This is a genomic window from Salinivibrio sp. ML323 (genome assembly GCF_001995745.1).
GTDB classification, from domain to species: Bacteria; Pseudomonadota; Gammaproteobacteria; order Enterobacterales; family Vibrionaceae; genus Salinivibrio; species Salinivibrio kushneri.
Genome location: NZ_MUES01000023.1, coordinates 1 through 43,755, shown reverse-complemented (window position 1 = coordinate 43,755; position 43,755 = coordinate 1). Strand labels below are relative to the sequence as shown.

The 43,755-nt window shown below is 52.4% G+C and carries 43 protein-coding genes, 7 tRNA genes and 1 rRNA gene; 17 read left to right on the top strand and 34 right to left on the bottom strand.

Features of this window, described 5'->3' with window-relative positions; translation table 11 throughout:
* Window positions 1–62, bottom strand: a 16S ribosomal RNA gene (locus BZG13_RS12035); the annotation flags it as partial.
* A gap of 604 nt (window positions 63–666) precedes the next feature.
* Here BZG13_RS12035 and BZG13_RS12030 point away from each other — a divergent pair.
* Window positions 667–1,206 (top strand): gamma carbonic anhydrase family protein, encoded by a 540-nt coding sequence (locus BZG13_RS12030; protein WP_077486791.1) that lies wholly within the window; start codon window positions 667–669, stop codon window positions 1,204–1,206.
* Here the strand turns inward: BZG13_RS12030 and BZG13_RS12025 are convergent.
* Genes BZG13_RS12025 through hemF form a run of 3 tightly spaced genes read right to left on the bottom strand, consistent with a single transcriptional unit; the run spans window position 1,203 to window position 3,205 of the window.
* Window positions 1,203–1,463, bottom strand: a complete 261-nt coding sequence (locus BZG13_RS12025; protein ID WP_158074896.1) for a DUF1488 family protein — start codon at window positions 1,461–1,463, stop codon at window positions 1,203–1,205. The two genes, BZG13_RS12030 and BZG13_RS12025, sit on opposite strands and share 4 nt — an antisense overlap.
* Complete coding sequence (gene aroE / locus BZG13_RS12020; protein WP_077486789.1) at window positions 1,460–2,284, bottom strand: shikimate dehydrogenase; 825 nt, start codon at window positions 2,282–2,284, stop codon at window positions 1,460–1,462. The genes BZG13_RS12025 and aroE overlap by 4 nt, the downstream gene beginning before the upstream one ends.
* Before the next feature lie 3 nt (window positions 2,285–2,287).
* Window positions 2,288–3,205 (bottom strand): oxygen-dependent coproporphyrinogen oxidase, encoded by a 918-nt coding sequence (hemF, locus tag BZG13_RS12015; protein WP_077486788.1) that lies wholly within the window; start codon window positions 3,203–3,205, stop codon window positions 2,288–2,290.
* A 178-nt stretch (window positions 3,206–3,383) separates the two neighbouring features.
* On the opposite strand from hemF, the gene purE reads away from it, so the two are divergent.
* Together purE and BZG13_RS12005 are read left to right on the top strand one after the other, a co-directional pair.
* Window positions 3,384–3,866, top strand: coding sequence for a 5-(carboxyamino)imidazole ribonucleotide mutase (gene purE / locus BZG13_RS12010; protein ID WP_077486787.1), 483 nt, complete (start codon window positions 3,384–3,386; stop codon window positions 3,864–3,866).
* 4 nt (window positions 3,867–3,870) lie between these two features.
* Window positions 3,871–5,019: a 5-(carboxyamino)imidazole ribonucleotide synthase gene (locus BZG13_RS12005; protein ID WP_077486786.1), complete on the top strand. Its 1,149-nt coding sequence runs from the start codon at window positions 3,871–3,873 to the stop codon at window positions 5,017–5,019.
* Here the strand turns inward: BZG13_RS12005 and BZG13_RS12000 are convergent.
* The 4 genes from BZG13_RS12000 to BZG13_RS11985 are packed head-to-tail and all read right to left on the bottom strand — an operon-like array spanning window position 5,016 to window position 8,238.
* Window positions 5,016–5,573 carry a DNA topoisomerase family protein gene (locus BZG13_RS12000; RefSeq protein ID WP_077486785.1) on the bottom strand — a complete coding sequence of 186 codons (558 nt, stop codon included), beginning with the start codon at window positions 5,571–5,573 and terminating at the stop codon, window positions 5,016–5,018. The genes BZG13_RS12005 and BZG13_RS12000 overlap by 4 nt on opposite strands.
* Window positions 5,574–5,601: 28 nt before the next feature.
* Window positions 5,602–6,075, bottom strand: coding sequence for a DUF494 family protein (locus BZG13_RS11995; RefSeq protein WP_069362355.1), 474 nt, complete (start codon window positions 6,073–6,075; stop codon window positions 5,602–5,604).
* A 2-nt stretch (window positions 6,076–6,077) separates the two neighbouring features.
* Window positions 6,078–7,187, bottom strand: coding sequence for a DNA-processing protein DprA (gene dprA / locus BZG13_RS11990; RefSeq protein ID WP_077486784.1), 1,110 nt, complete (start codon window positions 7,185–7,187; stop codon window positions 6,078–6,080).
* Complete coding sequence (locus BZG13_RS11985; RefSeq protein WP_077486783.1) at window positions 7,177–8,238, bottom strand: LysM peptidoglycan-binding domain-containing protein; 1,062 nt, start codon at window positions 8,236–8,238, stop codon at window positions 7,177–7,179. Before BZG13_RS11985 ends, dprA begins: the two co-directional genes overlap by 11 nt.
* A 117-nt stretch (window positions 8,239–8,355) precedes the next feature.
* Between BZG13_RS11985 and def the strand changes: the two genes are divergently transcribed.
* The 9 genes from def to BZG13_RS11940 all read left to right on the top strand — a co-directional run bounded on the left by def (window position 8,356) and on the right by BZG13_RS11940 (window position 17,542).
* On the top strand, window positions 8,356–8,868 hold the full coding sequence (gene def / locus BZG13_RS11980; RefSeq protein ID WP_077486782.1) for a peptide deformylase: 513 nt from the start codon (window positions 8,356–8,358) through the stop codon (window positions 8,866–8,868).
* 7 nt (window positions 8,869–8,875) lie between these two features.
* The gene (fmt, locus tag BZG13_RS11975; protein WP_069362351.1) at window positions 8,876–9,820 is read left to right on the top strand and encodes a methionyl-tRNA formyltransferase; all 945 of its coding nucleotides are present in this window, start codon (window positions 8,876–8,878) and stop codon (window positions 9,818–9,820) included.
* A gap of 102 nt (window positions 9,821–9,922) precedes the next feature.
* Window positions 9,923–11,209, top strand: coding sequence for a 16S rRNA (cytosine(967)-C(5))-methyltransferase RsmB (rsmB, locus tag BZG13_RS11970; protein WP_077486781.1), 1,287 nt, complete (start codon window positions 9,923–9,925; stop codon window positions 11,207–11,209).
* Window positions 11,210–11,227: 18 nt separating this feature from the next.
* Entirely contained in the window at window positions 11,228–12,604 is a 1,377-nt protein-coding gene (gene trkA / locus BZG13_RS11965) for a Trk system potassium transporter TrkA (protein ID WP_077486780.1), read from the top strand.
* Window positions 12,605–12,727: 123 nt separating this feature from the next.
* Window positions 12,728–13,759, top strand: coding sequence for a GGDEF domain-containing protein (locus BZG13_RS11960; protein ID WP_069362348.1), 1,032 nt, complete (start codon window positions 12,728–12,730; stop codon window positions 13,757–13,759).
* 93 nt (window positions 13,760–13,852) lie between these two features.
* A complete protein-coding gene (locus BZG13_RS11955; protein WP_077458608.1) occupies window positions 13,853–14,131 on the top strand; it encodes a YihD family protein in 279 nt (92 codons plus the stop codon).
* A gap of 175 nt (window positions 14,132–14,306) precedes the next feature.
* Window positions 14,307–15,734 (top strand): cytochrome c oxidase accessory protein CcoG, encoded by a 1,428-nt coding sequence (ccoG, locus tag BZG13_RS11950; RefSeq protein WP_069362346.1) that lies wholly within the window; start codon window positions 14,307–14,309, stop codon window positions 15,732–15,734.
* An 87-nt stretch (window positions 15,735–15,821) separates the two neighbouring features.
* Window positions 15,822–16,802 (top strand): serine/threonine protein kinase, encoded by a 981-nt coding sequence (locus tag BZG13_RS11945; RefSeq protein WP_077486779.1) that lies wholly within the window; start codon window positions 15,822–15,824, stop codon window positions 16,800–16,802.
* Window positions 16,803–16,834: 32 nt separating this feature from the next.
* A complete protein-coding gene (locus BZG13_RS11940) occupies window positions 16,835–17,542 on the top strand; it encodes a thiol:disulfide interchange protein DsbA/DsbL (RefSeq protein ID WP_077486778.1) in 708 nt (235 codons plus the stop codon).
* On the opposite strand, the gene BZG13_RS11935 is transcribed toward BZG13_RS11940, so the two are convergent.
* Window positions 17,543–19,066: a YifB family Mg chelatase-like AAA ATPase gene (locus tag BZG13_RS11935; protein ID WP_077486777.1), complete on the bottom strand. Its 1,524-nt coding sequence runs from the start codon at window positions 19,064–19,066 to the stop codon at window positions 17,543–17,545.
* Between the two features lie 490 nt (window positions 19,067–19,556).
* On the opposite strand from BZG13_RS11935, the gene ilvG reads away from it, so the two are divergent.
* From ilvG to ilvA, 5 genes are read left to right on the top strand one after another with little or no spacing between them, the layout of a single operon-like run.
* Entirely contained in the window at window positions 19,557–21,203 is a 1,647-nt protein-coding gene (ilvG, locus tag BZG13_RS11930) for an acetolactate synthase 2 catalytic subunit (RefSeq protein WP_077486776.1), read from the top strand.
* Window positions 21,200–21,457, top strand: a complete 258-nt coding sequence (gene ilvM / locus BZG13_RS11925) for an acetolactate synthase 2 small subunit (RefSeq protein WP_069362342.1) — start codon at window positions 21,200–21,202, stop codon at window positions 21,455–21,457. Before ilvG ends, ilvM begins: the two co-directional genes overlap by 4 nt.
* Before the next feature lie 18 nt (window positions 21,458–21,475).
* The gene (gene ilvE / locus BZG13_RS11920) at window positions 21,476–22,417 is read left to right on the top strand and encodes a branched-chain-amino-acid transaminase (protein ID WP_077486775.1); all 942 of its coding nucleotides are present in this window, start codon (window positions 21,476–21,478) and stop codon (window positions 22,415–22,417) included.
* 17 nt (window positions 22,418–22,434) lie between these two features.
* Window positions 22,435–24,276, top strand: a complete 1,842-nt coding sequence (gene ilvD, locus BZG13_RS11915; RefSeq protein ID WP_077486774.1) for a dihydroxy-acid dehydratase — start codon at window positions 22,435–22,437, stop codon at window positions 24,274–24,276.
* 2 nt (window positions 24,277–24,278) lie between these two features.
* On the top strand, window positions 24,279–25,838 hold the full coding sequence (gene ilvA / locus BZG13_RS11910; RefSeq protein ID WP_077458601.1) for a threonine ammonia-lyase, biosynthetic: 1,560 nt from the start codon (window positions 24,279–24,281) through the stop codon (window positions 25,836–25,838).
* A 38-nt stretch (window positions 25,839–25,876) separates the two neighbouring features.
* Here ilvA and BZG13_RS11905 read toward each other — a convergent pair whose 3' ends face one another.
* The 25 genes from BZG13_RS11905 to mnmG all read right to left on the bottom strand — a co-directional run bounded on the left by BZG13_RS11905 (window position 25,877) and on the right by mnmG (window position 43,572).
* Window positions 25,877–26,248, bottom strand: a complete 372-nt coding sequence (locus BZG13_RS11905) for a helix-turn-helix domain-containing protein (RefSeq protein WP_077458600.1) — start codon at window positions 26,246–26,248, stop codon at window positions 25,877–25,879.
* A 186-nt stretch (window positions 26,249–26,434) separates the two neighbouring features.
* The gene (locus BZG13_RS11900) at window positions 26,435–26,806 is read right to left on the bottom strand and encodes a helix-turn-helix transcriptional regulator (protein WP_021022741.1); all 372 of its coding nucleotides are present in this window, start codon (window positions 26,804–26,806) and stop codon (window positions 26,435–26,437) included.
* A gap of 279 nt (window positions 26,807–27,085) precedes the next feature.
* Window positions 27,086–28,924, bottom strand: a complete 1,839-nt coding sequence (gene glmS / locus BZG13_RS11895; protein WP_077486773.1) for a glutamine--fructose-6-phosphate transaminase (isomerizing) — start codon at window positions 28,922–28,924, stop codon at window positions 27,086–27,088.
* Window positions 28,925–28,945: 21 nt separating this feature from the next.
* Window positions 28,946–29,710: a DeoR/GlpR family DNA-binding transcription regulator gene (locus tag BZG13_RS11890; protein ID WP_077486772.1), complete on the bottom strand. Its 765-nt coding sequence runs from the start codon at window positions 29,708–29,710 to the stop codon at window positions 28,946–28,948.
* A 154-nt stretch (window positions 29,711–29,864) separates the two neighbouring features.
* Window positions 29,865–29,949 (bottom strand) — tRNA-Leu (locus BZG13_RS11885).
* Between the two features lie 45 nt (window positions 29,950–29,994).
* Window positions 29,995–30,081: transfer RNA gene (locus BZG13_RS11880), tRNA-Leu, on the bottom strand.
* A gap of 41 nt (window positions 30,082–30,122) precedes the next feature.
* Window positions 30,123–30,199, bottom strand: a tRNA-Met gene (locus BZG13_RS11875).
* A 9-nt stretch (window positions 30,200–30,208) separates the two neighbouring features.
* Window positions 30,209–30,283: transfer RNA gene (locus BZG13_RS11870), tRNA-Gln, on the bottom strand.
* A 35-nt stretch (window positions 30,284–30,318) separates the two neighbouring features.
* Window positions 30,319–30,403 (bottom strand) — tRNA-Leu (locus BZG13_RS11865).
* Window positions 30,404–30,445: 42 nt separating this feature from the next.
* Window positions 30,446–30,522 (bottom strand) — tRNA-Arg (locus BZG13_RS11860).
* 2 nt (window positions 30,523–30,524) lie between these two features.
* Window positions 30,525–30,599, bottom strand: a tRNA-Gln gene (locus BZG13_RS11855).
* 118 nt (window positions 30,600–30,717) lie between these two features.
* Complete coding sequence (gene glmU, locus BZG13_RS11850) at window positions 30,718–32,076, bottom strand: bifunctional UDP-N-acetylglucosamine diphosphorylase/glucosamine-1-phosphate N-acetyltransferase GlmU (protein WP_077486771.1); 1,359 nt, start codon at window positions 32,074–32,076, stop codon at window positions 30,718–30,720.
* A 155-nt stretch (window positions 32,077–32,231) separates the two neighbouring features.
* Window positions 32,232–32,654: a F0F1 ATP synthase subunit epsilon gene (locus BZG13_RS11845; protein WP_046074864.1), complete on the bottom strand. Its 423-nt coding sequence runs from the start codon at window positions 32,652–32,654 to the stop codon at window positions 32,232–32,234.
* Window positions 32,655–32,673: 19 nt separating this feature from the next.
* Complete coding sequence (gene atpD, locus BZG13_RS11840; RefSeq protein ID WP_069362334.1) at window positions 32,674–34,077, bottom strand: F0F1 ATP synthase subunit beta; 1,404 nt, start codon at window positions 34,075–34,077, stop codon at window positions 32,674–32,676.
* Between the two features lie 36 nt (window positions 34,078–34,113).
* A complete protein-coding gene (atpG, locus tag BZG13_RS11835) occupies window positions 34,114–34,980 on the bottom strand; it encodes a F0F1 ATP synthase subunit gamma (protein ID WP_077486770.1) in 867 nt (288 codons plus the stop codon).
* 46 nt (window positions 34,981–35,026) lie between these two features.
* Entirely contained in the window at window positions 35,027–36,568 is a 1,542-nt protein-coding gene (atpA, locus tag BZG13_RS11830; RefSeq protein ID WP_069362332.1) for a F0F1 ATP synthase subunit alpha, read from the bottom strand.
* A 16-nt stretch (window positions 36,569–36,584) separates the two neighbouring features.
* Window positions 36,585–37,118, bottom strand: a complete 534-nt coding sequence (gene atpH / locus BZG13_RS11825; RefSeq protein ID WP_069362331.1) for a F0F1 ATP synthase subunit delta — start codon at window positions 37,116–37,118, stop codon at window positions 36,585–36,587.
* A gap of 15 nt (window positions 37,119–37,133) precedes the next feature.
* Complete coding sequence (gene atpF / locus BZG13_RS11820) at window positions 37,134–37,604, bottom strand: F0F1 ATP synthase subunit B (protein WP_046074859.1); 471 nt, start codon at window positions 37,602–37,604, stop codon at window positions 37,134–37,136.
* A 52-nt stretch (window positions 37,605–37,656) separates the two neighbouring features.
* A complete protein-coding gene (gene atpE / locus BZG13_RS11815) occupies window positions 37,657–37,908 on the bottom strand; it encodes a F0F1 ATP synthase subunit C (protein ID WP_025672872.1) in 252 nt (83 codons plus the stop codon).
* 70 nt (window positions 37,909–37,978) lie between these two features.
* A complete protein-coding gene (gene atpB, locus BZG13_RS11810) occupies window positions 37,979–38,767 on the bottom strand; it encodes a F0F1 ATP synthase subunit A (RefSeq protein ID WP_077486769.1) in 789 nt (262 codons plus the stop codon).
* Window positions 38,768–38,775: 8 nt separating this feature from the next.
* Window positions 38,776–39,165 (bottom strand): F0F1 ATP synthase subunit I, encoded by a 390-nt coding sequence (locus BZG13_RS11805; RefSeq protein ID WP_069362330.1) that lies wholly within the window; start codon window positions 39,163–39,165, stop codon window positions 38,776–38,778.
* Between the two features lie 180 nt (window positions 39,166–39,345).
* Window positions 39,346–40,236, bottom strand: a complete 891-nt coding sequence (locus tag BZG13_RS11800; RefSeq protein WP_077486768.1) for a ParB/RepB/Spo0J family partition protein — start codon at window positions 40,234–40,236, stop codon at window positions 39,346–39,348.
* 8 nt (window positions 40,237–40,244) lie between these two features.
* Entirely contained in the window at window positions 40,245–41,042 is a 798-nt protein-coding gene (locus BZG13_RS11795; RefSeq protein WP_069362328.1) for a ParA family protein, read from the bottom strand.
* Between the two features lie 13 nt (window positions 41,043–41,055).
* Window positions 41,056–41,682 carry a 16S rRNA (guanine(527)-N(7))-methyltransferase RsmG gene (rsmG, locus tag BZG13_RS11790; protein WP_069362327.1) on the bottom strand — a complete coding sequence of 209 codons (627 nt, stop codon included), beginning with the start codon at window positions 41,680–41,682 and terminating at the stop codon, window positions 41,056–41,058.
* The gene (gene mnmG, locus BZG13_RS11785) at window positions 41,683–43,572 is read right to left on the bottom strand and encodes a tRNA uridine-5-carboxymethylaminomethyl(34) synthesis enzyme MnmG (RefSeq protein ID WP_069362326.1); all 1,890 of its coding nucleotides are present in this window, start codon (window positions 43,570–43,572) and stop codon (window positions 41,683–41,685) included.
* Window positions 43,573–43,755 lie beyond the last annotated feature (183 nt).

The following is a 43,755-nucleotide window of genomic DNA, read 5'->3' as shown; positions in this document are numbered from 1 at the left end:
ACTTGCATGTGTTAGGCCTGCCGCCAGCGTTCAATCTGAGCCATGATCAAACTCTTCAATTTAAGTTTGGTGTTTCCGTAGAAACTGCTCAATGAATACTGATTACTGTTTATCTCCGAAGAGACAAACGAATTGACTGTGCCGAACAACTATAAAAGTTGTCGTTTGGTCACTCAGTTCATCGAATAAATCTTTTTGTCTATTCTTAACGAGTGCCCACACAGATTGCATAGGTCAAATTGTTAAAGAGCGTTGACTGTGCGAAGCGGCGCTTCGCTCGGTCAGGGCTGCGTATCTTACGCGCCTTGCCGTTAAAGTCAAGAAGAAGTTTTATCTTTTATTTTCAACCCGCCGGGTGAAATAAAACCTCTTTTTGACTCCCCTAACGCTTGGCGTTAAGTAGGTCGACTATCTTAATCTTTTAAAAACTCACGTCAAGCGTTTATTTTTATTTGATTTTTTGCCTCGACATGGTCGCTGAACGCTTGCCCTGCGTGCCGTGTCGATGGAGGCGCATTATAGAGAAGCTGATCAGGTTGGCAAGTCCTTTTTAGGTGTTTTTTAGAAAAAAACTGTCACTCGCTGTTTTTTTGCTCGCTAGGGTGTAAAACTGGTATCAAACTCGCCGCTATTTAGCACTGTTAAGAGAGAAAAGAGGGATCTGTGATGGTAAAACAGCTGCGCGCCTATAAAGGCATGACGCCTCAGCTTGGCGAGCGCGTCTATATTGATGAATCCAGTGTATTGGCTGGCGATATTACGCTAGGCGATGATGTGAGTATTTGGCCGCTGGTTGCAGCGCGTGGTGACGTGAACCATATCCAGATTGGCGCTCGGACCAATGTGCAAGATGGCTCAGTCCTTCATGTTACTCACAAAAATGCCGAAAACCCACAAGGTTACCCGCTGATCATTGGCGAAGAAGTGACAATCGGCCACAAAGTCATGTTACACGGCTGTCGGATTGGCAACCGAGTCCTAGTGGGAATGGGGACGATTATTCTCGATGACGCTGTGATAGAAGATGAAGTGCTGATTGGCGCTGGCAGTTTAGTCCCGCCCGGAAAACGCTTAGAGAGTGGCTATCTGTATGTTGGCTCACCGGTCAAACAAGTTCGCCCCCTTACCGACAAAGAGCGTGCTTATTTTGCACGCTCAGCGCAAAACTATGTCGACACCAAAGACATCTACCGCTGCGAGTGCTAGATCAGCAAGCTGCCATCGGCTTCAAACGCTTCTGATTCGATGGCCGCTTCCATTTGCTCTTCAATATCAAACCAAACCTGTTCAACGATCGTCTGCGCATTATCCGAGTCTACCGCACAGCCGGCGAGCTCAGATAAGGTAGTAAAGCGGACAGCGCATGGTAACAATGCACCATTAAGTTGGCCGTAAAAACAAATACGCGCCTTTGCCGTATCGACCTGCGCTTCGTCCGCAGCCAGAATAAGGGACTGATTCATCGATTGAGTGCCTCTCTTAACTGCTCGCGCACACGTTCGGTTTGTGGCCGACAGCCGCGCCATATAGCAAAGCTTTCCGCCGCTTGTTCCACCAGCATACCCAAGCCGTCTAAACACCGCCCTGCTCCTTGGCGTTGCGCCCATTGGTTGCTGGTTGTGCTGCCAGCTTGATACACCATGTCATAGACAGTGGTCGCTGGGCCAATCGCGCCGTGAGGAACAGGAGGATGGCTTTGATGTAAGCTCGCCGAGGTCGCATTAATGATCACATCAACAGGCGCCGCCACAGGTTTATCCACGGCATGACTGGCGATCGGTCCGGCCTCACCAAATGCAGCAGCTAATTGCTGGGCTTTTTGCTCGGTGCGATTGACAATCATCAGCGATGCTGGCGCTTGCTCCAGTAAAGGAAGCAACACACCCCGTGCGGCACCGCCCGCTCCCACGACTATAATGCGCTTATCGCGCAGTGCCACATGGTGGTGGTGTAAGTCCGTCACCAAACCGGCGCCATCGGTGTTATCACCGAGTAGAGAGCCATCGCTTTGCTTAACCAGCGTATTCACGGCACCGGCGCGGCGGGCACGCTCTGTCAGTGTATCAGCCCAATCATGCGCTTGCTGTTTAAAAGGCACGGTCACATTGACGCCGCGCCCTCCTTGGGCAAAAAACGCCTGCATGGTGGTCACAAAGCCTTCAAGCGGCGCCTCAATGGCTTGATAGTCGATGTCTTGTTGGGTTTGTGTCGCAAACGCGGCGTGGATCTGCGGCGACTTACTGTGGCCAATCGGGTGGCCGACCACGCAATAACGATCGGTCATTGGTTACCACTCCCTCGGTTTAAGGTAGTCGCGATAGAGTCTCGCTTCCGGCGCGTCTTCATCGGGTGACCAATTATATTCCCAGCGCGCCATCGGCGGCATCGACATCAGAATAGATTCGGTACGCCCACCGCTTTGCAAGCCAAATAGCGTGCCTCTGTCATACACCAAGTTAAACTCGACATAGCGTCCGCGGCGATAAAGCTGGAAATCGCGTTCACGATCACCATAGGGCGTTGCCTTGCGGCGCTGTACAATCGGCAGGTAGGCATCGACAAAGCCTTTTCCAACCGCTTGGGTGTAGGCAAAGCACTGTTCGAATGGCCATTGGTTCAAATCATCAAAGAAAAGCCCGCCGACGCCACGGGTTTCATCGCGATGGGGCAGATAAAAATAGCGATCGCACCATGCTTTGTGATCAGCGTACACGCTATCACCAAAGGGCGCGCACAAGGCTTTGGCGGTCTCATGCCAGTGCTGGCAGTCTTCCTCGAACGGATAGAAAGGCGTGAGATCAAAGCCGCCGCCAAACCACCACACAGGATCAGCGCCTTCTTTTTCGGCAATGAAAAACCGCACGTTCGCGTGTGAGGTTGGCACGTATGGGTTATGAGGATGGATCACTAACGACACCCCCATGGCCTCAAAACAGCGCCCGGCGAGCTCTGGGCGGTGCGCGGTCGCCGAAGCAGGCATTTGATCGCCAAATACATGCGAGAAGTTCACTCCCGCTTGTTCAAACACGTGGCCCTGACGCAGGACGCGACTGCGGCCACCACCCCCTTTCTCACGCTCCCACGCATCTTCAATAAAGTGCGCTTGACCATCTTGTTGCGCAAGCTGTTGGCAAATATCATCTTGAAGCTGGAGGAAAAAAGCCTTCACGGCTTGCTTATCAATTGTCGACTGACCGTGTGCCACGCTCACATCCTTTGTTACTGAGACTATGTGCTTACTTTACCTGATCCACGCACTGGGATCTTGACGGAATTTCATCCCTCACCGCTGACGCAAACGTTTTCCTTGCGATGAAATCTGGGTATAATTCGCGCCACGCTCAGCTTAACCTATTCACGCTTGTCATCAAGAAGGACGTATTATGACTGTCGGTATCATCATGGGCTCGCAATCCGATTGGCCTACCATGACACATGCAGCGGCTATGTTGGATCACTTTGCCATCCCTTACGAAACCCGTATTGTCTCCGCCCATCGCACACCACAGTTACTGGCCGACTACGCCCAACAAGCGGCCGAGCGCGGGATTAAAGTGATTATTGCCGGTGCCGGGGGTGCCGCCCATCTACCTGGGATGACCGCCGCACACACCAGCCTGCCGGTACTCGGCGTACCGGTCCAGTCAAAAGCGTTAAAGGGCATGGACTCATTGCTTTCTATTGCTCAAATGCCTGAAGGCGTGGCAGTGGGTACGCTCGCCATTGGTGACGCAGGCGCCGCGAATGCAGGCCTCCTTGCAGCACAAATTCTCGCCACGGCCGACCCTGATTTGATGACAAAAGTGGATGCGTTTCGCCAAGTGCAAACTGAGGCTGTTCTCGCTCAACCCAACCCACAAGGGTAAAACCATGAATATTCTGGTGTTAGGCGCGGGACAACTGGCCCGGATGATGGCCTTGGCCGGCGCGCCGCTCAATCTTATCGTCAGCGCCTATGATGTGCGTAGTGGCGACATTATTCACCCACTGACGCTGCAACCACTGGGGCACGGCCTCAATACGGCCATCGCCGGCGCGGATATTATCACCGCGGAATTTGAGCATATCCCCGCCGATATCTTGCATCACTGTGAGCAAAGCGGGAAATTACGCCCCAGCGCCCAGGCAATCCTAACCGGTGGCGATCGCCAAATTGAGAAAGCCCTACTGATGCAAGCAGGCGTCGCCAATGCGCCGTACCGTGTGGTGTATACACAGGCGGATTTAGAAAAGGCAGTCGACGCACTGGGCGCGCCCTTGGTCCTCAAAAGTACCTTGGATGGTTATGACGGCAAAGGACAGTGGCGCTATCGTGACGGCGATGATCTTCACGCATTATGGGCCGAGCTCGACGCCTTTCTCACCGCGCCCGAACAGCGCGATGGGCAAGCCATCATTGCCGAAGCTATGATCCCCTTTGACCGAGAAGTGTCACTGATTGGTGTGCGTGGCGCGAATGGTGAATTTGCCAGCTATAGCCTGACCCAAAACCACCATCATGATGGGATACTCACCTTGTCTGTGGTGCGCCCGGATGAGGATGCCTTGCAAACACAAGCAGCGGATATGTTGGAAAAGATTGCCAGCGCGCTGAACTATGTGGGCGTGCTCGCAGTGGAATTCTTTGATGTGGACGGCAGCTTGCTGGTGAACGAAATCGCACCTCGGGTGCACAACTCCGGTCACTGGACACAGCAAGGCAGCGCATGTTGCCAGTTTGAAAACCACCTGCGCGCCGTCAGCGGTTTACCCCTCGGCCCGACCGAGTTAATCCAGCCAACGGCGATGATTAATGTCTTAGGCCAAGGCAGTGTTCCGCTTGCGACCTATCGTGATGCCCATGTGCATTGGTATAACAAAACGCCTCGTCCGGGGCGCAAAGTGGGTCATATTAATGTCACGGCCACATCGAACGCCGAGCTTGCCACCAAGTTAGCGAGCCTCGCCAGCTACCTGCCCGACGACACCTTTCACGGTTTACAGTCCGCCGCGTTAGCACTGGCCGCACAAGCCGATTAATCCTCACTCTCCGACTCTGCAGCCGATTCATCTTGAATCGCGCTGCAGGGCTTATCGGCACATTGACGTACAGTCTTCCCGCCTTTCTTACGCTCCACTAGCAGCGTAAAGCCACATTGCTCGCAGGTGCCGGCTATCGGTTGTGCGTTAACGGCAAAATGGCACTTGGGGTACTGATCACAGGCAAAAAAGCGTTTTCCGTAGCGCGAGGTGCGCTCCACTAGCTCGCCTTTGGTACACGCGGGGCAATTCAATGCAGTGTGATCCGGCTCGTCCGGTTTTTCAATGTGGGTGCATTGCGGGAATTGATCGCAGCCAATAAACATACCGAATCGACCTTGGCGTAACACCAACTCCCCCTGATGACACGCCGGGCAAGCCACGCCAAGCGCTTTTACTACATGGCCATCGCCATGATGTAACGCCTTGGTATAGCGGCAGTCTGGGTAGGCCGTACAGGCCAAAAACGGGCCTCGTTTGCCCGATTTAAACGCAAGAGCGCTGCCACATTCCGGGCAGCGCTCGTGGGTGTTCGGGGTGTTTTCTTTACTCATTCACACCTTTCACTGTTGTTGAGAAGCGTTAGTGCACGTATCCCTCTTGTGCGTCGTACAGCATGTCTTCCATCTGTGTATACGCACGCTCGTTACCGGGCACGTTAAACAGCACCATCAAAATCACCCATTTTAGGTCATCAAGACCAAATTCTTGGGTCTCGAGTTCCATCACCCGATCGATCACCATTTCACGCGTTTCCGGTGACAGCACACCAGCCTGCTCTAAGAATAAGAGGAAGCCTCGGCTTTCTTGGTCGATAAAGCGTGTTTCTTGCTCGGTATAGATTCGAATCGAGCTTTGGGCACTGCCTGATAGGTAGGGCTGTTTATCCGCATATTGCAACTGTGCCAGCTTTTCAAGCCAGTTCAGGGCTTTATATATATCGTCTTGATGAAAACCCGCGCGGGACAATTCATCTGCTAACTCGTCCTGATCGATCATCACTTCCACATCGCTATGGATGTAGGTTTCGAACAGGTACATAAGAATGTCCATCATGGCTAGCCCCTCCTCGTTCTGACATAGCCACCGGGTACTGCTGCTACAAGCCCCTGGAGTTCTAAGTCTAACAACTGCATCATGATTTCGTGAACCGGTTGGTTGCAGCGCTCAGCCAGTACGTCGACACACGTCGCGTTAGTCCCTACGTTAGCCAACAGCGCAGAAAATGGCAATCCTTCGTGCGTATCTAACTTGGGTGCATCACTAAATAATTCATGTTGCTGACTCACAGCAAACTGCACCAAGCTATCCACATCACTTATAATATCATCAACACAGTCAACTAACACCGCACCTTGTTTTATCAATTGGTGGCAACCGCGCGATTGGACTTGGTCAATGGGACCGGGAATCGCAAATACACTCCGGTTTTGCTCTAGCGCATAACGCGCCGTGATCAGTGACCCACTTTGCGGTGCGGCCTCTACCACCAATACACCCGCCGACAACCCACTGATCAGTCGATTGCGGCGCGGAAAGTGTTCGGCCCTTGGCGGCGCGTCAGGCCAAAACTCGGAAACCAGTGCCCCTTGCGCTTCAATTCGCTTGGCCAATGCGCGATGTCGCGCGGGATACACATTGGCAAGTCCGCTTCCCAACACCGCCAAAGTCTTACCGCCGCCTTCGAGTGCGCCTTTGTGTGCCCGGCCATCAATGCCGAGCGCAAGCCCACTGGTAATCGCAACACCATGCTCAACCAGTTGTTTAGCAAATTGATACGCTGTCTCTAAACCTTGTGGGGTCGCGTGACGGCTGCCCACCATCGCCAATTGGGGCATCGCCAAGCAAGTGAGATCTCCTTGCACATACAAGACCAAAGGTGGCCRTGCGATTTCTCTGAGTAGTGCCGGGTAGGCAGGATGATCAAAGCCAATAAGGTGGCAACTCTCTTGCCTCGCCCACTCAAGACTGCGTTCAATCATGGCATGGTTGGGGTAGGTGATCGCCTGACATTGCTCAGCGGTTAAGCCAACCGCGGCAAGCTCATAATGCGTTTGGTCACATAACGCATCGATGGGCACTTTGGCCAACAGCGCGCGCCGTTGCGAGACGCGCAACCGCGGCACTTGGGTCAGCGTCAACCATCCTCGCAGCGATTTATCGTCCATAGGCCGGTTGAGGAGAGGGCGGCACCGCATGCATGCCGGCTTTGATAGGCTGACGCGCTTGGGTGATCACCGCCAAACTAACCCAGGGGTAGGCCCGAACCACCATGGTTTGTCCCACTGTCACATCAGGCATGGGTGTGATGGCCTGTGTCGTGCTTTCGTTCGCGTTTTGATAGCGATACTCACCGGGGCCATTTAATACCTTGGCGCCAGCTTCAGTGACAGTAAACATTTGCCCGGCGGTTACGCCATCTTTGGCGCCTTTATCGAGCACCACAAGCTGGCCATTCGCCACATACTCACTGCCATAGAGGTGCCCTAATAACGTGGCGTCGATTTGCGCCGCTTGGGGCCAAAACCGAGGAGACGTGTTCTCAGGCAAAGGTAACAAGACATCATTGGGGCGCACTTCCTGCACCACGCGTGTGAGTGTCAGCACACTGCGCCCTTGGCTTTGCGCACGGATACGCCCATCAGCCACATGTTTTAAGCTCACCATAGCGGTAGATTCGGCGCCAGCGCCTGACTTTTCGGCGCGCGAGAAAGTTTTCTCAACCCGAAAAACCTGCCAGTCATTAGCATTCAGCGCGGCATCCACATATAGGGTATCGTGTAGGGAAAGATATTGACGTCCATCGGTAGAGCCAAGTACGCGAGGCAAGGCGACCAAGCGCGCTTTTTCGACCAACATGTCCTGTCGTAAATAAGGAAGCAATCTCGAATCAACGCTGGTGAGTGCCGGTGTATCGGACACCTTTCCGTGCGGCGCGATCGCCTCTTTGGGCTGATAGCTGACGGTAGGTTTTCCTGCTTGCCATGTGAGCGTCAGCACATCACCGGGGTAAATAAGATAGGGATCCTTTATACCCGGATTCGCGTACCATACCTTGGGCCACTGCCAAGGGTTATCAAAAAAGGTGGCGGCGATGTCCCACAAGGTATCTCCCCGCTCAACCACATAACGCTGACTCTCGGCAGGACCGGCTGCCAGTATTGGTAGCGCGACAACCAATAACCCAGCAGCGGCCAGATTGAATAGCTTTCTTGTCATCAATGTCTTCCTCACCCGACGAATGATGCTGATGCTGTCAATTGGCTGGTAAAATGTCTAGAATTAACCCAATTACCCCGTGCCGCTTTCGGCACAGTTCAATTTTTATGAGACGTTATGGCTTTACTGAACGTATTAACATTCCCAGATGAGCGCCTTCGCACCGTGGCCAAGCCAGTGGATGCTGTCACGCCTGAGATCCAAAAAATGGCGGATGACATGGTTGAAACCATGTACGCCCAAGACGGTATTGGTCTCGCGGCCACGCAAGTAGATTTTCACCAACGCATGGTGGTGATTGATGTGTCTGACACCCGTGATCAACCCATGGTGCTTATCAACCCCGAAATCATCGAAAAGCGTGGTGAAGAAGGTATTGAAGAAGGGTGCTTATCTGTGCCCAGCGCACGTGCATTGGTCCCTCGTGCGGCCGAAGTGACAGTAAAAGCGCTGGATCGCGACGGTAACCCTATCCAGTTTGATGCCGACGACTTGCTAGCGATTTGCGTTCAGCATGAGCTTGACCATCTAGAAGGTAAGCTTTTTGTTGATTATCTTTCGCCACTGAAGCGACAACGCATCAAGCAGAAGATGGAAAAAATCAAACGCGCTAACCAAAAAGCAAGTTGAGGTCACTTTGAGCACACCGCTGCGTATAGTATTTGCGGGCACGCCGGATTTTGCCGCGCGCCATTTGCAAGCCCTGCTCGACAGTGAGCATGAGGTGATTGCGGCTTATAGCCGTGAAGATAAACCCGCTGGCCGAGGAAAAAAGCTTACCGCCAGCCCGGTGAAACAGCTCGCCCTTGAGCATGACTTACCCGTCTACCAACCCCGCACCTTGCGTGATGAACAAGCGCAAGCCGAGCTGGCTGCCTTGAATGCTGATGTGATGGTGGTGGTCGCTTACGGGCTTATTCTCCCCAAAGCGGTCTTGGATACACCTCGATTAGGCTGTGTGAATGTCCATGGCTCCATCCTGCCTCGCTGGCGTGGCGCGGCCCCTATCGAGCGAGCCGTATGGGCCGGCGACAATGAGACCGGCGTCACCATCATGCAGATGGATGAGGGGCTCGATACCGGCGACATGCTCAAAATTGCCACCTTACCCATTGATGAGAAAGAGACCAGTGGCAGCCTGTATCAGCGACTTGCAGAGCTGGGGCCGCAGGCATTGATCGACTGCCTTAATGACATGGCTAACGGCATTATTCTTGCCGAGCCACAAAACGATGCCAAAGCCAACTACGCTGAAAAGCTGAGTAAGCAAGAAGCGCAAATCGATTGGCAGCGAGATGCCGCCTTTATCGAACGTTGTGTGCGCGCATTTAACCCACGTCCGATCAGCTACTTCACCTTAGGAGAGCAAAACATCAAGGTATGGGACGCTAACGCACTCGATATCGACGTGGACGCGGCACCAGGCACAGTGATCAACACTGACAAACACGGCATTCAGGTCGCGACCGGAAAAGGCGTGATCCAGCTGACCCAACTTCAGCCACCAGGCAAAAAAGCCATGCAAGCACATGAGCTGCTGAATGCTCGCCGTGAATGGTTTGAAACGGGTACCCAACTGTAGGTTAATCGTGCCCTGCATGACGATAAGGCCAGTACGCTGGCCTTTTTTTATCTGGCTAACATCATCGTTTGATGCCAATTTGACCTTTGCATAGGTAAACATATGAATGTAAGAGCCGCGGCTGCCCGCGTTCTGTATCACGTGGTCGATCAGGGCCAATCACTGTCACAGCAGCTTCCTCTCGCTCAAAAGCAGATCGCCCCGCGCGATGCCGCCTTGTTGCAAGAGATGTGTTACGGCACGTTACGCTGGCTGCCGCGCTTAGAGCACATTGTCCAAACTCTGATGGACAAGCCACTGAAAGGCAAGCAGCGTGTTTTCCATCACTTGCTGCTGGTCGGGCTGTATCAGATTAGCTACATGCGGATCCCTGCCCATGCAGCGGTGGCTGAAACTGTCAACGCCACCAAGCCATTGAAGCGCCCACAATTACGTGGATTGATTAACGCCATTTTGCGCAATTATCAACGCGATAAAGATGCGCTAGACCAAGCGAGTCAAGCACACGAGGCCGGGCTTTATTGTCACCCCAGCTGGTTACTCAAACGCCTTCAGGCCGCCTACCCCTCCAATTGGCAAGACATTGTGGCGGCAAATCATCAAAAGGCGCCGATGTGGCTACGTGTCAATCGCCAGTACCATTCACGAGAAAGCTACCACGCCGAGCTGCAACAAGCCGGTATTGGTGCCAGTACTCACCCAGATGCGATGGATGCGCTGAAACTCGACGCGCCGTGTGATGTGTCTCGCTTACCCGGCTTTGACCAAGGCTGGGTGTCGGTACAAGATGCCGCCGCGCAGCTGGCTGTCGATTACCTCCAACCCGCGTCTGCAGAACACATTCTCGACTGCTGTGCCGCGCCAGGAGGGAAAACCTGCCATATCCTCGAGCACCAGCCTGATGCCATAGTGACGGCCATTGATGCCGATGAAAACCGCTTGTCGCGGATCAAAGACAACCTTTCACGGTTGGGCCTTAATGCTGAGGTGAAACACGCGGATGCCCGCAAGCCGAGCGCTTGGCATCAAGGGCCGACATTTGATCGTATTTTGCTGGATGCCCCTTGCTCTGCCACCGGCGTGATCCGACGTCATCCCGACATAAAGTGGCTGCGTCGTGACAGTGATATTCACGCCTTGGTCACGTTACAGGCAGAGATTTTAGACGCAATGTGGCAGCAATTGGCACCAGGCGGTACGCTGGTTTACGCCACTTGCTCAGTGTTACCGGATGAAAACCGCGAGCAAATCCGTGCCTTTTTAGCCCGTGAGCCTTCCGCGATACTGCGCACCGGCACGCAAACGCAGCCTGGTCGCCAGATTTTGCCAGGCGAAGACGACATGGACGGTTTCTATTACGCATGCCTAGAAAAGCCTTTATGCGACTAGGCAGGGAGTGACAGTAGCATGAAAATCATCATCTTGGGTGCAGGCCAAGTCGGCGGCACCTTGGCAGAAAACCTAGTGGGGGAAAACAACGATATCACTATTGTTGACCGCGCCCCGGAACGACTGCGTGAGCTACAAGACAAATATGACTTACGCGTGGTGCAAGGGTTTGCCAGCCATCCGACCACGCTGCAAGAGGCGGGGGCTCAAGATGCGGATATGCTGGTCGCGGTGACCAACTCAGACGAGACCAATATGATCGCCTGCCAGGTCGCGTATACCCGATTTAATACCCCCAACCGTGTTGCCCGGATCCGCAGCCCTGAATACTTAGCGGTGRAAGAGCAACTGTTTAACAGTGATGCGTGTCCGGTTGACCACCTTATCGCTCCAGAAGAATTGGTGACCCGTTATATTCGTCGTCTGATTGAATATCCAGGTGCCTTACAGGTGGTCAGTTTTGCTGACAAAAAGGTCGGTCTGGTTGCGGTTAAAGCGTATTACGGTGGTCCTTTAGTCGGAAAGGCCTTGTCGGCGCTGCGTGAACATATGCCGCATGTGGATACGCGTGTCGCCGCTATTTTCCGTCGTGATCGCCCGATTCGCCCGCAAGGTACCACCATCATTGAAGCCGATGACGAAGTATTTTTCGTCGCCGCGAGTAACCATATTCGTTCGGTGATGAGTGAGTTGCAGCGCCTTGAAAAGCCCTACAAACGCATCATGATTGTTGGTGGTGGTAATATCGGGGCAGGCCTCGCGATGGCGTTGGAGCGTCAATACAGTGTGAAGTTGATTGAACGTAACCCGACCCGCGCCGAGCACCTTTCTGAGTTACTGGAAGAAACCRCGGTCTTTTGTGGTGACGCCTCCGACCAAGAGCTGCTCAGTGAAGAGCACATTGATCAGATTGATGTATTTATCGCGGTCACCAACGAAGATGAAGCCAACATTATGTCGGCGATGTTGGCGAAACGCCTTGGCGCCAAAAAAGTCATGGTGCTTATCCAGCGCGGCGCTTATGTGGATTTGGTGCAAGGCGGGGTAATTGATATTGCCATCTCCCCTCAACAGGCGACGATATCTGCGCTGCTCACCCATGTTCGCCGCGCAGACATTGTTAATGTCTCGTCACTACGACGCGGTGCCGCCGAGGCAATCGAGGCAATCGCCCATGGGGATGCATCTACCTCGAAAGTGGTCGGGCGCGCCATCGGCGAGATCAAACTGCCACCAGGTACCACGATCGGTGCCGTGGTACGCGGCGATGAAGTGTTAATTGCGCACGACAAAACCGTGATCCAGCAAGACGACCATGTGGTGTTGTTCTTGGTGAACAAAAAATACATTCCTGACGTTGAGCGCCTTTTCCAGCCCAGTCCTTTCTTCCTTTAATCCTATCCTGCAGGCGTTGTTGCCTGCAGGCTCACGGTTTTTCGCTGTCTACTGCCGTTCCAATCACTTTGGGTATACACTAATAAAAGCTCTCTTGGTATCGACAACGCAGAAAGGAACGCCATGTCGGACGATCAATTTCAGCAATCTACCAGCTTCCTCAAAAAAGCGGTGCCTTTGATGATGAAATATAAGGTGCCGACCACGCCCACCAACTATGCCTTGTGGTACACCTATGTCGCCAATACCGACGCCAAACTTAACGCGGATGTCGATGCCACGGTGGATGAGCACGGTACCTGCAGCCCGCTGCAAAGCGATATGCTCTACCAAAAACACATGGCCGATAAACATAGTCGAGACATCAATGCATTAAAGCAAAGCTTAGAATCGATGATGACCGAAATGACTCACTCGATGTCAGATACGATCCAAGATACTGACGCTTTTCATTCGGTGCTCGATAACACCTTTGAACAGCTGTCACGGGTCGAAAACGAAGGGCTATCCATTGATGAGACCATTGCTGTGGTACGCAACGTGGTCAAAGACTCGCAAGCACTGACCCAGTCGACCCGCTACTTTAAGCACCAGCTTAATGACGCGCAGCAAGAGATTGCGCAATTGAAGCAAAACTTGGCAGAGATGACAGAACAAGCCACTCATGATGGCTTAACCGGTTTGCTTAACCGTGCAGCCTTTGAGCGCGAGCTCACCGCCTACATTGATAGCCCACAAACCTGGCCGTTTTGCTTGATACTCATTGATCTCGACCACTTCAAAAAGCTCAATGATACTTATGGTCATGTGCTCGGTGATATCGCATTAAAGCAGGTCGCTAAGCGGATCCTCGATTACTGTCGGGATGGCGTACAAGCCTTTCGCTATGGGGGCGAGGAGTTTGCGTTATTGGTACCACAAAAAAAGTTGAGTACCGCCAAACGCACCGCCGAAACATTGCGCGCCGCGATTGATCGCATGGTGATCAAAGACCGACGTCGCGGCCGAACCTTGGATCATATTACCGTCTCTATTGGCGTCGCAGAATATGATGAAGAGAAAACGGAGTCGAGTGCCGATCTGATTTACCGTGCCGATCAGCACTTGTATCAAGCTAAAAACCTAGGCCGTAATCGCGTGATGCCGATTAATTAATCACCACCTGAGCGGAAATTGATCCTGGCTAAGTTTCACTTCAGTGTGGTCGGGCAAAATGGCATTTTTTACGTGCCACACTAAGGATGCCCTATGCAATGCCACCGTATCAATGAGCTGCTCGACCTACTCAATCAATCTTGGCAAAAAACCCCTGACTGTTCTCTGATGCAAGTGCTCATCCAGATCGCTGATGAAGCGGGTCATGGTCAGGATATCACCACGCTATCAGACGATACCTTGATCTATCAGCTTAAGATGCGACTAGAAGACACTGATGCCCCCATTCCTGGGCTAGCCAAAGATTGTGAAGACGATTTTAAAGCCGCGATTTTGCGCGCGCGCGGGATCCCGCCTCAGCAATCATCGTGAAAGCAGTCTGGCTAATCGTCTGTTATAGCTAGATTTCATTGAGTTTGTGGCTATGTTGCAAACTATGACTCTGGTAGCGTATTCAAGGAATTCGCTGCGCTACAATTACAGGCAACAATGATAATCAGGGCCTGGCAATGCACCATGGACCCGTACCCCAAGGAAAGCCAATGTCATGAGCGATAAAAAAATCAACGTCAAAGACGTGACTGCAAAAGAGTACAACCCCAAAACTCACAAAGGGGCTGACGACCGATTCAATCCGAGCAATCGTATTTATGTGCGTGCGGTTAAAGGCTATTACCAGCGTATGCGACGCTATATGGGCTGGTTTTTCATGCTGGTGTTCCTCGCCATTCCATGGCTCCCATACCAAGGACGCCAAGCCATCTTACTCGATATCGGTAATCAGAAGTTTACCTTTTTTGGCACCACACTCTGGCCACAAGACCTTACCTTGCTGGCTGCCTTGTTGATGCTCGCGGCATTTGGCCTTTTCTTCATCACCACCTTTCTTGGCCGCGTGTGGTGTGGGTACTTATGCCCGCAAACGGTATGGACCTTTTTGTTTATTTGGTTTGAGGAAAAACTCGAAGGCGCGGCTAATAAACGCCGCAAGCAAGACTCGTTAAAACTGACGCCTGAGCTAGCCGCGCGCAAAACCGCTAAGCATGCAGCGTGGTGGGCGATCTCCTTGGTGACTGGGATGACCTTCGTCGGCTACTTTGTGCCGATGCGCGAGTTAGCCATCGATTTAGTCACCTTTGATACCAGCTTCTGGGTCGGTTTTTGGGTGATCTTCTTTGCCGCTTGTACCTATGGTAACGCCGGCTGGATGCGCTCGATTATGTGTATCCACATGTGCCCTTACGCGCGCTTCCAGTCAGCCATGTTCGACAAAGACACCTTCATTGTCGGGTATGATGCCAAGCGCGGTGAAAAACGCGGCCCACGTCCTCGTAAAAAAGATCCGAAAGAGTTGGGGCTCGGTGACTGCATTGACTGTAATTTATGTGTGCAAGTCTGCCCAACAGGCATCGATATTCGTGATGGCTTGCAATACGAATGTATCAACTGTGGTGCCTGTATCGATGCCTGCGATGAAACCATGGATCGCATGGGCTATGAGCGTGGACTGATTAGCTACACCACCGAGCACAAACTAGAAGGCAAGAAAACGGCCGTGATGCGACCTAAGCTCCTTGGCTACGGGGTTGTCATGACTATCGTGACTGCCATGTTTATCTATTTGGCGATGTCAGTGATGCCCATGGAGCTGGATGTGATTCGTGACCGTAACCAGCTTTATCGCATCAACAACCAAGGATTAGTCGAAAACACCTATACCTTAAAAATCCTCAATAAAACCCAATCGGATGAGATCTATCAGCTGTCAGTGAATGGGCTAAACGATGTGGAATGGCATGGCCCGCAGACGGTCAATGTCCAAGCCGGAGAAGTGTTCTCATTACCCATCAGCCTCGCGGTTGATACCTACGAGATGGAACAGCGTATCGCTGACATCACTTTTGTGATGGAACGCGAATCGGGTGAGGAGCAAAAAGTGGTCACGGCGGAGAGTCGGTTTATCACTGACCTTTAATCGCCACACCGTATGCAGACGAAAAGGGCGCAGGCAGCGCCCTTTTTATTTGTTACTATGGCGTTTTGCCACACAGACGGAATACTCATGACTGACCATGGCTTTGATTTTCATACACTAACGCCAGATGTTCAGTTAAATGCGATTGAGTCAGAGGGGATCTATCCCCAATCAGGCTTGCTTGCGCTGAACAGCTATGAAAACCGTGTTGCCCAATTTGTCGCTGATGATGGCCAGCGCTATGTGGTGAAGTTTTACCGGCCCGGGCGCTGGTCTAACGCGCAAATTCTTGAAGAGCACGCGTTCTGCCATGAGCTCGCCCAAGCCGATATTCCCGTGGTGGCGCCTATCTACCGCGAGGGAACAAGCCTGTTTACCGCCGAGGGGTTTCGTTTTGCGTTGTTTCCCAGTGTCGGCGGCCGGGGTTTTGAAGTGGATAATTGGGATCAACTTGAGGCGGTCGGCCGTTACCTTGGCCGCCTACACCAAGTGGGCGCGGCGACCCCCTTCCAGGAACGGGCAAAGTTCGATCTCGACAGTCACCTTTATCAGCCTCGTCATGTATTAAATGAGGCAAATCTGATCCCAGAAGGCATTCAGGCGACCTTTTTCTCTGATCTTGACCGCCTGATCGACGCCATTGCCGCACGCTGGCATACAGACTGGCCGGCGATCCGCTTGCACGGTGACTGCCATCCCAGCAACATTCTGTGGCGCGACGGTCCGCTGTTTGTGGATTTTGATGACACGCGTAACGGCCCTGCGATTCAAGACTTGTGGCTATTTTTAAACGGCAGTCGTGCCGATCAGCTTGCCCAACTCGATACCTTGGCGGAGGGTTATCGCGAATTTCGTGAATTCCCCGCCGATCAGTTGCAACTGATCGAGCCATTGCGTGGTCTGAGAATGGTGCACTATATGGCGTGGCTAGCAAAACGCTGGCAAGACCCTGCTTTTCCTCGTGCATTTCCTTGGTTTGCTGATGCAAAATACTGGGAAGGTCAGGTACTGGCGTTTAAAGAACAACTTGCCACCCTACAAGCGCCACCGCTTACGCTGTACCCGTAAGCGCTCAATCGATAACGGAGAGTCATTCAATCATGTTAAAGAAACTGTTTCCTGTGCTACTCATCCTCGGCTTAACCGCCTGCTCTGAGCCTGAAAGCGTGACACAAACGTCATCACAAACCACGCAAACAGCAGAGTCTACACAAACCCAGTCTGAGCCAGCAGCACCCATTGAGGTGGCTGATGCCAAGCCGGGCCGTTTCAAGGCGGGCGAAGACTACCAAGTGCTGGACACGCCAGCCACGGAGACACCGACCGTCACCGAGTTTTTCTCCTTCTACTGCCCACACTGTTATCAATTTGAGCCATTGGTTCAACAGCTTAAGCAGCAGGTGCCCGACAACGCCAAAGTGGTGAAAAATCACGTCTCCTTTATGGGCGGGGATATGGGCAGTGTCGTCACCCGTGCATACGCAACCGCCGTGGTACTTAACGCACAAGACACTATCATTCCGGTGATGTTTGATCGCATTCACGCGGCGCAAAACCCACCCAAATCATTGGCCGAGGTGCGCCAACTGTTCGTTGATAACGGCATTGATGGCCAAGAGTTTGATGGTGCTTACAACAGCTTTGCAGCCAACTCAATGGCGAAGCGTTTTGACCAATCATTCGAAAAGGCGGGCCTGCGTGGCGTCCCTGCCGTGGTCGTGAACGGCAAGTATCATGTCACGCCGAAAACAGTGGAAACCCCTGAAGAATACTTTCAGTTGATCAACTTCTTGCTTACCCAAAAGTAATTAGCTGACTTGGGCGTTGAGGTGGCGTAATAAGCCATCCATCGCCCGATACCCCAGCGCCTCAGCAAGATGAGAGCGCTGGATGGTGTCAACATCGGCCAAATCCGCAATGGTTCTCGCCACTTTTATAATCCGATGATACGCCCGCACAGACAGCCCCAAACGATGCAAGGCTTGCTCTAAAAATGCCGCATCGGTTTGAGCCAGTTGGCAATGTTGTTCCATTTCTCGATTGCTTAGCAACGCATTAACCTTACCTTGACGCGCCACCATCCGCGTGCGCGCCGCTTCAACTCGGGCTTTTACCACCTCCGTTGACTCACCACGGTCTCCACCATTGGAGAGGCTCCCTCTTGGCAGTGCTGGGATGTCAATCGACATATCAAACCTATCTAATAATGGCCCAGACAAACGGGCTAAATAGCGCAAGATTTGCTGTGGGTTTGAACGCGCGAGCTCTCCTTCATGATGGCCTGTGGGGCTAGGGTTTAATGCGCCTATCAGCTGAAAGCGCGCGGGAAAGCGGGTTTTGCCATTGGCGCGAGAGATAATAATCTCCCCCGACTCTAGCGGCTCACGCAGGGCATCAAGCACCCGGCGCTCGAACTCTGGCATTTCATCTAAAAACAGCACCCCATGGTGCGACAAAGAGATCTCTCCCGGGCGCGGGACGGTGCCACCCCCGACCAACGCCGCCATCGAGCTTGAGTGGTGGGGACTACGAAACGGGCGCTGACGCCAATTTCCTTCATGCAAGGGTTGCTGGGTTAAAGAAGTCACCGCCGCGGAGGCCAGTGCTTCTTCATCATTCATGGGCGGGAGTAAATCGCACAAACGCGAGGCCAGCATGGTTTTGCCGGTGCCGGGTGGGCCAACAAAAAGGAGATTGTGAGAGCCACTCGCGGCGATTTCGAGCGCCCGCTTGCCTTGCTGTTGGCCGATAATGTCACGCAAACACCGGGTCGGCGGTGGATCGGGGGCCTCAACCTGGTTTGTATTCAAACAAAGGCTTTGTTGGCCTGTCAGGTGCTGAGCCACCGCAATCAGATCAGGGGCGGACACATGGCGCTCATTGTCCACCAATGCGACCTGGCTGGCGTTATCATCGGGCACCACCAGTGCGCGCTGCGCTTTTTGACAGGCAAGCGCGGCGGGCAAGGCCCCTTTAACCGGCCGTAGCTGCCCGGACAAAGCCAACTCCCCCAAAAACTCGAATTCGTTGAGCCGCTTCTCCGGCAGTTGCCCAGACGCCACCAAGATCCCAAGTGCAATCGGTAAATCAAACCGTCCACCCTCTTTGGGTAAGTCAGCCGGTGCAAGGTTAACGGTGATCCGACGTGATGGGAACTCAAAGTTAGAGGTCACAATCGCACTTCTCACCCTGTCTCGGGCTTCTTTCACCGTGGTTTCCGGCAGCCCCACCAGCGCAAAACCAGGTAAACCATTGGATATATGCACTTCTACCGTTACATTTGGTGCTTGCACGCCCACACAGGCTCGACTGTGCACTATCGCTAATGCCATTTTCTCTCCGCGTTGCCCTTGTTAGCCACTATGAAACCCGGCTCTTATAGTGCCGAGCCAATTTATGATTAAGAGTATTTTTTTCTTGTCATGCGAGTGAGGTCTGTGATACCACTACAAATGCACAACAATTAAACACGAGACTCGGCGACAGATCGGGTTCGTGACTGACCTGTAACAAGCAGGCATAAACAAAAAACAAATTAACAAAAAGCTCATAAAATGGGCTAACGACAAGAAAAGACAGACAAATGCTTAACTTCGCTATCGTCCTAATTATTCGCCTCATCGTGGTCATTATGCCGCGAGGGGTTTAGGTACGCGAAATACAGCAGCAACATCGCAACCAAGCCCCCGCAACCAACAGGTTCGGGGGCTTTTTTCATTCATGTGGCGATAGCCACGCGACAACGGAAGCAACAATGATGGAGAGCGCAGAGACCGATCATTCGCCCGCCTGCCCTCCCCGTTCATACGGGGAGGGACGAGGATGACAGGTGCACAATGGGTTGTGGAAGCCTTACATAAGCAAGGCGTTGAAACCGTATTTGGGTATCCAGGCGGTGCCATCATGCCTGTGTATGATGCCCTCTATGATGGTGGGGTTGAACATATTTTATGTCGCCACGAACAAGGCGCGGCGATGGCCGCCATCGGGTATGCCCGCGCCAGTGGCCGCCCTGGCGTCTGCCTGGCGACATCAGGGCCGGGCGCCACTAACTTAGTCACCGGGCTTGCCGATGCAATGATGGACTCGGTGCCCGTGGTCGCGATCACCGGCCAAGTTGCCAGTCCGCTAATTGGAACGGATGCCTTTCAAGAGATTGATGTCCTCGGCTTATCGCTTGCCTGCACCAAACACAGTTTTCTGGTCACTGATCCGGCCGAGCTTACTACCACCTTAGCGCAGGCATTCGAAATAGCACAATCCGGCCGGCCCGGCCCAGTATTGGTCGATATCGCTAAAGATGTGCAACAAGCACTGATCCCACACACGGAAACTCAAGTTCGCACCGCAAACGCTGATCCTGTCGACAACCAAGCGCTCGAAAAGGCCAATACGCTGATTCGAACCAGTGAGCGCCCTATGGTCTATTTGGGCGGTGGCGTGATACTCGGTAAAGCGACCCAGGCATTACGTGATTACTTGGATCGCAGTCAGCTACCTGTCGTGAGCACGCTGAAAGGCTTGGGCACAGTTGAAGCAAACTATCCGTATTACCTCGGGATGCTCGGCATGCATGGCACCAAAGCGGCCAACCTCGCAGTGCAATCGTCTGATTTGCTGATTGTCATCGGCGCGCGCTTTGATGACCGGGTGACCGGCAAGCTCGATACCTTTGCCCCCCATGCCAATGTGGTGCACCTGGATATCGATGCCGCCGAAATCAATAAACTGCGCCGCGCACAAGCTCCGGTTTGCGCCCCACTCAATCAAGTGCTCCCTGCACTCGCCTGCCCTGACACCTCACCGGCATGGCGGGCGCAAATCACTGAATGGCAAACCACTCACGCGTGGCGCTACGACCACCCTGGCGAGGCGATCTACGCGCCTGCCTTACTCAAACACTTATCCGATAGCATGCCTGCAAGCACAGTGGTTGCCACCGATGTGGGTCAACACCAAATGTGGGTCGCGCAACATGTTCGCCCCACTCGACCTGAGAATCTGCTGACCTCAGCCGGCCTTGGCACCATGGGATTTGGCTTGCCTGCCGCGATGGGGGCCAAAGTGGCTCGCCCCGAGGATGAAGTGGTGTTGGTGTCCGGAGATGGCTCATTCATGATGAACGTCCAAGAGCTGGGCACACTGAAGCGTCGCGGGATCGGGGTGAAAATCATCCTGCTGGACAACCAACGCTTGGGCATGGTGCGTCAATGGCAACAGCTGTTTTTCGAGCAACGTTACAGTGAAACTGACCTATCTGATAACCCGGATTTTCTCACCCTAGCGCGCGCCTTTGATATTCCTGGACACAGTATCCAGCGCAAAGACGAAGTCGAGGACGCGCTCAACACCTTGATGGCACATCAAGGCCCGTATTTGCTGCATGTTGCCATTGATGAGATGGAAAACGTATGGCCGCTGGTACCACCCGGCGCGGCAAACCAACAAATGATGGAGCAAGACTTATGATGCAACACCAGTTTTCAATTCATGCCACCCACAGCCCTGAGCTGCTTGAGCGTGTTTTGCGTGTGATCCGTCATCGCGGCTTTACGGTTTGTCAATTCAATATGTCTTTGCCTTCAGAAAGCGGCCAAGTAATTTTTGACGTCACCGTCGAAAGCCAAAGAGCGATCGAGACCTTGCGACCACAACTGACTAAGCTATGGGACGTGGCTGAGGTCATGATGTCCTCATCCCAGCCACACTCCCTACGCGCATAACCAAAAAGGAAGAAAAGAATGTCGACAAATACCGCTGATTACATTTGGTCTAACGGTGAAATGATCGCTTGGCAGGATGCCACCGTGCACGTACTCACGCATGCCATGCACTATGGTACCTCGGTGTTTGAGGGGATCCGCTGCTACGACACGCCGAACGGCCCAGTGGTGTTTCGCCATCGCGAGCACATGCAGCGCTTGAAAGACTCGGCCAAAATATATCGTTTTCCAATCCCCTACAGCGTCGACGCGCTGATGGAAGCGTGTCGTGAAACCTTACGCGTGAACCAACTACGCTCTGCCTACATTCGCCCGCTGGGGTTTGTGGGCAACGTTGGCCTAGGGGTCTGCCCGCCACCTGATACACAAATGGATATCATCATCGCCGCGTTTAGCTGGGGAAGCTACTTAGGGGAAGAAGCGCTCGCCCAAGGGGTGGATGCCATGGTGTCGAGCTGGAACCGAGCGGCCCCCAACACGATTCCGACCGCGGCCAAAGCCGGCGGCAACTATTTATCATCCCTCTTAGTAGGGGGGGAAGCGCGTCGTCACGGCTATGCCGAGGGCATTGCCTTGGATGTACGCGGCTACCTGTCCGAAGGGGCCGGTGAGAACCTCTTTATTGTTAAAAATGGTGTGATCAGCACCCCACCCGCCACCAGTGCCATTTTGCCGGGGCTCACGCGTGATTCCATCATCACCCTGGCGAAAGAAAAAGGGCTCACCATTTGCGAAGAGCCGATTGCACGTGAAGCACTGTATCTGGCCGATGAAGTCTTTATGACCGGCACTGCGGCAGAAATCGTGCCGGTGCGTAGCGTCGACCAAATCACCGTCGGTGAGGGCCAGCGAGGCCCGATCACTGCCTCACTACAACAAGCCTTCTTTGGCTTATTTGATGGCACCACCGAAGACAAATGGGGCTGGCTTGACCCGGTTTACCCAGACCAGAGCGCATAAGGCAAAGGAGTCGTAATATGCCAACCTATCGTTCCAAAACGACTACCCACGGTCGCAACATGGCAGGGGCACGTGCATTATGGCGCGCTACTGGCGTCAAAGATGATGATTTCGGCAAGCCCATTATCGCCGTGGTCAACTCATTTACCCAGTTTGTCCCCGGCCATGTCCATCTCAAAGACATGGGTCAGCTGGTCGCCAAGGAAATCGAGCAAGCAGGCGGTATCGCCAAAGAGTTCAATACCATCGCCGTTGATGATGGCATCGCCATGGGTCATGGCGGCATGCTGTACTCACTGCCTTCCCGTGAGATTATCGCAGACTCGGTCGAGTATATGGTCAATGCACACTGTGCCGATGCCATGGTCTGCATTTCTAACTGTGACAAAATCACCCCGGGCATGTTGATGGCCTCAATGCGACTCAATGTCCCGGTGATCTTTGTTTCCGGTGGCCCGATGGAAGCGGGGAAAACCAAGCTATCCGATCAGATCCTAAAACTCGATTTGGTCGATGCCATGATGCAAGGGGCCAACCCGGATGTATCCGATGAGCAAAGCGAGCAGATTGAGCGTTCCGCTTGCCCGACATGCGGGTCGTGCTCCGGCATGTTTACCGCCAACTCGATGAACTGTCTCACCGAAGCGCTGGGGCTCAGCCAACCCGGTAATGGGTCGATGCTCGCCACCCATGCAGACCGTGAGCAACTGTTCATCAACGCCGGCAAACGGATAGTCGGGCTGGCCAAGCGCTATTATGAGCAGGACGATGACAGCATCCTACCGCGCAATATCGCCAACCGCGCCTCGTTTGAAAACGCGATGGCGCTCGATATTGCCATGGGCGGGTCAACCAATACCGTCTTACACCTACTGGCGGCTGCACAAGAAGGCGACGTCCATTTCGATATGGATGATATCGATCGTATGTCACGCCAAGTGCCTCACCTTTGCAAGGTGGCGCCATCGACGCCGCAATATCACATGGAAGATGTGCACCGTGCTGGCGGGGTAATGGGGATCCTCGGTGAGCTTCAGCGCGCTAACCTGCTAAACGTCGAGCAACAAACCGTGCTGGGCATGAGCCTCAAAGAGCAACTGGCGCAATACGACATCGTGCAAACCGATGATGAAGCGATTAAAGCCTTCTATCGCGCCGGGCCAGCGGGCATTCGTACCACCCAAGCCTTCTCGCAAAGCTGTCGCTGGGACACCCTGGATGATGATCGTCAATCAGGCTGTATCCGTGCCCATGAATACGCCTTTAGCCAAGACGGTGGTTTAGCCGTGCTACAAGGCAATATCGCGCTCAATGGCTGCATCGTCAAAACCGCTGGGGTCGATGAAAGTATTCTGACCTTCGAAGGGCCAGCCGTGGTGTTTGAAAGTCAAGACCACGCGGTGGATGCCATCCTCGGGGGGGAAGTGAAAGCCGGTGATGTGGTGGTGATCCGTTACGAAGGACCGAAAGGGGGGCCAGGCATGCAAGAAATGCTCTATCCCACCACCTACTTAAAATCGATGGGATTGGGCAAATCCTGCGCCCTGCTCACTGATGGACGCTTCTCTGGTGGCACCTCTGGGCTGTCTATTGGTCATGTCTCTCCCGAGGCAGCGAACGGCGGCACCATTGCCTTAGTGGAAAACGGCGATCGTATTCGTATTGATATCCCCACTCGCGAAATCAGTCTGCTGGTGGACGAAGCGACACTGGCCACCCGCCGCACCGAAGTAAACGCACGCGGCTGGAAGCCCAAAGACCGTCAACGTCAGGTCTCTTACGCGTTAAAAGCCTATGCCAGCCTCGCCACCAGCGCCGATAAAGGTGCGGTGCGCGATCGCAGTAAATTGGAGGAGTAAGCATGCAACAGGCCCAACCCTCAAGGGTACAACCGATGGACGGTGCTGATTACCTTAGAGATATCTTGCGCGCGCCTGTTTATGAAGTGGCGATGACCTCGCCTCTTCAAACCATGAAGCGCTTATCTGAGCGTTTCAATAATCAGGTACAGCTCAAGCGTGAAGATCGCCAACCGGTCCACTCATTTAAACTACGCGGCGCGCACAACATGATGGCGCAACTGACTGAGGCGCAAAAAAAAGCGGGTGTGATTGCGGCATCGGCGGGTAACCACGCTCAGGGCGTCGCTCTATCGGGTAGCCGCCTTGGGGTGAAAGCGACCATCGTGATGCCGCGCACCACGCCAGCCATTAAGGTCGACGCGGTACGCGGCTTCGGCGGCCATGTGGTGCTGCACGGTAATAATTTCGATGAAGCCAAAGGCATGGCACAGCAGCTCGCCGACGAACACGGTTATACCTTTGTGCCCCCTTTTGATCATCCCCAAGTGATTGCTGGACAGGGCACCATTGGCTTAGAGCTGGTGCAACAAAATGGTCACCTCGATTATATTTTTCTGCCCGTTGGAGGCGGGGGCATCGCCGCGGGCGTGGCCGTGCTTATCAAACAACTGATGCCCAACATCAAAGTCATCGGCGTCGAGGCGGAAGACTCTGCCTGTCTACGTGCGGCATTAGATGCTGGCTTCCCAGTGACGCTCGACAGAGTGGGCACCTTTGCCGACGGTGTCGCCGTGAAACGTATCGGCGATGAGTCTTTCCGGCTTTGTCAGCAATACTTAGATGACAGCATCACGGTATCGAGTGATGCGATTTGTGCCGCGGTGCAAGACATCTTTGAGGATACGCGAGCCATCTCCGAGCCCTCTGGCGCCTTGGCATTAGCCGGCCTGAAGCAATACGTGGAAAAGCACCAGCTCAAAGATAAACAGCTGGCGGCCGTGTTGTCTGGTGCCAATACCAATTTCCACTCGCTGCGCTACGTCTCTGAGCGCGCGGAACTTGGCGAGAAACGAGAGGGCTTACTGGCTGTCACCATTCCCGAGCAAACCGGCGCCTTTTTTAATTTTTGTCAGATATTGGGCGATCGCGCCGTCACCGAGTTCAATTATCGGTATGGCGATGACCATCTCGCCAATATCTTCGTCGGTGTCAGATTACTCGGCGGACAAGAAGAGTTGGACAATATCCTGCGCGATTTGCGCCAAGCCGGCTATCCGGTCGAAGATTTGTCCGATGATGAAATGGCTAAAGTGCATGTGCGCTATATGATTGGTGGCCGACCATTGGCCAACCTCAGTGAACGGCTTTATAGTTTTGAGTTTCCTGAATACCCAGGAGCATTACTACACTTTTTGCAAACCTTAGGCACCCATTGGAACATCAGCCTGTTCAATTATCGTAACCATGGTTCGGACTATGGTCGCGTACTGTGCGGCTTCGAAATTGACGACCAGGACTTGCTCGCTTTTACGGCCCATTTGCGGGAGCTTGGGTATGGCTGGAAAGACGAGACGTCGAACCCGGCTTATCGCTTTTTCCTGTCAAAAACCACCGATTAATCCGCAACAAAAAGCCCGACATTAATGTCGGGCTGAGTTTATTCGTTTGGCGGCTCTGGGGCCAGGGTGACCACATATTCGGCAATGGACAACGCGTTATCCATCACTGTCTGTCGTGCCATTTGCGGGAGCTGACTCAGCAAGCTCGTCAATGCGGCGAGATCATCACGGTGAGAGAAGGCGATGTCTCGCTCATCCGTTTCACCATGCACAAACCAGTTGAAGGGTCGGCCGGTGATTTCCGCTATCATGACCAGCGCGAGGATTTTCGGATCCGTTTTCCCCGACTCCATATCCAAATAGGTTTGGCGCGCGACATTCAAACGCTTCGCCATGTCTACTTGGGTTATCTTACTAAATTCCCGTGCTTCACGGATCCGTTGCGCGATGCGCGCCGTCGAAATCACCATGGTTCATGCCTCATTTCTGCAACCCGAGCTGTATTAAACACAGCCCGTTACAACACCACCCCTGCATTATGCATGGCTCGGCAGGCGTATCATGGTGGCGCACACCGATAGTGTGACACTACGCTTTTGATGCCTACCTCAGTAAGCAAGCACTCACCCGCCTATCTAGTCGAGCAGGCAGTCTTTTTATGCGCGCTGGGCCGCCTTTGAATAGTTGACTAAGAACGAAGCCATGTTCACGCTTTGGTTTAAGATCGCAGTACGGGCTTCGTGCGGTAAGCGAGAGAAATGCTCAAGCAGGCGATTCACATCTTGCTTATACTGAACATCGTGCATTTCGACATCTTCATCACCGTAGACAAACCATACCAATGGGCGCTCAGTCAACTCAGCAATGTTGGAAAGCATACGAACACGCGGCTCTGTCTTACCATTTTCGATATCCAAGTAGGTTTGACGGGCCACATTAAGCAGCTTGGCCATTTTTACTTGGGTGATGCCTTTCCACTCACGCGCTTCTTTGATGCGTTTTGCTACTTGGGTTTTAGAGTCAATCATTGCTTCCTCTCTATAACTGGTCGATGTTAGTCGTTATACCCTGAGTATGCACAATGTAGGCCAAGTTATTGGACACCAACAAAAACCAAGATATTCAACAATTTAAAAAACAGAATATCGTTCTGTTTAATTTTCCAGACGCCATGCCTGAGATCAAATGCAAAATGATTTGCATTTTGCAATAAATCCTATGCAGATCGCATTTTTGTAGAAAGAGGACAGTAATTGATAAAAGATCAACCACGCTCCTGGTCAGAGCGTGGTGATTATTGGGCAGGTTTACTCAACAGTGACGGCTTTAGCAAGGTTACGAGGTTGATCGACGTCCGTGCCTTTAATCAAGGCCACATGATACGACAATTGCTGCATCGGGATGGTGTAAAACACGGGGGCGATGATGTCATCCACGTGTGGCATGGCGATAATTTTCATGCCTTCTTCTGGTGTAAAGCCGGCGTCTTGATCGGCAAACACGTAGAGCTGGCCACCACGGGCACGCACTTCTTCGATATTGGATTTGAGCTTTTCCAACAGCTCGTTATTGGGGGCAATCACAATCACTGGCATATCGGCATCAATCAGCGCCAATGGGCCGTGTTTTAGTTCACCCGCGGCATAGGCTTCCGCGTGAATGTACGAGATCTCTTTGAGTTTAAGCGCGGCTTCTACGGCAATCGGATAAAACTCGCCACGCCCTAAAAACAGAGAGTGATGCTTGTCAGCAAAATCTTCCGCGAGTTGCTCAATCGCTTTATCAAAGGTCAACGCTTGATCGATGCTTGAAGGCAGGTGATGCAAAGCATCGACAATCTCACGTTCTTTGTCACGACCAATCGATCCCTGCATTTTGCCTAGCGCGGTGACCAGCATCAGCAACGCAGACAGCTGGGTAGTAAAGGCCTTGGTCGAGGCCACGCCAATTTCTGCGCCCGCGCGCGTCATAAAGGCCAAATCGGATTCACGTACCAACGATGAGCCTGACACGTTGCAAATGGCCATGGTGGCCATATAGCCACGCTCCTTGGCTAAACGCAGCGCCGCTAGCGTATCGGCCGTTTCGCCAGACTGCGACAAGGTGATCAGCACGCTATTAGGACGGGTGACAAACTGGCGATAGCGAAACTCCGAGGCAATCTCCACATCACAACTGACGCCTGCCAGCGATTCAAACCAATAACGCGCGACCATGCCCGCATTGTACGAGGTGCCACAGGCGATGATTTGAATGTGCTGTGCTTTGGCGAGAATATCGCTGGCCCCATTACCGATGGCATCGACAATCACATGGTCGCTGCCTAAGCGGCCTTCCATGGTGTTGGTGAGCGCGGTGGGCTGCTCATAAATCTCTTTTTGCATATAGTGGCGATATTGGCCTTTGTCAGCGGCGTCATACTGCGCACTGGCTTCATGCACCTCGCGCTCTACCGGTGTGCCTTCTTGATTATAAATGGTCACCTCGCGGCGAGAGATATCGGCCACATCCCCTTCTTCGAGATAGATAAAGCGACGCGTGACATTGAGCAGCGCCAACTGATCCGAGGCGAGAAAGTTTTCGCCAATCCCCAAACCAATCACTAGTGGGCTACCCGAACGCGCGGCTATCAAGCGCTCTGGCTGATTTTTATCCATCACCACGGTACCGTATGCCCCTTCAAGCTGACTCACCGTGCGTTGGAATGCCTCAAGCAAATCAGAGGATTGCTTAAGCTCCCAATCAACCCAATGCGCAATCACTTCAGTGTCGGTCTGCGAATGGAATTGATAACCCCGCGCTTGTAATTGTTCACGCAGCATTTGGTGGTTTTCAATAATGCCATTGTGTACCACGGCAATGCGCTCGCCAGACATATGTGGATGGGCGTTCGCCTCACTGGGTTCGCCATGGGTGGCCCAACGTGTATGAGCGATGCCGGTACCACCGGTAGGATTGGTCTCGGTCACCGCGTCTGACAATGCAGCCACTTTACCCAGCCGGCGCACACGAGTGAGCTGCCCGGTTGCCGAATCGGTGATCGCGACCCCGGCCGAGTCGTAACCGCGATATTCAAGGCGACGCAGCCCCTCTACTAAAATCTCGGCGACATCACGCTGAGCGACCGCCCCTACAATTCCACACATAGTCTTTCCTTACTGGTCTTATTACTGGTCAGCACAGATCACATCTGTACCGTTTTGTTCTATGGCGTGTTTAAGATCATCATCAAGCAAACTATCAGTGATCAGGGTGTCGATGCTTGACCACGCAAGCTCTAGATTGGGGATCCGACGCCCGATTTTCTCCGACTCAATCATCACCACCACCTCACGCGCGACCTCCGCCATCACCCGCGTCAGACCCGTCATCTCGTTAAAAGTCGTCGTCCCACGTGCCACATCAATGCCATCGGCACCGACAAAAAGCTGGTCAAAGTCGTAGGCACGTAAGGTTTGTTCGGCCACTAGGCCTTGAAACGATTCAGAATGGGTATCCCAGGTGCCGCCGGTCATCAGCAGAGTTGGTTCGTGCTCGAGTTCACGAATGGCATTGGCCACCTGTAGCGAGTTGGTCATCACCACCAAGCCACGTTTCTTATCCAGCAAAGGGATCAAAGCGGCGGTGGTGGTACCACTGTCGACCACAATCCGGTTATGGTCACGAATGCGCGCCGCGGCCGCATCGGCAATACTTTGCTTTTTTTTCGATACCTTGACCGCATGCTCCGACACCATTTCTTGTGGCACGGGTACCGCTCCACCGTAACGGCGCAGCAATAGGCCATTTTTCTCCAGCTCCGCGAGATCTTTGCGGATAGTCACCTCTGAGGTTTCAAAACGTTGCGAGAGCGCGTCGACACTCACTTGGCCTTGCGCGGTGAGCAAAGTAACGATGGTATGGCGCCGTTGCTGAGTATTTCGTTTCGACATATAACAACCAAGTTTCGATTCGAAACTTATGGTAGAGCAAACAAAACAAAGATCAAGATAATGAGGGAAAAAGTGTGGCAAAACAGAGAAGAGGATGATTCAGCGTAGAGCAATAACGAAAAAAGCCCACCAGCGAATGCTGATGGGCTTAATATGGTGCGGAAGGAGAGACTTGAACTCTCACACCTTGCGGCGCCAGAACCTAAATCTGGTGCGTCTACCAATTCCGCCACTTCCGCAAATTTATATGATACACCGGCGGGCGGGCCGAATATCAATTGTCTTGGTGCGGGGGGAGGGACTTGAACCCTCACGTCCTTTCGGACACTAGCACCTGAAGCTAGCGCGTCTACCAATTCCGCCACCGCCGCAAATCGGTGCGATTTACTGCGTTAGCAACAAATCGGAATAATGGTGGCTACGACGGGATTCGAACCTGTGACCCCATCATTATGAGTGATGTGCTCTAACCAACTGAGCTACGTAGCCAACCTAAAGTGGCTGGGGTACCAGGATTCGAACCTGGGAATGACGAGATCAAAACCCGTTGCCTTACCGCTTGGCGATACCCCAATTTTCATGCCGCTTAATGCCACATGTTTTAATAATGGTGCGGAAGGAGAGACTTGAACTCTCACACCTTGCGGCGCCAGAACCTAAATCTGGTGCGTCTACCAATTCCGCCACTTCCGCATTCCAAGTTGTTCATCTGACTTCATGGTAGCTGAAGAAAGATGGCGCGTCCGGGAGGATTCGAACCTCCGACCGCCTGGTTCGTAGCCAGGTACTCTATCCAGCTGAGCTACGGACGCGTTGGCTGGGGTACCAGGATTCGAACCTGGGAATGACGAGATCAAAACCCGTTGCCTTACCGCTTGGCGATACCCCAACTGAGGCGCGCATAATAGGCTGGTTTTTATCGGGAGTCAACACCTGATTTTACCAACCGCACAACTTTTCGCCTTTCAAGCTAAAAAGCGGCTTGTGCGCGCTCAACAGTCAATATTCTACTTTTTTTTCGGCCGTTGCCAAGCCTCAATTGTTCTGGGTTTAGCACGAGTGATGATAAGTTGACCATCAGCGACATCTTTGCTGATGGTACTGCCTGCCCCGACAGTCACCCCTTCGCCAATCACTACCGGCGCCACCAGCTGAGAATCCGAACCAATAAAGGCATTATCTTTAATCACGGTTTTATGTTTATTGGCGCCATCGTAATTACAGGTGATCACGCCGGCACCAATATTCACGCCGCGTCCTACCTCGGTATCACCCAGATATGTCAGATGATTGGCTTTGGAGCCTTCACCTAAGTGAGACTTTTTCATCTCGACAAAGTTACCCACGTGGGCATCGCGCGCCATCTCGGCGCCGGGACGCAACCGCGTGAACGGACCAACTGTGCAGTCTTCTCCAACACTGGCCCCTTCTATCACGCTGTACGGGCGTACCAATGTATTATCGTCAATCTCGCAATCAATCAGTACGCTGCCAGCACCGATAGCCACGTTATCCCCTAAGGTGACACTGCCTTCAATAATCACATTGGCGTCGATGGTCACATCCTGCCCACATTGCAGCTGACCACGCAAGTCAAAACGGGTGGGATCTTTGAGCATCACACCACTGAGCAACAACTGTTCAGCCTGCATTTTTTGGTATTCTCGCTCAAGGCGCGAAAGCTGAAGGCGATTATTCACCCCTTCCACTTCCACCGCACTTACAGGATGGACGGCTTGAATCGAGCGGCCTTGTTGATGTGCCAGCGCGATCACATCGGTGAGATAAAACTCGCCTTGCGCGTTTTTGTTATCAAGTTGCGATAACCAATGGCGCAAGTCACGCCCAGTGGCCACCAGCACACCCGTATTAATTTCAGTGATGGCAAGCTGGCTGTCAGTGGCATCTTTTTGCTCAACAATCGCCACCACTTCCCCGTTATCACGCACAATACGGCCGTAACCAGTCGGATCGTCCTGATGCACAGTTAATAAACCAATCCCGCCTTCAGGCTGCCCTTCAAGCAAACGCGTTAAGGTTTGCTCTGAAATCAAGGGCACATCGCCATACAGCACCAACACTTGCTCATCATCAGCAAAATGCGGCGCGGCTTGTTGTACGGCATGGCCGGTGCCCAATTGATCCGCTTGCAAACACCAGTTCACTGGTGTGTGAGCTAAAACGCGCTGCATAGTGTCGCCACCATGGCCATAAACCAAATGGATTTGCGAGGCGCCAAGGCCGTGACAGGTATCGATAACGTGCTCAACCATTGGTTTACCCGCTAGGGTATGAAGCACCTTAGGGGTTTGTGAATACATACGCGTGCCCTTACCGGCCGCGAGAATAACTGCACTGTATTGCATAGTCTTTCCGTGATAAAAGAGAGGCTTGTCTATTAAGTTGCCCTTAGTGTAACGCGTTTTAGCTTTCACGCGAATCACAGCCTGCAAGGTGGCCTTTGCAGGCAATAAAAAAGCGACGCCGAAGCGTCGCTTTTATTCTCACCGTAAGTGCCTGATTAACGCTTGTGCTTGGTCAGCTCGATCACTCGAAGCTTCGCAATCGCCTTAGCCAGGTCACTGGCCGCTTGAGCAAAGTCGACGTCTTTATGCTGATTGTGGATTTTATCCTCAGCGCGGCGCTTCGCTTCTTCCGCCTTAGCTTGGTCCAGTTCTTCACCACGAATTGCGGTGTCAGCCAGCACAGTGACTGTGCCAGGCTGCACTTCAAGCGTGCCACCAGAAAGATAAATAATCTCTTCGCTACCGCCTTGTTTGACGATGCGAACCATGCCAGGCGTGATAGCGGTCAGCAGCGGTGTGTGTCCTGCGTGAATACCCAGTTCACCTTCGCTACCGGTCACCTGAATATGCTCAGCACGACCAGAGAACAATTGTCGCTCTGCACTGACCACATCCAGATGGAAGGTTATCGCTGCCATATCGCCTCCTACTCAAGCCTTACAGGTTTTTCGCTTTTTCGAGCACTTCTTCAATGCTACCGCAGTACAGGAATGCCTGCTCTGGGATATCATCGTACTCACCACTTAGCAGGCCTTTGAAGCTTGCAATGGTATCTTTCAGCGAAACATAAACACCTGGCTGGCCGGTGAAGACTTCGGCGACGTGGTAAGGCTGCGTTAGGAAACGCTCAATCTTACGTGCACGTGCAACCGTCATTTTATCTTCTTCAGACAGCTCATCCATACCCAGGATAGCAATGATGTCTTTCAGCTCTTTATAACGCTGAAGGACAGACTGTACGCCACGCGCCACATCATAGTGGTCTTGACCAACAACCAGAGGATCCAACATACGTGATGTAGAGTCCAATGGGTCGATCGCTGGGTACATACCCATCGACGCGATGTTACGTGACAGTACAACCGTTGCATCCAAGTGGGCAAAGGTGGTCGCGGGTGACGGGTCAGTCAAGTCATCCGCCGGCACGTAAACCGCCTGTACCGAGGTGATAGATCCAGTACGAGTTGAGGTAATACGCTCTTGCAGTACACCCATCTCTTCCGCCAACGTTGGCTGATAGCCTACCGCTGATGGCATACGACCCAACAGGGCGGATACTTCGGTACCCGCAAGGGTGTAACGATAGATGTTATCGATGAACAGCAGTACATCACGGCCATCATCACGGAATTTTTCCGCCATGGTCAGGCCGGTCAGTGCAACACGCAGACGGTTACCTGGTGGCTCGTTCATCTGACCATAGACCATGGCCACTTTCGATTCTTCTGGGTTCTCGATGTTTACAACACCGGCTTCCTGCATTTCGTAGTAGAAGTCATTACCCTCACGAGTACGCTCACCGACACCTGCGAAAACAGACAGACCCGAGTGTTGCAATGCGATGTTGTTGATAAGCTCCATCATGTTAACGGTCTTACCAACACCCGCACCACCGAACAGACCGATTTTACCCCCTTTCGCAAACGGGCAAATCAGGTCGATAACCTTCACACCGGTTTCCAAAAGTTCGGTCGCACTTGACTGCTCTTCATAGCTTGGCGCTTCACGGTGGATAGAGTAACGCTCTTTCTCACCCAGATCGCCACGCTCATCAATCGCGTCACCCAAAACGTTGACGATACGCCCCAGTGTGGCTTCACCCACAGGGACTTCGATTGCTTTACCTGTATTTTCTACTTCGATTCCACGACGCAGACCATCAGATGAGCCCATTGCGATGGCACGGATGACGCCACCACCAAGCTGCTGCTGAACTTCCAGCACCAGACGCTCGCCTTCACGTTTCACATTCAACGCATCGTATACCTTAGGTACTGCGTCTTGTGGAAACTCTACGTCGACTACCGCACCGATGATCTGAACGATCTTACCTGTAGCCATCGTTATTCCTCTAAACTAGTTCGTTAACCCTTGCCTTTACACCGCACTCGCGCCAGAAACAATTTCTGACAGCTCCTGGGTGATCGCAGCCTGACGGGCTTTGTTGTAGACCAACTGCAGATCATCAATCAGATTCCCCGCATTATCGGTCGCAGCTTTCATTGCCACCATACGTGCCGCTTGCTCACTGGCGAGGTTCTCTACCACACCTTGATACACTTGCGATTCGGCATAGCGAACCAACAAAGTATCGAGCAACGGCTTCGGCTCAGGTTCATAGATATAATCCCAAGCGTGGCTGCGCTGCATCTCCTCGTCGTCTGACTTTGGCAAAGGCAGCAATTGATCGATCACTGGGGTCTGCACCATGGTGTTCTCAAATTTGTTGAAAACCAGGTACAAGCGGTCCAGCTCACCTTCATTGTATTTTTTCAGCATCACCCCGACCGTACCGATCAGGTCTTCCAGTACTGGGGTGTCACCCAGACCAGCAGTTTGTGCCACTACATTGCCGCCATAACTGTTAAAGAAAGCGGTGGCTTTCGCCCCAATCAGTGCCATATCGATTTCGGCACCTTTTTGGCTCCAACTTTCCATATCGTTGATGACACTTTTGAACAAGTTAATGTTCAAGCCACCACACAGTCCGCGGTCAGTAGAAATGATGATGTAACCAACGCGCTTGGCTTCCCGCTCTTCCAAATACGGATGGCGGTACTCCAAGTTACCCAGTGCAAGATGACCGATCACTTTGCGCATAGTGACAGCGTATGGACGTGACGACTCCATGGCTTCTTGCGTTTTACGCATTTTGGAGGCTGCCACCATTTCCATCGCTTTAGTGATCTTCTGTGTGTTTTTCACACTTCCGATCTTATTACGAATCTCTTTTGCGCCGGCCATAGTTACTCTCCATTAGTGGGCGACCACCGAAGTGGTCACCTACGTGTTACCAAGTCTGGGTCGCTTTGAAGTCATCCAACAGCTTTTTCAGCTGTGCTTCAACGTCATCGTTGTAAGCACCAGACTCTTCAATTTGAGCAGCCAGGTCAGCGTACTGGCTCTTCGCAAAGGCCAGCAGGGAACGTTCAAAGTCACCGATCTTGTTCAGCTCAACATCTTCCAAGTAGCCTTTTTCAGCCGCAAAGATCACCAGTGCCTGCTCGAACACAGACATAGGTGCGTATTGCATCTGCTTCATCAGCTCGGTCACTTTCTGACCGTGATCCAATTGCTTCTTGGTTGCGTCATCCAGATCAGAAGAGAACTGCGCAAACGCGGCAAGCTCACGATACTGTGCTAGAGCTGTACGAATACCGCCTGACAGTTTTTTCATGATCTTGGTTTGTGCAGAGCCACCCACACGCGACACCGAAATACCTGGGTCAACCGCCGGGCGGATACCTGCGTTAAACAGCTCGGTTTGCAGGAAGATCTGACCGTCGGTGATCGAGATAACGTTGGTCGGTACGAACGCCGACACGTCACCGGCTTGCGTTTCAATGATAGGCAGGGCGGTCAACGAACCGGTTTGACCTTTCACTTCACCTTGAGTGAACTCTTCGACATAGTGAGCGTTAACACGTGCCGCACGCTCAAGTAGGCGCGAGTGCAAGTAGAAAACGTCACCTGGGAAGGCTTCACGACCTGGTGGACGACGCAGCAATAGCGAGATCTGACGGTAAGCAACGGCTTGCTTAGACAAATCATCGTAGACAATCAGTGCATCTTCACCGCGGTCACGGAAGTACTCACCCATTGCACAACCCGCGTAAGGCGCGAGGTACTGTAGGGCAGCCGCTTCAGAGGCCGACGCCACGACCACGATGGTGTTTTTCAGTGCGTCATGCTCTTCTAATTTGCGAACCACGTTGGCAATGGTCGATGCTTTTTGGCCGATCGCAACGTAGATAGAGTAAATACCAGAATCTTTCTGGTTGATGATCGCATCGATAGCCAGTGCGGTTTTACCGGTTTGACGGTCACCGATGATCAGCTCACGCTGGCCTCGGCCGATAGGGATCATCGAGTCGACCGCTTTATAGCCCGTTTGTACAGGCTGATCAACCGATTGACGTGCAATAACACCTGGCGCAATCACTTCGACTGGCGATGTGGTTTTGGCCTCGATAGGCCCTTTACCATCAATCGGCTCACCCAGGGTGTTTACCACGCGGCCCAATAGTTCAGGACCTGTTGGTACTTCAAGGATACGGCCTGTGCCGGTCACCTTCATGCCTTCTTGCAGGTCCGAGTATGGACCCATTACAACCGCACCGACTGAGTCACGCTCAAGGTTCAATGCTAGCGCATAACGGTTGCCAGGCAGTTCAATCATTTCACCTTGCATCGCATCAGCAAGGCCGTGAATACGAATGATACCGTCGCTGACTGACACGATGGTACCTTCGTTGCGCGCTTCACTCACAACGTCGAATTTCTCGATGCGTTGTTTGATCAAATCGCTAATTTCCGTGGAATTAAGTTGCATGCTCCAATTCCCCAAATCAAGACTGCAATGCATCGCTCAGGCGGCGCATACGGCCACTTACTGAGTTATCGATGACCAAGTCTCCAGCTCGAATAATAACCCCGGCAACCAGGGTTTCGTCTACACTACAGTTCAGCTTTACTTTGCGCTCAAGACGCGCGGCGAGCTTGTCACTGATGGCTTGTTGTTGCTCTTCGGAAAGAGCCGTCGCTGAAATCACTTGAACTTCAACTTCTTTTTCCAGTTCCAAACGCATCGCTAGGAACTGCTCACAAACCTCAGGAAGAGCTTTTAAGCGCTTGTTTTCGGCCATCACCTTAATCAGGTTTTGACCAAAACCATTGAGCTGATCACCGCCAACTGTGATGAACATCTCTGCCAATGTGTCGGCAGAGAAAGAGGCGTCCAACATATGTTGAACACGTTCATCACGGGCAATCTCAGCAGTAAAGGCGAGCATTTCAGCCCATTGAGCTAACTCGCCTTTTTCTACCGCAAAATCAAAGGCTGCTTTCGCGTAGGGGCGAGCGAGTGTTGTCAGTTCAGACATTGCTGCCCCTCCTTGTTACAGTTCTGCAGTGATTTTATCGAGAAGATCTTTATGAGCGTTCTCATCAATAGAGCGCTCAATAATTTTCTCGGCACCAATAACAGCGAGCGATGCAACTTGCTTACGCAGCTCATCGCGAGCACGGTTACGCTCGGCTTCTAGCTCGGCTTTACCCTGATTGAGGATATTGTCGCGCTCAGCAGCCGCTTCAGCACGTGCCTCATCGAGGATCTGTGCTTTGCGCTTATTGGCCTGCTCGATAATGTCAGTTGCGTTGCGCTTCGCTTCTTTCAATTGATCAGAAGCATTCGCCTGGGCCAAATCCAGGTCTTTGGCGGCGCGATCAGCCGCCGCGAGACCGTCAGCGATTTTTTTCTGACGCTCTTCAATCGCTTGCATCAATGGTGGCCATACATATTTCATGCAGAACCACACAAAGATAGTGAACGCGATTGCCTGGCCTAGCAGAGTTGCGTTGATATTCACAACGGCGCCTCCTTAATCATAAGCTAAAGGGTCTGTTCAGCTATTAGCCAGTTTACAGTTGACCTACGAATGGGTTCGCGAACGTGAACAGCAGTGCAATTACGATACCGATCATTGGAACCGCATCGAGAAGACCCGCGATGATGAACATCTTAACTTGCAGCATAGGAGCCATCTCAGGTTGACGTGCTGCACCTTCAAGGAATTTACCACCCAGCAGGGCGAAACCAATCGCAGTACCAAGGGAAGCAAGACCTACAATGATGCCCACGGCAATTGCAGAAAAGCTCAATAAAGTTTCCATCACTATCTCCAGTTTTCGTTGTCGGCTTTGAGCCAATAATGACTAACAAATTGCTTTCTAAAAAATGTCATCAATGATCTGAGTCTTCGTGTGCCTGCGAGAGATACACGATGGTCAACATCATAAAGACAAAGGCTTGAATCGTAATGACTAGAATGTGGAAGATTGCCCACGGCACAGAGCCCAGCCATTGCGCCCACCACGGCAACAAGGCCGCGATAAGAATAAATACCACCTCACCGGCAAACATGTTACCGAACAGACGCATCCCGAGAGAAATAGGCTTCGCCAGCAGCGAGACTATCTCCAACAGGAGGTTGAACGGAATCATGATAGGGTGATTGAACGGGTGTAGCGCCAGCTCTTTGGCAAAGCCACTCACACCTTTGATCTTGATGCTGTAGAAAATCATCAAGAAGAACACGCCCAGCGCCATCGCAAGGGTGATATTTACGTCTGCAGTTGGCACCACTTTCAAGTAAGGAATGCCTAACCAATGTTCCGCCGGATACGGTAGAAAATCGATAGGAATTAAGTCCATCGTATTCATCAAGAATATCCAGACGAAGATAGTCAGGGCCAAAGGTGCGATCAGTGGGTTTCGTCCATGGAAGGTTTCGCGGACGTTGTCATCAACGAACTCAACCAAGATCTCAACGAAGCACTGAAACTTACCCGGGACACCTGTCGATGCTTTCTTTGCCACTGATCGGAAAAGGCCTAGGAAGACAATACCGATGAGGACAGAGAAAAACAGGCTATCAATGTGAACCGCCCAAAACCCCTCACCGCTTGACAAGTGTGTCAGGTGGTGAGTGATATAGCCAGACGGTGTAAGCGCATCACCTGACGYAGCCATAACTCATCCTATTTGTTGTTGTTAATGAATAAAACTGGCGCGAGGATATTAATCCCTAATGCCAGCAAATAGGCCAGTTTGAGGGGAAGCAATTCCACCTCGACATACAGGTAAGCAAGGACAAACAAGACGACAGTCAGTGAAATTTTCAACACTTCACCGCTAAAGAAGGACGCCACCACGAATTTCGCCGCTCTGGCCCCACTAAAAAGGAAAGCACACGCCGCAAACGCAGCATTGGCAACCACAAAGATGCCTCCACCGATCAGCGCGGATTTTCCCCAGTCGACATTGATAGCAAGTGCCATCACGATTGCCGTTGCTAATACGACGCCAGCTTGCAAAAGCACCAATTTTGTCGCGATTTCACGACCCGGCCGCGCGAGCGTCGATACCATGTATTTGTTCCTCGATTCCGTTCCACTTAGCACTGTTGCCGTGCTGGGAAAACAGCAAAAATTATACGTTTCGCCCCAACTAATGCAATCGCATCGATGTAAAAAAGCGGGGAAAATTTTACAACAGAGTAACCTGATCACAGTAAGCGCTTTTATGTAACAAAAAGCGAATGGCATAGGTCACATTTCTTCGTCGAAAATTGCAAGAATTTGCGCTAATTTTTCGGATTCTTCAAAATTAATCACCAATTTCCCACTGCCGTTTTTCTGTTGTGTTAATGCGACGCTGGCCCCTAATTTGTCCCCTAAACGCTGCTGGAGCGCTTCAACCTCAGGTGACGATTTAGGCTTTTCCGTCTCAACAGGCGGCGAAAGCATCTTTTTTACTAGTTTTTCTATCTGGCGAACCGTCATCTTTTTGTTGACGGCGGTCAGCGCCGCATCGATTTGTGCGTCGCCTTCTAACGCCAGCAGGGCACGTGCGTGACCCATCTCGAGTTGTTTGTTAAGCAGCAGCTGCCGCACCCCCGATTCCAACCCATTTAACCTCAGTAGGTTACTAATGGTGGTCCGGGATTTACCGAGTGACTCCGCCAACTGTTGGTGAGTCAGCTCAAATTCGTCAACTAAGCGCGCCAATGCCTGGGCTTCTTCCATCGCATTGAGGTTTTCGCGCTGAATGTTCTCAATCAAGGCCACCGCACTGGCGACCTTATCGCTCATCTCGCGCACCAAGCAGGGTACATTGTTAAGCCCTGCTTGCTTAGCGGCACGCCAGCGACGCTCACCGGCAATGATTTCATAGCGTCCGGCTGCCACTTGACGGACCACCAAAGGCTGAATAATACCTTGCGCGCGGATGGACTCGGTTAATTCTTCCAGTGCCTCTTCAGCCATATCTTGACGTGGCTGATACTGACCGGGATCCAACGCAGTAACGGGCAACTGCTGCAATTCGCTGTTACTCGTATTGGTGGACTCAGAGGAAGCTTGGGTGGATGACTGTGCATGTGCACTGGTCGCCAACAAGGCATCCAGGCCCTTTCCAAGACCGCGTTTCGCTGAATTCATTGTTTTCCTCAGGCATTGACAGCGTCAGGCGAGGAGCGTGCTTGCTCTTCGCGACGCAAGATTTCACCCGCAAGGGCGAGGTAGGCTTTGGCACCGCTCGATAATTTGTCGTAGTACATGGCAGGTCGGCCATGACTTGGCGCTTCCGCAAGCCGCACGTTGCGAGGAATCACCGTACGATACACCTTATCACCGAAGTGTTTTTTGATCTGATCCGATACTTCGGTCGCTAATCGGTTACGCGGATCGTACATGGTGCGCAGCACCCCTTCCACGTGAAGCTCAGCGTTGACCACACTGGCCAGCTTGCTGATGGTATCCATCAATGCGGTTAATCCCTCTAGGGCAAAGTACTCACACTGCATAGGAACCAACACAGAGTTGGCAGCGGTCATTGCGTTAATCGTAAGCAAGTTAAGCGATGGTGGGCAGTCGATAAAAATATAATCATAACGGTCCACCACAGGCTCCAGCATGGTGCGCAGGCGTACTTCGCGAGCGAACACTTCCATCAGCTTAATTTCTGCCGCAGTCACGTCGCCATTGGCGGCGATCAGGTGATAGCTGCCTGCCGTATCGTCCACCACAACTTGCTCAAACGGTGTGTCTTCAATTAAGAGATCGTAGGCGGTGGCATGCACATCGTATTTGTCCACCCCACTGGCCATGGTCGCGTTACCTTGTGGGTCTAAATCAATCAGTAGCACCTTACGATTAGTGGCAGCCAGTGACGCTGCAAGGTTGACACTGGTGGTGGTTTTCCCCACGCCGCCTTTCTGGTTTGCTACCGCGATAACTTTACCCACGTGCTCTCGACCTCTATTCGTTACTCTTTGCTCTCAAGATTACTAGATGACGCGCCCCTTCCAATCCCGGTACCTTCAAAGCTTTGATATCGGTCACAGAACAAGCGGCAGGCAAGGCATCCAGCTCCTGCTGGTCCACTTGCCCTTTCAGCGCGTAAAAATATCCCTCAGCATGAGGAAGATGCTGGCACCAGCTCACCATATCGTTCATCGACGCAAACGCCCGGCTCAATACGCCATCAAAGCCATCATCGGGAGTAAAATCCTCGACACGGCTTTGCACCGGCGTGACATTGTCTATCTCGAGTTCGTGCAACACTTGGCGAATAAAACGAATCCGTTTGCCTAAACTGTCTAGCAAGGTGAAGTGTTTATCCGGATTCGCGATAGCCAGAGGAATACCTGGTAATCCTGGACCTGTCCCTACATCGATAAAATGATCGCCGTCAAGATGGGGCGAAACAACCAAACTATCGAGAATATGTTTCACCACCATGTCTTCCGGACGACGGACCGATGTCAGGTTGTACGCTTTGTTCCATTTGTCTAACAGGCGCACATACGCGAGAAGCTGCGCCTGTTGTTGTGAGGACAAAACCAGGCCTGCCTTGGCAAGCCCTTGCGTTAATTGTGATTCCATTTATGCCCCTTTCTTCAGCATGCCTTGCTTTTTCAAGTGCACGAGCAAAATGGAGATCGCCGCGGGGGTCACGCCAGAAATGCGAGACGCTTTGCCGACGGTTTCCGGGCGTGCATCGGCAAGCTTTCCTTTCACTTCATTAGACAAGCCTTTGATTTGCTCGTAATCAAGGTCAGTGGGCAGTGCCGTGTGTTCATGACGTTGCGACTTGGCGATTTCATCCTGCTGACGGTCGATGTAACCGGCATATTTTACTTGGATTTCAACTTGCTCACTCGCTTGTGCATCGTCATGCGCCGGACCAAATGTCGGCAAAGACACAATATCGTGATAACGCAGCTCGGGACGACGCAGCAAATCTTCGCCATTGGCTTCACGCGCTAACGGTGTTTTTAACATGGCGTTAAGTGCAGTGACATCGTCCGAGTGTGGATGGATCCACGTACCACGCAGACGCTGACGCTCTTGTTCCATGTTTTCCATTTTCTGGTTAAAACGTGCCCAGCGAGCGTCGTCGACCAGACCAAGCTCGCGCCCTTTTTCGGTCAAACGCATATCGGCGTTATCTTCACGCAGCAACAAGCGGTACTCCGCGCGAGAAGTGAACATACGGTAAGGCTCTTGGGTACCCATAGTGGAGAGATCGTCGATCAATACCCCCATGTAGGCTTGATCGCGGCGCGGACTCCAGCCCTCTTTGCCTTGCGCTTGCAACGCGGCATTACACCCGGCAAGCAAACCTTGTGCACCGGCTTCTTCATAACCTGTGGTGCCGTTAATTTGCCCCGCGAAGAACAAGCCATCGATGAATTTCGTTTCTAGGGTCTGCTTGAGATCGCGTGGATCAAAGAAATCGTACTCGATCGCATAGCCAGGGCGGATCACTTTGGCGTTTTCAAACCCTTTGATCGATTGAATAATGCCCATTTGCACGTCAAAGGGTAAGCTGGTGGAGATCCCGTTGGGATACAACTCGTTGCTGGTCAACCCTTCTGGTTCAACAAAGATCTGGTGTTTATCTTTGTCAGCAAACCGCATCACTTTATCTTCAATTGACGGGCAATAACGTGGACCTATCCCCTCGATAACTCCCGCATACATTGGGCTGCGAGAGAGGTTTTCGCGGATAACGTCATGGGTTTTTTCGTTGGTATAGGTGATATAGCACGGGATTTGTTCCGGATGCTGGTGGACATTCCCCATAAATGAAAATACCGGACAAGGGGTATCACCATGTTGGGTTTGCATCACAGAAAAGTCCACTGAACGGGCGTCAATGCGTGGGGGAGTACCGGTTTTCAGTCGGTCTACACGGAAGGGTAACGCACGCAAACGATCAGCCAGTTTATTCGATGGAGGATCGCCCGCACGGCCTCCTGAGTAATTATCCATACCGATATGGATTTTCCCACCCAAAAAGGTTCCGACAGTGAGCACCACTGTGGTCGCGCTGAACTTCAACCCCATTTCTGTTTCTACACCAGTGACACGATCCTGCTCGACGATCAGATCCACCACGGCTTGCTGGAACAAAGAAAGATTCGGTGTATTTTCTAAGGTGTGGCGGATCGCCGCTTTGTACAACGCACGATCAGCTTGAGCACGGGTGGCTCGTACGGCCGGGCCTTTAGACGCATTCAATGTTCTAAATTGGATCCCGCCTTTGTCAATGGCTTGTGCCATGGCACCACCCAAGGCATCAATTTCTTTTACCAGGTGTCCTTTCCCGATCCCGCCAATGGCAGGGTTACACGACATCTGTCCCAAGGTGTCGATGTTGTGGGTCAACAATAGTGTTCGTTGATTCATCCGTGCGGCGGCCAGCGCCGCTTCGGTACCAGCATGGCCACCACCCACAACGATGACGTCAAAGTGATCCTGGTAAAACATGATTAAAGCCTCAACCTGGTTAAGTGTTTGCGCATGAACTAAGCAAAAGGGGCGACATTCTAGCGCTTTTTCTGCCAACAGGGAACCAAACCTTGATCCGGATCGTTAAAGCGCATTGGCTTTATATATATAAGATCTTTATATAGATCTTTTATTAGATCTACTATTTATTAGATCTACTAT

What these genes read in the sequence shown, in the direction of transcription:
- BZG13_RS11935 (WP_077486777.1), bottom strand. Translation starts at nt 19,066, where the DNA reads ATGGCATTAGCGATAGTGCACAGTCGAGCCTGTGTGGGCGTGCAAGCA.
- BZG13_RS11945 (WP_077486779.1), top strand. Translation starts at nt 15,822, where the DNA reads ATGACTGACCATGGCTTTGATTTTCATACACTAACGCCAGATGTTCAG.
- BZG13_RS11805 (WP_069362330.1), bottom strand. Translation starts at nt 39,165, where the DNA reads ATGGTATCGACGCTCGCGCGGCCGGGTCGTGAAATCGCGACAAAATTG.
- BZG13_RS11800 (WP_077486768.1), bottom strand. Translation starts at nt 40,236, where the DNA reads ATGAATTCAGCGAAACGCGGTCTTGGAAAGGGCCTGGATGCCTTGTTG.
- atpH (WP_069362331.1), bottom strand. Translation starts at nt 37,118, where the DNA reads ATGTCTGAACTGACAACACTCGCTCGCCCCTACGCGAAAGCAGCCTTT.
- BZG13_RS11890 (WP_077486772.1), bottom strand. Translation starts at nt 29,710, where the DNA reads ATGTCGAAACGAAATACTCAGCAACGGCGCCATACCATCGTTACTTTG.
- glmU (WP_077486771.1), bottom strand. Translation starts at nt 32,076, where the DNA reads ATGCAATACAGTGCAGTTATTCTCGCGGCCGGTAAGGGCACGCGTATG.
- BZG13_RS11960 (WP_069362348.1), top strand. Translation starts at nt 12,728, where the DNA reads ATGTCGGACGATCAATTTCAGCAATCTACCAGCTTCCTCAAAAAAGCG.
- BZG13_RS12000 (WP_077486785.1), bottom strand. Translation starts at nt 5,573, where the DNA reads ATGAGTAAAGAAAACACCCCGAACACCCACGAGCGCTGCCCGGAATGT.
- atpA (WP_069362332.1), bottom strand. Translation starts at nt 36,568, where the DNA reads ATGCAACTTAATTCCACGGAAATTAGCGATTTGATCAAACAACGCATC.
- def (WP_077486782.1), top strand. Translation starts at nt 8,356, where the DNA reads ATGGCTTTACTGAACGTATTAACATTCCCAGATGAGCGCCTTCGCACC.
- atpG (WP_077486770.1), bottom strand. Translation starts at nt 34,980, where the DNA reads ATGGCCGGCGCAAAAGAGATTCGTAATAAGATCGGAAGTGTGAAAAAC.
- ccoG (WP_069362346.1), top strand. Translation starts at nt 14,307, where the DNA reads ATGAGCGATAAAAAAATCAACGTCAAAGACGTGACTGCAAAAGAGTAC.
- rsmG (WP_069362327.1), bottom strand. Translation starts at nt 41,682, where the DNA reads ATGGAATCACAATTAACGCAAGGGCTTGCCAAGGCAGGCCTGGTTTTG.
- BZG13_RS11845 (WP_046074864.1), bottom strand. Translation starts at nt 32,654, where the DNA reads ATGGCAGCGATAACCTTCCATCTGGATGTGGTCAGTGCAGAGCGACAA.
- ilvE (WP_077486775.1), top strand. Translation starts at nt 21,476, where the DNA reads ATGTCGACAAATACCGCTGATTACATTTGGTCTAACGGTGAAATGATC.
- rsmB (WP_077486781.1), top strand. Translation starts at nt 9,923, where the DNA reads ATGAATGTAAGAGCCGCGGCTGCCCGCGTTCTGTATCACGTGGTCGAT.
- purE (WP_077486787.1), top strand. Translation starts at nt 3,384, where the DNA reads ATGACTGTCGGTATCATCATGGGCTCGCAATCCGATTGGCCTACCATG.
- glmS (WP_077486773.1), bottom strand. Translation starts at nt 28,924, where the DNA reads ATGTGTGGAATTGTAGGGGCGGTCGCTCAGCGTGATGTCGCCGAGATT.
- mnmG (WP_069362326.1), bottom strand. Translation starts at nt 43,572, where the DNA reads ATGTTTTACCAGGATCACTTTGACGTCATCGTTGTGGGTGGTGGCCAT.
- atpD (WP_069362334.1), bottom strand. Translation starts at nt 34,077, where the DNA reads ATGGCTACAGGTAAGATCGTTCAGATCATCGGTGCGGTAGTCGACGTA.
- BZG13_RS12005 (WP_077486786.1), top strand. Translation starts at nt 3,871, where the DNA reads ATGAATATTCTGGTGTTAGGCGCGGGACAACTGGCCCGGATGATGGCC.
- BZG13_RS11985 (WP_077486783.1), bottom strand. Translation starts at nt 8,238, where the DNA reads ATGACAAGAAAGCTATTCAATCTGGCCGCTGCTGGGTTATTGGTTGTC.
- BZG13_RS11940 (WP_077486778.1), top strand. Translation starts at nt 16,835, where the DNA reads ATGTTAAAGAAACTGTTTCCTGTGCTACTCATCCTCGGCTTAACCGCC.
- BZG13_RS11995 (WP_069362355.1), bottom strand. Translation starts at nt 6,075, where the DNA reads ATGATGGACATTCTTATGTACCTGTTCGAAACCTACATCCATAGCGAT.
- BZG13_RS11905 (WP_077458600.1), bottom strand. Translation starts at nt 26,248, where the DNA reads ATGGTGATTTCGACGGCGCGCATCGCGCAACGGATCCGTGAAGCACGG.
- aroE (WP_077486789.1), bottom strand. Translation starts at nt 2,284, where the DNA reads ATGACCGATCGTTATTGCGTGGTCGGCCACCCGATTGGCCACAGTAAG.
- ilvD (WP_077486774.1), top strand. Translation starts at nt 22,435, where the DNA reads ATGCCAACCTATCGTTCCAAAACGACTACCCACGGTCGCAACATGGCA.
- ilvA (WP_077458601.1), top strand. Translation starts at nt 24,279, where the DNA reads ATGCAACAGGCCCAACCCTCAAGGGTACAACCGATGGACGGTGCTGAT.
- BZG13_RS12025 (WP_158074896.1), bottom strand. Translation starts at nt 1,463, where the DNA reads ATGAATCAGTCCCTTATTCTGGCTGCGGACGAAGCGCAGGTCGATACG.
- ilvM (WP_069362342.1), top strand. Translation starts at nt 21,200, where the DNA reads ATGATGCAACACCAGTTTTCAATTCATGCCACCCACAGCCCTGAGCTG.
- atpE (WP_025672872.1), bottom strand. Translation starts at nt 37,908, where the DNA reads ATGGAAACTTTATTGAGCTTTTCTGCAATTGCCGTGGGCATCATTGTA.
- BZG13_RS11900 (WP_021022741.1), bottom strand. Translation starts at nt 26,806, where the DNA reads ATGATTGACTCTAAAACCCAAGTAGCAAAACGCATCAAAGAAGCGCGT.
- BZG13_RS12030 (WP_077486791.1), top strand. Translation starts at nt 667, where the DNA reads ATGGTAAAACAGCTGCGCGCCTATAAAGGCATGACGCCTCAGCTTGGC.
- ilvG (WP_077486776.1), top strand. Translation starts at nt 19,557, where the DNA reads ATGACAGGTGCACAATGGGTTGTGGAAGCCTTACATAAGCAAGGCGTT.
- BZG13_RS11955 (WP_077458608.1), top strand. Translation starts at nt 13,853, where the DNA reads ATGCAATGCCACCGTATCAATGAGCTGCTCGACCTACTCAATCAATCT.